General features: G+C 40.5%; 40 protein-coding genes and 1 tRNA gene. 27 read left to right on the top strand and 14 right to left on the bottom strand.

Annotated elements, in window-relative coordinates; all coding sequences use genetic code 11:
• Positions 1–21 precede the first annotated feature (21 nt).
• Together acpP and fabF are read left to right on the top strand one after the other, a co-directional pair.
• On the top strand, positions 22–255 hold the full coding sequence (gene acpP, locus MED121_RS18395; protein WP_009835268.1) for an acyl carrier protein: 234 nt from the start codon (positions 22–24) through the stop codon (positions 253–255).
• A gap of 115 nt (positions 256–370) precedes the next feature.
• Positions 371–1,609, top strand: a complete 1,239-nt coding sequence (gene fabF / locus MED121_RS18390) for a beta-ketoacyl-ACP synthase II (protein WP_009835267.1) — start codon at positions 371–373, stop codon at positions 1,607–1,609.
• Between the two features lie 82 nt (positions 1,610–1,691).
• On the opposite strand, the gene MED121_RS18385 is transcribed toward fabF, so the two are convergent.
• The gene (locus MED121_RS18385; RefSeq protein ID WP_050764613.1) at positions 1,692–2,114 is read right to left on the bottom strand and encodes a PA2817 family protein; all 423 of its coding nucleotides are present in this window, start codon (positions 2,112–2,114) and stop codon (positions 1,692–1,694) included.
• A 59-nt stretch (positions 2,115–2,173) separates the two neighbouring features.
• Here MED121_RS18385 and MED121_RS18380 point away from each other — a divergent pair, with 59 nt between their 5' ends.
• The 3 genes from MED121_RS18380 (at position 2,174) to queF (ending at position 4,751) form a co-directional block, all read left to right on the top strand.
• Complete coding sequence (locus MED121_RS18380) at positions 2,174–3,088, top strand: ABC transporter ATP-binding protein (protein ID WP_009835265.1); 915 nt, start codon at positions 2,174–2,176, stop codon at positions 3,086–3,088.
• Positions 3,089–3,094: 6 nt separating this feature from the next.
• Positions 3,095–3,868 carry an ABC transporter permease gene (locus tag MED121_RS18375; protein ID WP_009835264.1) on the top strand — a complete coding sequence of 258 codons (774 nt, stop codon included), beginning with the start codon at positions 3,095–3,097 and terminating at the stop codon, positions 3,866–3,868.
• Positions 3,869–3,935: 67 nt separating this feature from the next.
• Complete coding sequence (gene queF, locus MED121_RS18370; RefSeq protein ID WP_009835263.1) at positions 3,936–4,751, top strand: NADPH-dependent 7-cyano-7-deazaguanine reductase QueF; 816 nt, start codon at positions 3,936–3,938, stop codon at positions 4,749–4,751.
• Positions 4,752–4,813: 62 nt separating this feature from the next.
• On the opposite strand, the gene MED121_RS18365 is transcribed toward queF, so the two are convergent.
• Positions 4,814–6,382, bottom strand: a complete 1,569-nt coding sequence (locus tag MED121_RS18365; RefSeq protein WP_009835262.1) for a hypothetical protein — start codon at positions 6,380–6,382, stop codon at positions 4,814–4,816.
• A gap of 206 nt (positions 6,383–6,588) precedes the next feature.
• Between MED121_RS18365 and MED121_RS18360 the strand changes: the two genes are divergently transcribed.
• The 3 genes from MED121_RS18360 to MED121_RS18350 all read left to right on the top strand — a co-directional run bounded on the left by MED121_RS18360 (position 6,589) and on the right by MED121_RS18350 (position 8,777).
• Positions 6,589–7,149, top strand: coding sequence for a nitroreductase (locus MED121_RS18360; RefSeq protein WP_116371669.1), 561 nt, complete (start codon positions 6,589–6,591; stop codon positions 7,147–7,149).
• A 117-nt stretch (positions 7,150–7,266) separates the two neighbouring features.
• Positions 7,267–7,354, top strand: a tRNA-Ser gene (locus MED121_RS18355).
• 409 nt (positions 7,355–7,763) lie between these two features.
• A complete protein-coding gene (locus MED121_RS18350; RefSeq protein ID WP_116371660.1) occupies positions 7,764–8,777 on the top strand; it encodes a YHYH protein in 1,014 nt (337 codons plus the stop codon).
• Between the two features lie 51 nt (positions 8,778–8,828).
• On the opposite strand, the gene MED121_RS18345 is transcribed toward MED121_RS18350, so the two are convergent.
• Positions 8,829–10,025: a multidrug effflux MFS transporter gene (locus tag MED121_RS18345; RefSeq protein ID WP_036181037.1), complete on the bottom strand. Its 1,197-nt coding sequence runs from the start codon at positions 10,023–10,025 to the stop codon at positions 8,829–8,831.
• A 130-nt stretch (positions 10,026–10,155) separates the two neighbouring features.
• On the opposite strand from MED121_RS18345, the gene MED121_RS18340 reads away from it, so the two are divergent.
• Positions 10,156–11,187, top strand: coding sequence for a S66 peptidase family protein (locus MED121_RS18340; protein WP_009835258.1), 1,032 nt, complete (start codon positions 10,156–10,158; stop codon positions 11,185–11,187).
• 209 nt (positions 11,188–11,396) lie between these two features.
• Positions 11,397–12,707: a sensor domain-containing diguanylate cyclase gene (locus MED121_RS18335; RefSeq protein ID WP_009835257.1), complete on the top strand. Its 1,311-nt coding sequence runs from the start codon at positions 11,397–11,399 to the stop codon at positions 12,705–12,707.
• 101 nt (positions 12,708–12,808) lie between these two features.
• Here the strand turns inward: MED121_RS18335 and MED121_RS18330 are convergent, their stop codons facing one another.
• Positions 12,809–13,099: a putative quinol monooxygenase gene (locus tag MED121_RS18330; RefSeq protein WP_009835256.1), complete on the bottom strand. Its 291-nt coding sequence runs from the start codon at positions 13,097–13,099 to the stop codon at positions 12,809–12,811.
• 57 nt (positions 13,100–13,156) lie between these two features.
• Positions 13,157–14,182 carry a zinc-binding alcohol dehydrogenase family protein gene (locus tag MED121_RS18325; protein WP_009835255.1) on the bottom strand — a complete coding sequence of 342 codons (1,026 nt, stop codon included), beginning with the start codon at positions 14,180–14,182 and terminating at the stop codon, positions 13,157–13,159.
• A 118-nt stretch (positions 14,183–14,300) separates the two neighbouring features.
• On the opposite strand from MED121_RS18325, the gene MED121_RS18320 reads away from it, so the two are divergent.
• Positions 14,301–15,236: a LysR family transcriptional regulator gene (locus MED121_RS18320; protein WP_009835254.1), complete on the top strand. Its 936-nt coding sequence runs from the start codon at positions 14,301–14,303 to the stop codon at positions 15,234–15,236.
• A gap of 16 nt (positions 15,237–15,252) precedes the next feature.
• Here MED121_RS18320 and MED121_RS18315 read toward each other — a convergent pair whose 3' ends face one another.
• Entirely contained in the window at positions 15,253–16,134 is an 882-nt protein-coding gene (locus MED121_RS18315) for an AraC family transcriptional regulator (protein WP_009835253.1), read from the bottom strand.
• A 353-nt stretch (positions 16,135–16,487) separates the two neighbouring features.
• Between MED121_RS18315 and MED121_RS18310 the strand changes: the two genes are divergently transcribed.
• Genes MED121_RS18310 through MED121_RS18295 form a run of 4 tightly spaced genes read left to right on the top strand, consistent with a single transcriptional unit; the run spans position 16,488 to position 20,773 of the window.
• Positions 16,488–16,949, top strand: a complete 462-nt coding sequence (locus MED121_RS18310) for a (2Fe-2S)-binding protein (RefSeq protein ID WP_009835252.1) — start codon at positions 16,488–16,490, stop codon at positions 16,947–16,949.
• A gap of 1 nt (position 16,950) precedes the next feature.
• Positions 16,951–19,113 (top strand): molybdopterin cofactor-binding domain-containing protein, encoded by a 2,163-nt coding sequence (locus MED121_RS18305; RefSeq protein ID WP_009835251.1) that lies wholly within the window; start codon positions 16,951–16,953, stop codon positions 19,111–19,113.
• 11 nt (positions 19,114–19,124) lie between these two features.
• Positions 19,125–20,171 (top strand): XdhC/CoxI family protein, encoded by a 1,047-nt coding sequence (locus MED121_RS18300; protein WP_009835250.1) that lies wholly within the window; start codon positions 19,125–19,127, stop codon positions 20,169–20,171.
• The gene (locus tag MED121_RS18295; protein WP_009835249.1) at positions 20,171–20,773 is read left to right on the top strand and encodes a nucleotidyltransferase family protein; all 603 of its coding nucleotides are present in this window, start codon (positions 20,171–20,173) and stop codon (positions 20,771–20,773) included. The genes MED121_RS18300 and MED121_RS18295 overlap by 1 nt, the downstream gene beginning before the upstream one ends.
• 84 nt (positions 20,774–20,857) lie before the next feature.
• Here MED121_RS18295 and MED121_RS18290 read toward each other — a convergent pair whose 3' ends face one another.
• Complete coding sequence (locus MED121_RS18290) at positions 20,858–21,670, bottom strand: TauD/TfdA family dioxygenase (RefSeq protein WP_009835248.1); 813 nt, start codon at positions 21,668–21,670, stop codon at positions 20,858–20,860.
• Positions 21,671–21,902: 232 nt separating this feature from the next.
• Between MED121_RS18290 and hxpB the strand changes: the two genes are divergently transcribed.
• Entirely contained in the window at positions 21,903–22,565 is a 663-nt protein-coding gene (gene hxpB, locus MED121_RS18285; RefSeq protein ID WP_009835247.1) for a hexitol phosphatase HxpB, read from the top strand.
• On the opposite strand, the gene MED121_RS18280 is transcribed toward hxpB, so the two are convergent.
• Complete coding sequence (locus MED121_RS18280; RefSeq protein WP_009835246.1) at positions 22,531–22,968, bottom strand: PACE efflux transporter; 438 nt, start codon at positions 22,966–22,968, stop codon at positions 22,531–22,533. The genes hxpB and MED121_RS18280 overlap by 35 nt on opposite strands.
• Before the next feature lie 92 nt (positions 22,969–23,060).
• Between MED121_RS18280 and MED121_RS18275 the strand changes: the two genes are divergently transcribed.
• Positions 23,061–23,939 (top strand): LysR family transcriptional regulator, encoded by an 879-nt coding sequence (locus tag MED121_RS18275; RefSeq protein WP_009835245.1) that lies wholly within the window; start codon positions 23,061–23,063, stop codon positions 23,937–23,939.
• 322 nt (positions 23,940–24,261) lie between these two features.
• On the opposite strand, the gene MED121_RS18270 is transcribed toward MED121_RS18275, so the two are convergent.
• The 3 genes from MED121_RS18270 to MED121_RS18260 form a co-directional block, all read right to left on the bottom strand.
• Positions 24,262–24,846 carry a LysE family transporter gene (locus MED121_RS18270; RefSeq protein ID WP_009835244.1) on the bottom strand — a complete coding sequence of 195 codons (585 nt, stop codon included), beginning with the start codon at positions 24,844–24,846 and terminating at the stop codon, positions 24,262–24,264.
• Positions 24,847–24,920: 74 nt separating this feature from the next.
• Positions 24,921–25,751: an AraC family transcriptional regulator gene (locus tag MED121_RS18265; RefSeq protein ID WP_009835243.1), complete on the bottom strand. Its 831-nt coding sequence runs from the start codon at positions 25,749–25,751 to the stop codon at positions 24,921–24,923.
• 181 nt (positions 25,752–25,932) lie between these two features.
• A complete protein-coding gene (locus MED121_RS18260) occupies positions 25,933–26,820 on the bottom strand; it encodes an aminotransferase class IV (RefSeq protein ID WP_009835242.1) in 888 nt (295 codons plus the stop codon).
• A 147-nt stretch (positions 26,821–26,967) separates the two neighbouring features.
• Here MED121_RS18260 and MED121_RS18255 point away from each other — a divergent pair, with 147 nt between their 5' ends.
• From MED121_RS18255 to MED121_RS18225, 6 genes are all read left to right on the top strand, one after another.
• Positions 26,968–28,002 (top strand): LysR substrate-binding domain-containing protein, encoded by a 1,035-nt coding sequence (locus MED121_RS18255; protein WP_009835241.1) that lies wholly within the window; start codon positions 26,968–26,970, stop codon positions 28,000–28,002.
• Positions 28,003–28,170: 168 nt separating this feature from the next.
• Positions 28,171–28,587 carry a YciI family protein gene (locus MED121_RS24550; protein ID WP_009835240.1) on the top strand — a complete coding sequence of 139 codons (417 nt, stop codon included), beginning with the start codon at positions 28,171–28,173 and terminating at the stop codon, positions 28,585–28,587.
• 17 nt (positions 28,588–28,604) lie between these two features.
• Complete coding sequence (locus MED121_RS18245) at positions 28,605–29,894, top strand: sigma-70 family RNA polymerase sigma factor (RefSeq protein WP_009835239.1); 1,290 nt, start codon at positions 28,605–28,607, stop codon at positions 29,892–29,894.
• Between the two features lie 208 nt (positions 29,895–30,102).
• Positions 30,103–30,930 (top strand): c-type cytochrome, encoded by an 828-nt coding sequence (locus MED121_RS23880; RefSeq protein ID WP_050764612.1) that lies wholly within the window; start codon positions 30,103–30,105, stop codon positions 30,928–30,930.
• 229 nt (positions 30,931–31,159) lie between these two features.
• Positions 31,160–31,342, top strand: a complete 183-nt coding sequence (locus tag MED121_RS18235) for a hypothetical protein (RefSeq protein ID WP_009835237.1) — start codon at positions 31,160–31,162, stop codon at positions 31,340–31,342.
• Between the two features lie 1,200 nt (positions 31,343–32,542).
• On the top strand, positions 32,543–33,403 hold the full coding sequence (locus tag MED121_RS18225) for a LysR family transcriptional regulator (RefSeq protein ID WP_009835234.1): 861 nt from the start codon (positions 32,543–32,545) through the stop codon (positions 33,401–33,403).
• Between the two features lie 53 nt (positions 33,404–33,456).
• Here MED121_RS18225 and MED121_RS18220 read toward each other — a convergent pair whose 3' ends face one another.
• Positions 33,457–35,955: an AMP-binding protein gene (locus MED121_RS18220; protein ID WP_036181033.1), complete on the bottom strand. Its 2,499-nt coding sequence runs from the start codon at positions 35,953–35,955 to the stop codon at positions 33,457–33,459.
• Between the two features lies 1 nt (position 35,956).
• Positions 35,957–37,357, bottom strand: coding sequence for a lysine decarboxylase (locus MED121_RS18215; protein ID WP_036181031.1), 1,401 nt, complete (start codon positions 37,355–37,357; stop codon positions 35,957–35,959).
• A gap of 221 nt (positions 37,358–37,578) precedes the next feature.
• On the opposite strand from MED121_RS18215, the gene MED121_RS18210 reads away from it, so the two are divergent.
• Positions 37,579–38,178 (top strand): cysteine hydrolase family protein, encoded by a 600-nt coding sequence (locus MED121_RS18210; RefSeq protein WP_009835231.1) that lies wholly within the window; start codon positions 37,579–37,581, stop codon positions 38,176–38,178.
• A gap of 94 nt (positions 38,179–38,272) precedes the next feature.
• Here MED121_RS18210 and MED121_RS18205 read toward each other — a convergent pair whose 3' ends face one another.
• Positions 38,273–38,782 carry an Lrp/AsnC family transcriptional regulator gene (locus MED121_RS18205; protein ID WP_009835230.1) on the bottom strand — a complete coding sequence of 170 codons (510 nt, stop codon included), beginning with the start codon at positions 38,780–38,782 and terminating at the stop codon, positions 38,273–38,275.
• An 85-nt stretch (positions 38,783–38,867) separates the two neighbouring features.
• On the opposite strand from MED121_RS18205, the gene MED121_RS18200 reads away from it, so the two are divergent.
• The 3 genes from MED121_RS18200 to MED121_RS24465 form a co-directional block, all read left to right on the top strand.
• A complete protein-coding gene (locus MED121_RS18200; RefSeq protein WP_009835229.1) occupies positions 38,868–39,812 on the top strand; it encodes an aminotransferase class IV in 945 nt (314 codons plus the stop codon).
• Positions 39,813–40,107: 295 nt separating this feature from the next.
• Positions 40,108–40,650, top strand: a complete 543-nt coding sequence (locus MED121_RS18195) for an adenylate kinase (protein WP_009835228.1) — start codon at positions 40,108–40,110, stop codon at positions 40,648–40,650.
• A 445-nt stretch (positions 40,651–41,095) separates the two neighbouring features.
• Positions 41,096–41,488 (top strand): hypothetical protein (locus tag MED121_RS24465; RefSeq protein WP_009835227.1); only part of this gene is annotated, 393 nt, incomplete at its 3' end.

Below are 41,488 nucleotides of genomic sequence, written 5' to 3'. Positions count from 1 at the left end.
TGAGTAGAGTAGGAACTTCTAATGAGTAGCATTGAAGAACGCGTTAAAAAAATTGTTTGTGAACAACTTGGTGTTAAAGAAGAGGAAGTAGTTTCAACTGCTTCTTTTGTTGATGACCTAGGTGCAGACTCTCTTGACACAGTTGAGCTAGTAATGGCTTTGGAAGAGGAATTTGATACTGAAATTCCTGATGAAGAAGCTGAGAAAATTACCACAGTTCAGGCTGCGAATGATTACATCAACGCAAACCTGTAATTTGGTAAACTGAGTTTTTGAGAAGCCGCTTGTCTTTGTACATAGCGGCTTTTCTTTTCTATAGCCCTTTTTGATAAAAACCCTTAGTGGGTCGGGCGTATTTTGGAGGAAGGATATGTCTCGTCGTCGTGTTGTTGTCACTGGTATGGGAATGGTTACCCCTTTGGGCAGCAATGTGAAAGATACGTGGGATAACGTATTAGAAGGAAAGAGTGGTGTATCAGATATTGAAGCATTTGATGCGACACAATTTTCTACCCGTTTTGCCGCTCAGGTAAAAGACTTTGATGTGTCGCAATATATGACACCAAAAGAAGCGCGCAAAATGGATCTCTTTATCCAATATGGTATGGCAGCCTCTATACAAGCATTAGATGATGCCGCGTTATTGAATGAAGGGTTAAATTATAACCGAGTTGGCTGTGCAATAGGTTCTGGCATAGGTGGACTTCCCATGATTGAAAAAAATGTGGAGTTGCTGGATAAGTCAGGCCCAAAAAGAATTTCTCCTTTTTTTGTGCCAGGGGCAATCATTAATATGATCTCTGGGCATGTGGCTATCAAGTTTGGCTTTAAAGGACCAAACATATCAATCGTAACGGCTTGCACAACCGGAACACATAATATTGGTATGGCAGGGCGTATGATCTCCTATGGTGATGCAGACGTTATGATAGCCGGCGGTGCTGAAATGGCGATTACCCCACTAGGCATTGGTGGTTTCGGCGCGGCAAGAGCTTTATCAACCCGTAATGACGACCCTAAAACAGCGAGTCGTCCTTGGGATAAAGATAGAGATGGTTTTGTTATGGGAGACGGTGCGGGTATTTTGGTATTAGAAGAATACGAGCATGCGAAAGCCCGTGGTGCAAAAATTTATGCTGAGCTAGCTGGTTTTGGTATGAGTGATGATGCGCATCATATGACAGCGCCACCAGAGTCTGGTGTTGGTGCATTATCTGCCATGTCTGCTGCGTTAAAAGATGCCAATATTGAAGCGGCAGACGTGGATTATATTAATGCCCATGGTACGTCCACTCCAGCAGGGGATTTGGCTGAAACCAATGCGGTTAAGTCTTTGATGGGGCTGGCAGCCTCAGATGTGGCAATCAGTTCGACCAAGTCTATGGTTGGGCATTTGCTTGGTGCCTCAGGTGCAGTTGAATCTATTTTTTCTGTGTTAGCGATTCGCGATCAATTAGCGCCACCCACTATTAACTTGGAGAACCCAGGTGAAGGTTGTGATTTGAACTATGTGCCGCTTACACCACAAAAACGCAAAATAGACGTTGTATTAAATAACTCGTTTGGTTTTGGTGGAACGAACGGATCATTGGTTTTTAGTAAGATATAGAGCGTGTTCAGTATAAAAATAGGAGCTTGTGCTCCTATTTTTATGTCCTAAGCCTTAGCTGATGGGTTCAGTTAAAGCTGGCTTAATGTGTGGTGTTTGAATTATTTGTATCTAATTCTTGACGCAAAGACTTGATTTGCTCGTTTATGTCCACATTAATGCCTTGGCGTTCTAATTGGTATAAACGATCTTCTAGCTCTTGATAGAAGCTGAGCTCTTCATCCCCAAGAAAGTGTAAGCACTCACCGCCGATAAACCAAAGTAGCTCACGTCGTACCAAGGGTACTAAGTTTGCGTAACAACGAATAAAACGAGACAAGATTTCTTGGGCGTCGAAACTATAATCCGCCGCCTGATGAGTGATGTCGTTGAATAACTGATCCAGCTTATCAACCAGATCGGATTCTTCTTCGTTTAAAGGGGTTTGATCAAAAGGAAAATGCTCAGTCATTCTGCTTTTAAGATCTTTGAATGCGTTCAATATGAAATCGTTACGAGAATCCACGTAATAGCCTTTTACTGTTAAGAGTTCATGCCAGCCCAATGCTGGAAAGATGAGTAATTATGACATATGCAATAGAAATTAGTGACTTAAAAAAACGTTATGATAATGGTTTTGAAGCCTTAAAAGGCGTTGACCTTAAAGTTGAAAAGGGCGATTTTTTTGCGCTACTTGGGCCCAATGGTGCAGGTAAATCCACCACCATAGGAATCCTGTGTTCTTTGGTGAATAAAAGCGAGGGAAAAGTCTCAATTTTTGGGGTTGATATAGACAAAAATTTTGCTGGGGCGAAGCAGTTTTTAGGTGTGGTACCTCAAGAATTTAATTTTAACGTATTTGAAACGCCATTTAATATCATAGTGACCCAAGCTGGTTTCTACGGCATTCCTTATGATATTGCTGCGCCTAGGGCAGAAAAATACCTGAAACAGTTGGGTTTATGGGAAAAGCGTAATAATCCTTCAATGCAGCTTTCAGGCGGCATGAAGCGACGTTTAATGATTGCCAGAGCCTTGATTCATGAGCCTCAAGTTTTGATTCTGGATGAACCAACCGCTGGGGTTGATATTGAACTGCGTCGTTCTATGTGGGAGTTCATCAAGGAGTTAAATGATAATGGCACAACCATTATTTTAACTACCCACTATTTAGAAGAAGCTGAGCAATTGTGTCGCAATATCGCCATTATTAATAAGGGTGAAATTGTCGAAAACACCAGTGTGAAATCCCTGCTAAAAACACTTAATCAAGAAACCTTTATTTTGGATTTGGCGACGAATATTGCGGGTGATATTGTCATTGAAGGTTATAAAGTGGCGCGCTTAGCAGATGGGCACTCGATTGAAGTGGAAATCAGTAAAGGTCAATCCATCAATGATATTTTTGTGGCTCTAAATGAACAGGGTCTGCAAGTACAAAGTATGCGTAATAAATCAAACCGCTTAGAAGAGCTGTTTGTGAAGCTAACTAAGGGGTAGGTAAACATGACAAATATACAAATTATGGTGGCTTTTTTAACCATTGTCAGACGAGAAATACGTCGCTTTATGCGTATTTGGCCACAAACCTTGTTGCCCCCAGCGATTACAATGACCTTGTATTTTGCTATTTTTGGAAACCTGATAGGTTCCAGAATTGGTGAAATGGGTGGTTTTAGCTACATGGAATACATAGTTCCAGGCTTAATCATGATGTCTATCATCACCAACTCCTATGCCAATGTCTCAGCCTCTTTTTACTCGGCCAAGTTTCAACATAATGTGCAAGAGTTGTTAGTTTCACCCACGCCTAACTGGATTATTCTAATGGGTTATGTTGTCGGTGGCGTTACTCGTGGTTTGTTTGTTGGTTTTATTGTGACCTTATTGTCTTTGTTTTTTACTAAGATGAATCTTGAAAATATTTTTATCACAGTCATTGTGGTCTTCCTAACGGCGGTTTTATTTTCCTTAGGTGGTTTTGTTAATGCGGTGTATGCCAAAAGTTTTGATGATATTTCAATTATCCCTACTTTTGTGTTGGTACCATTAACCTATCTCGGTGGTGTTTTTTACTCTATTGATTTGCTACCAAGCTTTTGGCAAAACATGACCTTATTAAATCCTGTTTTATACATGGTTAATGCTTTTAGGTACGGTGTTTTGGGGGTGTCGGATATTAATGTGGGTTATGCTATCGTGATTATCCTTGCCTTTATTTTGGTCTTGTTTGTGTATGCTTTGCGTTTGTTAAATCGTGGTCATGGTATACGTAGTTAGTCTTTATTTATGTCTGTATTCAGCCCTAAAGTAAGTGTGAATTGTTTAAGTGTTAAGTGAGAGCGTTATGGGCGTATTGCCGTTAGGTCAAAAAACTGAATACATTTCTGAGTATTCTGCTGAGCTATTATTTCCAATTGCCAGAGTTGATAAGTGGCAAGAGATGGGGATTGAATCAGAGCGTCTTCCTTTTTATGGGGAAGATATTTGGAATGCTTATGAAGTCTCTTGGCTAAATACAAAAGGTAAGCCAATTGTTGCCATTGTTGAGTTTAGGTTGCCCCATGACTCTCCCAATATTATTGAGTCTAAGTCTTTCAAACTTTACTTAAACTCTCTTAATCAGATGCGTTATGAATCAGAGCATCAGGTGCAAGAAATTTTAGAGCGTGATTTAAGTCAAGCTGCGGGGGCAGAGGTGGGGGTGGTTATTCGTGACCTTGAAGCCATGCAAACCTTGGTGATTCAAACACCTGATTTTTGCATTGATACACTCGATGTGGAAGCGAGTATCTATCATCCTGACGCGAGCTTATTAGCGCTTGATAAAGAGGCTGAGCAGGTTGAAGAAAAAGTGGTTAGCCACTTGTTGAAATCAAACTGCCCAGTGACTAACCAGCCTGATTGGGGGTCTGTGTTTATTGAATATCGTGGCGCTAAAATATGTCATGAGAGTTTGCTGAAATATGTGATTTCATTTAGAGAACATACTGATTTTCATGAGCAATGTGTTGAGCGTATTTTCATTGATATCATGCAGCAATGCCAGCCTGAATACTTAGTGGTGAATGCAAGGTATGTTCGCCGTGGTGGGTTAGATATCAACCCTTACCGAGCTTCTGAGCCTTTGCTTCTGGGCAATGAAAGATTAAGTCGACAGTAAATCTCAGTTATAAAAAAAACCAGCATTTGCTGGTTTTTTTTGCTTTGTCTATCTGCTTATATTTAATCTTTACTGGGAGCAGACATACTTTCAATTTGTTTTTTCTCAAGATCAATAATGGCTAATTGAAGCCGATCAACTTCAAGATTTTTTTGGTTATACTCATCTCTTAACTCGGTTTCAACGTCATTTGCAATACTGGCTAATAGCTTCTGTTTTACTTTACTGTGCTCTGATAATAGCTCTTTGTTTTTAATTTCTAATTGTTGAAATTCATTATTTGTGCTGGTGCTTGAACCTTCGGTAAAGTTTGTATTAACCGTTTCAATGGTATGCTGTAATTCTTCGTTATTCTTTTTCGCTGTGGCGAGTTCTTGTTCTAATAGGGTGACACAGGTCTCAGATTCTTTAAGCAATCTTTCAAGTGTATCAGACTCTTTTTGTTGCTCTTCGATCATGGCTTTCAAGCTTTCATTTTCCGGCACGTTTGACATGTGTGTTTTCATGTCATCTACCTTAGATTGCTGATTTTTGGTGGTTTCCTTGAAAGAGGTGAGTGCCGTTTTTTGAGCCAAAATAAGGGTTTCTTCGGTTTCTAATAGTTTGTTACTTTTTTGTTTAATGTCTGATTTTAAGTTTTCAATTGTTAAATTAGTCGTGCCTAACTCATTCTCTAATTGCAGTATAAGGGTGTCAGATTCTTTAATCATTTGTTCAATTCGGCCAATAGCAATCGCCTGTGAATTATCTGTATCATTGTCACTGTCGGCTTGATTGGTATCGCGTAACTTCTCTCGCAACATGTCAATGACAGCTTGCTGACGATTTGCCACCTGGTTAAGGGATTTAATTTGTTTGTTGGCCTTGTGCTGGCCTAGGTCTTGTCTCATTTCATCTATAGATTCGTTTTCAGCGCCTGTAATCAGATGAGAGATATCATTGTCATCTTCTAAATGAACAAGTGAATCTTTTAGCTGTTTTAAATTGGTCATTGCTTGAGAGAGTTTTTGCTCTAAATTGATTTTCTCTCTTTGTTTACTTTCAATGCGTTTAGCGGCTTCTTGTAAGTTTTCAATTTGATTAGTGAGCTCTTCTTTTATGGCGCTTTGTGCTGTCTCAAGGTCGTTTTTCAGTTTCAGTACTTCATTTGATTTATCCGCACTCTGGGTTAGCTTGCTTAATTTCTCTTCAAGGTCTTTTAAGCTTGAGTTATCTTTCTTAGCGTTAAAAATATTGTTGAGCACAGATGAAAGTTCTTGCTGAATGATTTCATTTGTATCTTTTTTTGTGGGGTGGTCAAGTACCTTGTTCTCGGCCTTTAACAAGGTTCCCCAAAGCTTGATTAAAAAAACCTTATCTTTTTGTTCTTTGACTTTGGTTTTAGTGAGTTGTTGTGCAGCTTGCTTTAGTTGGCCTTGAATAATGGTTTTTAGCAGAAGGCTAGGCTCTTCATACTCTTTATTGTTAGCACTTTTATCAGAGGTATCTTGACTGTCTTCTTGGTCAGAACTTGCTTCATCCTTATCCTCTGCCTCATCTTTTTTGAGCTTGAGTTTTAACCAAATAAAAATCCCCCCTAAAAAAATAAATAGGGTTGTGATTTCGATGAGTGTCCATACTAATAATTTCATCTAACGAAGTGCCTGCCTGTATGACAATATAAGGTAAAGAGTCAGACTAAATGCTGAAAGTGACCTTAAGTTTAAATTAATTAGTCGCAATATTTCAATTAGCAGACTGAGTCTTATGACCGCTTCATGCTAACATTGAAAATAGTATTAAATTTAAAGTAACTCAATGAGTTACTCATTCCAGTATGGCTCAGGTAAACGTTAATATGAAAGAATTTATCCAATTTATGCGCGAAAGAAGCTCGCAAAATGCGCTCTTGTCTCCTGCCCCTTTAAAAGAAGAGTGGCAGTCCGTGTTAGAGGCAGCCAGTCGGGCCGCAGATCATGGTGCTATCAAGCCTTGGCGATATCGCATCTATAGCGGTAAAAGTTTGGATTTGCTGGGGGAATGCTATTGGCAACATGCTCTTGCTTCGACACCTGAAATGCCAATCAGCAAAAAAGATAACTTTATTCAAAAAGCCCATAGGGCACCTGCTGTACTATTAGTTACAGCGGCTTTGGTAGAAGAGGCTAAGGTGCCTAAGATAGAGCAAACCATGGCTGTTGCGGCAGCGACACAGCAAGTTTTATTAGGTCTTGAGGCACTAGGGTATGGCGCGATTTGGCGGACAGGGCCTGTTGCCCATAGTCAATTAACCAAATCAATTTTGGGGATAGAGGACCATCATCAAGTGATTGGATTTGTTTATGTTGGAACGGCTAAAGCACTAGATAAAAGAGTCAAAGAGGTGGATTTAACAGGTCATATAGAATGGTTTGAGTGATCTTTAGTCAAGCCTGACCAGGCGTTTAATTTCTCGTGAAAAAGGGCTTGCGTTTCAATCACTTCGACATTAATATACGCCCACTCTTTGATAGGCGACGCCTGCAAAGTGGCCTGTGGTGAGCTGTCCGAGTGGCCGAAGGAGCACGCCTGGAAAGTGTGTATGTCGAAAGGCATCAAGAGTTCGAATCTCTTGCTCACCGCCATTATTCTAAAAAACCGTATCTTTTCAGATACGGTTTTTTTTCGTCTTTTATAAATGGCTTCAAATACCCTCTATCGCGCTAGCCTGTTTACTCAGTAGCTAATGTCTTTTTCCTTAATAGCAAGTTGCTTATCTTTTCTTAAATTCCATCTCACTCATTCAGAACTTAACGCATAGGTTAAATGGCTTTTATTTATAGATTGCTGTGTTGGATGTTTATATGGCTTTAGCTCTTTAGCTCTTTAGCCTAATAGTTGCATGTTTAACGGTTAGAAGAGAAAGGATATGAGCTTCATAAGATTCTGCCACGATTCTTATCATCGCGATGAAAGGGCTGTGATAGCGTTGGAGCTAGTACAGGATGTGTTCTCATTATTCGTTGAAGCAATTTAAATGGCAGGAGTGTTCTCATGCAGAGAAATAAAATATCAACTAAATTCACAAATTTGACTATAGTCGCGGCATTATTAAGTATGGCGAATATCAATCTTTTAGCGGATGAGGCCAATGCAACGCATACTCACCAAGGATCAAGCCATTCCCATGATGTCATCAGTCAAACTCAAACCTTGCAAATTGATATAACCAATCAAATTTTTAGTAATCGCAATCCGGATTGTGCTGCGTTTGATGAGACTTATTCATCACAAGTACTGGATGTGAATTACGCGAGGAGCTTTGAAGGTATGACGCGTGTGATTGCCGCGACAGATACCTGTGTGATTGAAAGTAATAATATTCCAAATCATGATTTTAATGATGCCGAACGGCCATTTGCTAATCAGGTTGCTGAGGTGGAAAAGAATTTTATCCTTGAGCGAATGCCAGATACTTTTGCCTCTGAGGTGACTTATGTATCCCAGTCTTTGATTAATGGCATCATGCTTAATGGCGTTGTAATTGATATCTTATCAGCAGGCTGCTGGGATGATGTTCGAGGTGACAATGTCGCGATAGGTTGCTCGGATACCGCTGATTGGCTAATTGATCCTGTGGGCAGTGGCTTTTTTGATGAAGACACTCACAATGCCCATTCTCAAGGGGACGGCACTTACCATTATCATGGCAATCCGAATGCAATGTTTGATGATAATCCTGGTCCTAATGGCTCTCCCATTATTGGTTTTGCCGCAGATGGTTATCCGATTTATGGTTCTTATTTTCTTGATGATGATACCGGTGAAGTGCGTAAGGCTGTCTCAGGTTATAGGTTGAAGAGAGGGGTAAGACCAAGCGGCCCAGGTGGACGTTATGATGGCTTTTATATTCAAGACTGGCGTTGGACCAGAGCTGGTGATCTTGATGAATGTAACGGTATGACGACAGACGGACAATATGGCTATTATGTCACCGACTCTTACCCATGGTTAATGAAGTGTTTTAAAGGTGAGCCAAATAACTCTTTTTATAAAAGAGCTCCATAAGCTAAAGACGGGTCTAATGTCATCTTTCAGTATTTTTAGGAAAGATGGCATTTATATTCGTGATTTAATATTGATTTTATTCAAATAAAACACCCCGATACCAAAACAAGCAAAGCCAATCATGGTGCTCGCCATGGCACTGATTGGGTTAATGTTGAGTAGACTCATAATGCCACTCGCAATAATTGCGCCTAAGGTATGATAAATCCCGTATACCGAACTAATGACCCCCACTTCTTTTATCGGACTTGAAAAAGCCCCCGCCAAGGCGTTTGGAAAAACCATTCTGGAACTTAACGTCAGTAGAAACACGTTCAAGGTAATTATGATTAGGTTGGGTCCAAACAAGATAATACTGAGATAGATATTAAGCCCTGTAACCAGAAGGCCAATCAGTGCTGCGAATATGATGTGATCAGGGCTAAGTTTCTTTAATAGGTAATTGTTAAGAAAGCCGCCCAATATATAGGACAAGGTGATTAAGCCTGCTAACCAGCCAAACTCAATCATGCTAAAGCCAAACACATCTAAAAAGACAAAGGGGGCTGACACCATATAGGCCACGGCACAGCCAAAAGCACATAGCGTTGTCATGCTATAGGTAAAGACAGCCCTATCTTTTAACACTCTTATAAATGTCTGTAAAAGGGGCTTAACTTGCAAGATGTTAGGGTCTATTTTGGGGTTGGTTTCTGGCAAAAGGTAATAAGTTAACACCAATACCACCAAGCTTAGAGCAAATACCAGCTGGAAGATTTGTTGCCATTGGTAATAACTAGCAAGGTAGGCGCCAAAAAGGGGAGCGATAAGAGGCATCAGGGCCAGCACCATATTAATACTGGAAGCCGCTTTCGATAACTCTACTCCATTGAATAGGTCTTTTAATACGGCTCTGGCAACGGGGATTCCCGATGCCATACCTATGCCTAAAATGCATCGTCCTATTAAAAACTGCCAAATGGATTGGGATACAAAGCAGATCAACGCCCCCAATATGCCAATCAATAAGCCCAGTAAAATAACTTTTCTTCGACCTTTTGCATCAGATAAAGGGCCAAATACAATTTGTGCCAAGGCAAAGCCGATAAAATAGGCCGTAACACTGAATTTCAACATGCTATCAGAGGTTTCAAAATAATCTGACATGAGAGATAGGGCTGGCAAATAGGCATCAGCCGCTAATGGGGCTAACGCGCCAATTAAGATGAGTAAGGCAAGAATCTGATTTTTTTGATGAAGGACTAACATGCTACTTCCTTTAGCTAAACACATAGAGATTTAATGAATGAATGCTAAAGGGTTGGCAGTGAAATGGATAGATGCATTAAACTAGTGGTCGCATTTTTGATGCTGAAAAATAAAGAATTAAGGACGATTTATGATTTATCCCGCACCTCTTAGACAAGGAAGTGTTATTGCTATTACCGCGTTTTCCTCTGGCATCAGTGAAGGCAAGAAAGCCAGATATCAGCATGTTATCACAGGCCTTAAAAACCAAGGTTATGTCATTATTGAAGGTGATTGCCTTATCGGTAATAGCCAGCATGTCAGTGCGCCAGCAAGACAAAGAGCAACAGAGTTAATGTCATTTCTGTTGGATGATCGCATTGATGCCATTGCTGCTCCTTGGGGTGGTGAACTTGCGATGGAGATATTGCCACTGTTAGATTTTGATTTACTCAAGAAAGCCAAGCCTAAATGGCTCTTTGGTTTTTCAGACGTTAGTACCCTAACCGTGGTGATTAGTTCGAGATTAAACTGGGCCAGTGCCCATAGCCCGAATTTAATGGATTTAGCTGCGAGTGAAACAGAAGCCTTAACAGCCAATTTCTTGAAGAATATGGCAACCGACACAGGGGGGCGTTTTTCTCAATGTGCATCTTTGCAACATACGGATAAATGGCCTGACGGCACTCGCCACCCTGCTGCTGTGTTAGCGCCATATTTGAAGACAAACTGGTGTTGGCTGGTGGCCCCAAGAAACGGATCAAGGATAGAGGGGCGGTTAATAGGGGGATGCTGGGATACCCTAATACACCTTTTTGATACCCCTTACTTAGATTTAAAGCGTTATGCTGAGCAATTTGATGAAGGCATTATTTTATACCTAGAGAATGTGGAAATGGCACCCGCTGACCTCACAAGAAGTATTCTTAGTATGAAGTTTAGAGGTGTTTTTACTCATATTACAGCCTTACTCTTGGGGCGCTCTGCATACCCTGCGTCGAATAACAAAGAAGATTTAACTTATCACGAGGTGCTGCAAAGGCATTTAGCAGATCTTGGTATTCCTGTGTTAATCGATATGGACATAGGTCATGTGCCGCCAAACTTAACCTTAATCAATGGTGCCCTAGCCAAAGTAACGTCTGACAATGTTAAAAGCGACATTACCCAATATTTAATTTAGTGGATGATTTATAAGCACTAAATCATTTTAGTGAATTGGTGTAAAATGCGGATTAAATTGAACGCTGTCTAATCACGTCTTAAGCATTGATGCTGAACTACACTCATTAATAGCCTTTTATTTTCTCATTAATAGAAAAGAAAGCTTAATCATGGATGATTGTGTTAGAACGTCTGTCATTCATATGCTATTCATCTATTGGTAGAGTTATGCTAAACCGGGAAGAGGAAGCACTTCTAAAAAAATTAAAAAGAAGTGAACAGAGATTAATTGCAGCCTATAAATTAGTCGCTTTAGGCACTTGGGATTGGGACCTTATAACCAATGAACAAGCTTGGTCTGATAAAACCTATGAGATTTTGGGGGTGGATTCCAACGTTGTCGTGACCCGAGAGTTATTTGAATCCTTGTTGCACCCAGATGACCTTGACTATGTTAGAGAAAAGCTAGAGCAAGGTATTAGCCAAGAAGATGATATTACTTATGGTTTTCGTATCATCAGACCTAATGGAGAAGAACGCTATATTTACTCTCATCTAACATTCGAGAAAGATGAGCAAGGCAAAAAAGTTAGAGTGCTCGGGACAAACCAAGATATCACTGATCAAAAAAGAGCTGAGCAGGCACTTAGAGAGAGTGAAGAGCGTTTAAAAGCGGCACAATCACTGGTCAATCTGGGCTGCTGGGATTGGGACCTGAAAACAGGCAAGCAAGTTTGGTCAAATGAAACCTACCGTATTTTTGGCATAGATTCAGGCATAGAACCTAGCCGAGCATTGTTTGAAAACTTGATTCACCCAGACGATTTAGCACAAACCCTGGCAGCGACCCAGGCAGGTATTAAATCGGGAGTTGATTTTAATTTTGAGTTTAGAATCATCCTGCCTAATGGCAAAGAACGCTATATTTCTGCACATGTTGGTATTAAAACTGACGAGCTTGGGAATAGCATACGATTGCTGGGGACAAATCAGGATATTACTGAGCAAAAAGAAATTGAATTGCGCATTATCCATCAAGCCTATCATGACCCTCTGACCCAGTTGCCAAATAGGATGAAACTTAATCAGGAGTTGGAATGCCTTTTACAGCCAGGGCAAGCGTCTCATCATCCCTTTGCTATCTTGTGGGTCGACTTGGATTACTTTAAGCAAATTAATGATAACCATGGCCATTTAGCAGGTGATGCGGTTTTACAAGACGTCGCGAAACGTCTGAAGGCTCAAACCCAACAGGGAGACTTGGTTGCCAGAGTGGGAGGTGATGAGTTTATTATCATGCTGAAAAGTGCGGGCGATGTGCAAAAGCTCAATGCCTGTGCTCAGAATATATTGAAAGAATTTCAGCACCCCATATTGTTTGAGAACCTATTGTTGAAAGTAGGAACAAGCATTGGCGGTGCGATATACCCTCTACATGGCGAGAATGTCGAATCCTTATTTAGGGCGGCAGACATCGCCTTATACCAAGTGAAAGAGGGTGGTCGAAATGCTTACCAACTCGCTCAATTAGATGATTGAGTGCATTGCATGAGCCATACTGAAACACACAAAAAGCCTGATTAACAACAATTGGTTAATCAGGCTTTTATCGGGATCTCTATTAAAGAAGCCGATAAGATTTAAGCGATGTGGTTCATCTCATTCAGGGTAAACTCTGCAACAGCACCTTCAGTCGCCGCCATATAATCTTGTAAGTGTTGGTTGCCCATATGTGTTTGCCAAAGTTCACGTGTTTCCCAGTTTTCATAAAACATGAAATGCGCTGGGTTCTCGTTATCTTGGTGAAGGTCATAGTTAATACAGCCTTCTTCAGCACGTGTAATGTCAATCAGCTTTAAAAGCTCCGCTTTTACTAATTCAATTTTGTCTTCATTTGCTTTGATGTTGGCAACAATCGTTAACTTAGTCATTGTTATTTCCTCTTCATTTAATTTTTTAAACGTGTATCTCGTTTTGATCAAATTTGTTTAAAAGCCTTCCAAAACAATCTTGCCAATAGATTGGCCTGATTCAATTGCTTCGTGGGCCGCTCTTAGGTTTGCAGCATTAATTGGGCTTAATTGCTTATTCACTGTGGTTTTAATAAAACCTTGATCAACTAAGTCAGCCACTTTATTAAGCAGTAGGTTTTGCTTGTTCATGTCCTCTGTTTGGAACATAGAGTGGGTGTACATAAACTCCCAATGGAGTGACAAGCTTTTGCGCTTCATCTTAGAAACATCCAAAGTGGCAGGATCATCTATGAGCGCAATCTTGCCAAAAGGCTTTAAGATCTCGGTATAGGTTTCAAAGTAGCTATCCGTGCTATTTAAGCTAGCAACATGGGTAACTGGGCCAATTGCAAGGGCATTGATTTGCTCTGCTAGGTCTTTCGTATGGTCAATCACATAATCCGCGCCTAACTCTTTCACCCAAGCGTTAGAGGATTCACGTGATGCGGTACCGATAATGGTGGCACCAGAAATCGCTTTAGCCAGTTGAATCAAGATAGAACCCACACCGCCTGCAGCTCCAACCACTAGAATCACTTCGTCTGATGTTGAGTTTGTGCCAGGCGCTTGAACCTTGATACCAAGACGCTCAAAGAGTAATTCATAGGCGGTAATAGCGGTTAATGGCAAAGCGGCCGCTTCAGCATTGCTTAAGCTCTTTGGCTTGTGGCCAACAATGCGTTCATCTACTAATTGAAACTCAGCATTGCTGCCTGAGCGAGTGAGATCGCCAGCGTAAAAGACTTTATCACCGGGTTTGAATCGACTAGTCGCCTCGCCTGTTGCAACCACTTCACCGACAGCATCCCAACCAATAATTTTATGCTCATCACCTTCTGGTGCAACATTCTGACGTATCTTGCAATCCACAGGGTTCACTGCAATCGCATCAATCTTAACTAATAAATCACGACCTCTAGCCTTAGGTTGTGCGACTTCAATATCAACCAAAGAGTTTGCATCTGAAATAGGTAAAGACGCTTTATAGCCGATGGCTTTCATGGTGTGCCTCCTTTAAATTTTGAGTTCGTTTACCAAACTGATGGACACATGATAGGGATTGCATCTTGATAGATAAACAGGATAATAATTGAATCTTTTTCTAATAATTTTGGATAATATGCTTTTAGAAGATTTACATGTGGTCCTGAAAGTGGCGGAATTTCGTAGTATTACGGCAGCCGCAACCAGCCTAGATATGCGCACAGGCACTGCAAGTGCGGCATTAAAGCGAGTAGAGGCTGAGCTTGGTGTGTCTTTGTTTGTGCGAACAACGAGGCAGCTTAGAATCTCAAGTGCGGGTGAAAAGTACATTCCCCAATGTCAGCAAGCCTTACAGATTTTGTCCCAAGCCAAGCAGAATATGAAAGACGGGCAAGATATTGTTGAAGGTGAGCTAAGGTTGGCTGTTTCATCAGATTTGGGTCGTAACCTTGTGATTCCTTGGCTTGATGAGTTTATGGATGATTATCCAGACTTAAGTTTACGCACCAATATCAGTGATTCTAATATCGATTTCTATCGAGATTCTGTTGATATTGCCTTACGTTACGGCTTCCCTGATGACTCTAATCTTTACGGCTTTAAAATCTGCAATGTGCCAAGACTCACCTGTGCGACTCACGAGTACCTTGCTCAACATGGCACACCAAAACACCCCCATGAGCTCTCTGAGCATAATAGTTTGAACTATCAGCTACAGGATGTGGTTTATGATGTCTGGAACTTTAGGCATGACAATAACGACATTAAAATAAAGGTCAAAGGCAATCGAATTTCTAATGATGGCGACCTCGTTAGGCGCTGGTGTGTGGCGGGTAAGGGGATCGCAGTGAAGTCGAGCTTGGATATGGCGGCGGATTTATTGGCACAAAGAGTGGTGAATATCATGCCTGAGTATCATCCAACGCCCACTGAGCTTTGGCTCATTTGCCCAAGTAAACAATCCATTTCACCCGCTGTTAGGCTATTAAGGGATAGGTTAAGGGAAAAGAGCCGCGCTTTACTAAGCCAATTAGTAGCAAAAAATATGCTTGATGAGAGCGTGCTTAGCTAGTTTTTTCGCTTGCTCTTTAGCTAAGCACGGCTAATTCTTGTCTTGGGGTATTACCAAACTTACGGGAATACTCTCGACTAAACTGAGTCGGGCTTTCATAGCCCACTTCAAACGCGGCGGCTGAAACTGAGGTATTTTCTTCACGAATCAGTCTCTGCGCTTCTATTAGCCTTAACTCTTTTTGATACTGTAACGGCGTTGATTTTGTGACTTGTTTGAAGTGCTCATAAAAAGAAGAGGTGCTCATGCCAATGTTTTTGGCAATATCCGGCATAGACAGCGCTGTTTTAAAGTTTTGTCGGATAACATCTATCGCTTGCGTGACTTTACTCACGTGGCTGTCTTGTTCTGTCAGGTGACGCAACATATCGCCATTGGATGACTTTAATAATAAAAAGTGAATTTCTTTTAAAATTAAAGGCCCCATCACCTTCATTTCTAAGGGCTTGCCCGCTAAAGCAAAATAACGGCCCATGGCATCAATTAGGGCATCGCTTGATTGGGCTGCACATAATGGCTTGAAGGTTTTATTGAGTATATCCAGCTCACCAATTTCACGTTGTAAACTACGCAGTATGCCTAAATCTAAGCAGATGGCGAGGCCTATATAAGGTGCTTCCTCGCTTGCTTCAACAATGCTCGAAAATGCAGGGACACTATGGCTGGCGATCAATGACATGCCGGCCCGATAAGATATTTTCTCTCCTCCAACAATCGCCTCCTTGCTCCCTTGCAGAATGATGCAGGCAATAGGGTGATAAATACAGGCATTTAATTGGGTTGGCTTTTTTGACTGATGCACAAAAAAATCAGGAATAGGCGATGACAGCTCATCATCATCCATTGTTTGAGATTCGATATAGTGTGTCGCTAATGCTAACAGCTCGGCTAATGTCATTTTGTCCCTGTGTCATCTGGGTTAGGAGCTAAAAAGTATATTGAAAATTTTGTCATAAAGCACATCTGATGGAATCTCTCTGGAGAATTAGGCAGGTGTTTTAGAGTATTTGATAAGTTCTCTTCCGCTAAAGTCTCTAGTATGAACTAAGTTGTAATGGCGCTCTTTATAGGGAGTGAGTATTTTACATAACAGATACGAGTTGAGCGTCACCAACATAGAGAACGGGCAGGTTTGGGTGGCGTTTAGTTAAGGAAGCGATAAGTGAGTTCTACCGCCTCAGGACATTGATAAAAGCTTGAGATTAATGGTGAGCATCATGCCGCTTTCCCTCATTAGGCATAGGAGACAGTATGTTATACAAATTAAAAGTTAATGGAAAAGCGCAAGAAGTGGAAGCAGAGCCAGGGACACCTTTGTTATGGGTGATTCGTGATGAATTAGATCTAACGGGTACAAAATTTGGTTGTGGTGTTGCCGCATGTGGTGCCTGTACTGTGCACTTTCAGGGTGCGCCAATTCGTTCTTGTTCTTTCCCAATTGATGCGGTTGGCGACAATGAAATCACCACAATCGAAGGCCTAGAAGATAAAACCGCCAAGGTTGTGCAAGCCGCTTGGAACGAAAAAGACGTTGTGCAATGTGGTTACTGCCAGTCGGGTCAAATCATGTCTGCGGTGGGTTTACTTAAACAAAACCCATCACCATCAGATGCCGAAATAGAAGCGGCGATGCAAGGGAATGTGTGCCGTTGTGCCACTTATGTGCGTATTAAAGACGCCATTAAAACCGCAGCTAAAAACTTGGAGGCATAAGATGAGTCAGACTATTTCAAGACGAGGTTTTTTAAAGTCAGCGGCAGCTGGGTCTGCTGTCATGATGGTGGGTCTAAATGCTGGTGGTTTATTAGCGGTTGGTTCTGGCGATGTGGTGGTCAATCCATTTGTCAGCATTAACCAAGAGGGTGAAATCACAGTTGTCATCAAACACTTTGAAATGGGCCAAGGGACAACAACAGGTTTAACCACCTTGGTCGCAGAAGAACTAGATGCCGATTGGCAAAAAATGAAGATAGACTTCGCACCAGCCGATGGCATTCGTTATAAAAACCTTTTCTTTGGTGCCCAGTTAACCGGTGGTTCCACTGCCATTGCTAACTCTTACATGCAATACCGTGAAGCCGGCGCTATGGCAAGAGACCTATTAGTAAGATCTGCCAGTGCCGCTTGGGGTGTGAGTCCAAATCAAATCCAAATTCGCAATGGTGTGATCAGTGCAGGCAATAAAACGGCTCACTTTGGCGAGTTTGTGAAAGAAGCTATGGCGCTTAAGCCAATTGATAAACCTATCACTAAAACACCAGATCAGTTTAATCTGATAGGTAAGCTCAAACTGCCACGTAAAGATTCTCAAGCAAAAACCACTGGTCAAGCCATGTTTTCAATGGATGTGAAATTACCAGGCATGCTGTATGTGGCGATTCATCGTTCACCTAAATTTGGTGGCAAGGTAAGTTCACTTAATCTAGATGACGCTAAAAAGATAGGTGGTTTTGTCGATGCGAAACCACTGGCTAACAAAGCAGGTGTAGCTGTTTATGCGAAAAACACCTGGGAGGCTTTCAAAGCAAGAGACGCATTAAAAGTAAGCTGGGACTTCTCTGGTGCAGAAACCCGTGGCACAGAAGAAATGCGCGCTGAGTACACACGACTTGTCGACGAACCTGCCATGTTTAATGGTTTACCAACAACCAAAGAAGCCGCCAATATTGCCATGCAAGATGCCGAGCATTTGGTTGAAGCGGACTTCCAATTTCCTTTCTTATCCCATGCCCCCATGGAGCCTTTAAACTGTGTCATCGAAAAAACACCTAATGGGGTGAGATTCCATGACGGCTGCCAAGGTCCAAGTTTAGTGCAGGGCGTGGTCGCCTATGTGTTAGGGTTAGAACAAGCTCAAGTTGAGGTGAAGACATACTACGCAGGTGGCTCATTTGGCCGTCGTGCCAATGTAAATGCGGATTATCATGTGGAAGCTGCTTTGGCTTTCCAAGCTTATGGCGGTCAAACACCGGTCAAACTTGTTTGGAGCCGTGAAGACGATATCCGTGGTGGTTATTACCGTCCTATGTCACTGCACAGAGCGAAAATCGGTCTGGATGCAAAGGGTCAACTACTAGGCTGGGATCATCACGTTGCCGCTCAACCTATTATGAAAGGCACACCGTTTGAAGCCATGGTGGTACATAACGGCATCGACCATACCAGTGTCGAAGGTCTATCAGACACCTTGTACCAAGTGCCTAACATGTCTATGGGTGTAAGTGACTTTAAGTCTGTGATTCCTGTACTTTGGTGGCGTTCAGTTGGTCATTCTCATACGGCGTTTGTCATGGAAAGCTTGATGGATATGGCAGCAGCAAAAGCTAAGCGTGACCCTGTCGCGCTTAGATTAAGTTTGCTTGATCAAGCGGATGCGAAAGGCCAACGAATGGCGAATACCATTAAAGCAGCGCGTGACATGGCGAATTGGAAAGAGGGCGACAAACGTGGTTTTGCGTCTCACTTCTCCTTTAATACCTATGTGGCAGTCGTGGCTGATGTCAGTGTAAAAGCTAAGCAAGTGCATGTTGATAAGCTTTACATCGCCGTCGATTGTGGTGTTGCCATTAACCCAGATGTCATCAAGGCTCAAATGGAAGGGGGCGCAGGCTATGCGCTAGGTGCCATTGCGCGTAATGAGGTGACACTGGATAAAGGCGAAGTGATTGAAGCTAACTTCCCACAATATCAACCGACTCGTCTTGGCGATATGCCTGAAATAGAGGTTGAGATTGTTCGCTCGAACGAAGCGCCAACCGGTGTAGGAGAACCCGCCGTGCCACCAACAGGGCCAGCGATTGCTAACGCAATTTATGCTGTCACGGGTGTGCGAATTACGGATCTTCCTATGACAAAAGCAGGTTTCACATTTAGCTGAGGTATCTTCCTATGAGCAACCAACCTATGAGCAACCAACTGACTGCTATGCTACAAGCATGGCAAAAAGGCCAAGATGAGGCTGATTGGGTGCTGGGGACGGTTTATAAAACACAAGGTTCCTGCTATCGAAAGGCAGGGGCCTTGACCCTTATAAACAGTCGAGGAGAGCAATACGGTTTGTTAAGTGGTGGTTGCTTAGAAGCTGATATTGTCCGCAATGCCAGAAAAGTACTGCAATGGGGTAAACCCTTATTACTCAGTTATGATGCAACCGATGAGGACGATTGGTCTTATCAGCTAGGCATAGGCTGTGGCGGAAAGGTGTATATCATGTTGCAAGCTATCACTCAGGAAAACGACCTAGGTCTTGGTGCTATGCTGACGGCATTAGAAAATCGTCAGTCAGGCCTGTATCACCAAAAGATTAATGGGAATGAAGGCTATTTTGAGCCGCTAGCTGAAAAGTCTTTTCAAAAGGCGGCCATTCAACATCGCAATAATGAGGATTGGTTAGTGCAACCGATTGTGCCAGAGCCACATTTAATGATTGTGGGTGGCGGTGTGGATGCTAAACCTTTGGTTAATATGGCCAAAGAAATGGGCTGGAAAATCACACTTGCTGATCCAAGAGCCAGTCATGCCAGAGCAAAGAACTTCCCTAATGCCGATGTGATATTGGATGATGTGGGCGAGCCTTTGTCTGAGTATCTGCTCAATCATGGTGTAGATGCCATGGTGATCATGTCTCACAGTATGGAGATTGACGCTAAAGCATTAAAAAGTGCACAGGTAAAAGCCATTGATTACGTGGCCATGTTAGGACCTAAACATAGGTTTCAAGAAGTACTGGGTATCGCGAAACTCAGGCTCTCTCAACTGGTATCAAAAGTCGCTTCGCCAGCAGGGTTTGATATTGGCGGCCAGCTGCCTGAGAGTATTGCTCTGTCTATTCTGGCTCAGTGTCATAGCGTTTTACATAATAGCGTGCTGCATCATAGCAATGTGTCCCAAAGTGAGCAGAGTGAGCAGAATGAAGAGACGAGGATAGCCAGCTAATGAAAATGGCTTACGTGCTATTAGCGGCTGGCAATGGGAGTCGCTTTGGCAGCTGCAAACAGTTGGCAGAAGTGCATGATAAGGCCATGATACGTCATAGCCTTGAGACCTTAACTCGCTTAGCGACTTTAACAGAAATGACTCAAACCAAGCCCTTTGTTGTATTAGGTGCTTATTATGAGCAGATCAATCCCATCATAATGGATAAGGCCGAGGTGATTTATAATCCAGATTGGTCCCTCGGCTTAGGTGCGTCTATCGCTAAAGCAAGTGAGGTTATTCAAAGCATAGGGGGTTATGATGGGGTGCTTTTTACCTTATCCGATCAAGTAAAGGTCAACCTTGAAGACCTTGAAAATCTCATCAAAGGTTACGATGGGCAGACAATTCGAACCGCTTACTATGCTAATAAACCCGGTGTGCCTGCGATTTTTCCAGCCAGTCAATTTACTGAGTTAAAAGGCCTTAAGGGCAAACAAGGGGCAAAGCCTATCTTGATGGCAGCGAAAGATAATCTAAGTCTGCAAGTGATGGACAATGCGCTTTTTGATATCGATTACCCAGAAGATCTCGAACAATACCTGTCTGCTATCAAAGCTTAAGGCGTCACTAAAAAAAAGCCTAAAGTGTCTCTAAAAAAAGCTTAAGGCGTCACTTAAATCAAACTTAAAGTGTCGCTCAAGTTATTAATAAACCGTCACCCTGTGTAGTTTTCTCGGCTCATCACCATAATCAATCACAGCATAATGTTGCGTGCTACGATTATCCCAAATGGCGAGTGTATTTGGCTGCCATTTAAAACGTACCTGATACTCAGCTTGCCTTGCTAAAGCAAATAGCCGATCAAGTAGTGCTCGGCTTTTGGTGTTGTTCAAGCTAATGACAAAGCGGGTAAACTGCTCGTTGATAAAGAGAATTTCTTCACCTGTTTCAGGTAGTTTAGTGACCATAGGGTGCTCAACAGGTGGATTCGCCGCCGCTGTTTTAATCACATCTTTATGCCAGTCGGCATTTATCTCGTCTGTTTTTATATTTTCAAACGCATGCAGTGAGTGCATCGTCTTAAGCTGTCGAATGCTGCTTTTATCCTCTTCAGATAACGCATTAAACACAGCTCTCATAGAGCACCAAATAGTATCACCACCCACCTCTGGCAAATGCTGAGCATGTAACAGTGAGGCTTTAGAAGGGCGCTTTTGCCAGGTTAAATCCGTATGCCAAAAGCTTTCTAGCGGTGCTTTGCCTCTGACTGTTTCGATAACACTCACTTGTGGCGCCTCTTTTACATTCGGGAAGAAAGGATGAACTGGCGCAAGCTCACCAAAACGGCTGGCGATTTTGAGGTGCTCTTCAGGCGTCATCTTCTGATCCGGCAAGAAAATAACCCCGTTTTGATACCAAGCTTGATAAACTGCCTCGAACTCAGCGTCACTGCATATTGCGAGGTTAACCCCATGCACCATGGCGCCAATATTCGGTGTTAATCGTTCGATTTGCATTCGGTGTTTTCCTTTTATCGATAATGCTTTATTCAAAATCTTATATTAACGCGAAGAGGTGCTTTTTAAGAGGCACTTTCTAAGAGACTGTTTTTAAGAGGCTGTTTTTAAAAGATTGTTTTTAAGAGGCTCTTTTTCAGAGACAGTTTTAAAGATAAAGTTCACTCTCTAAAATGAGGTTCTTTAACCCCTCAAGTTTACCTATTACCGCTTTAGCAAAAGAGAAGAGACTATGATCACTGCCGCAATTTTTGATATGGATGGTTTATTGTTTGATTCAGAACCCTTGTGGCAAGAAGCAGAGTATCAGGTGTTTAGTCGTCTTGGGGTTAAAGTAACCCCTGAGTTAAGCGCCATCACAGCGGCGATGACAACAAAAGAAGTTACTGAATTTTGGTATCAGCAACACCCTTGGCAAGGTGATTCTTTAGTGTCTGTCGAGCAAGCGGTAATTGATCAAGTCGAATTGCTTATCAAGCAAAAAGGCGAAGCCAAACCTGGTGTAAAAAAGATTCTCAATTTCTGTAAGGAACAAGGCTTAAAAATAGCGTTGGCAACTAATTCGCCCTATCAATTAATCCCAGTGATTTTAGATGCCCTAGAGGTGAGGCATTATTTTGATGTGATTACGTCATCAGAACAGGTCGAGAAGGGGAAACCCGCGCCAGATGTTTATCTTAAAACCGCACAAAGACTCAATGTAGAGCCTAAGCAATGCATGGTATTTGAAGATTCCCCATCTGGGCTAGCGGCTGGCGTTGCTGCCGATATGAAGGTAATCGTTGTGCCCCAAAAGGAAAATTATGACAATCCCAAATTTGAATTGTCACGCTTTAAACTGGCTAGTTTATTCGACTTTTCTAAGCATCACTTTGAGGTGCTAACGGCTGCTTAGGCCAGTATTTATGCTTGATGACATCGTAAGCCCAGTTATAAATAATGGCGTAAATGATGAAGAAAACGACCGCGCCAATATCAAGTATGAACACAGTCCAAAAGCTCATTTTGGTGACCCACATAATCACTGGGAAAGAGGCCAAAATCATACCTGCTTCAAACCCTAAGCCATGACCAAGACGTAATTTAAAGCTTCGTTTAATGCGATCACCTTTAAAAAACCGATCAAAAATCAGGTTGTATACATAGTTCCATGACATGGCAATCAAGGATAGTGCAATGGCCAGCCCTGTCATCGCAGCAGTATCTTGACCAGGTAATAGGGAAGCAAGGCTTATTAATAAAATAAGGGCGATGGCTTCAAAAAGTGCTGCATGGAAAATGCGTTCTTTGGTTTTCATGGTTAATTCCTAATCCTTACCTTTGGCTTGTTAATGGCTATTCTATTATTTATAGTGATTGAATAAAGTTAATAACTATCAGTTTTAGTGATATGAATAATGTTGAACAGTTAAGGATGTTTATCGAAACGATCGAGTTAGGATCGTTTTCTGCCAGCGCGAAAAAGCTAGGTAAGGTGCAGTCTGCCGTGAGCCAAGGTATTGCTAATCTAGAAATAGACCTAGATGTGCAGCTCTTTGATCGAAGCACAAGAAAGCCCAGCCTCACACCAGAAGGAGAAAGGTTAAAGCCCTATGCTGAGGCTATCTTGCATCAGGTCAATGAGTTTCAAGCTGTGGTGGATTCCATCAACAAAGAGGAGGAGGCGCTGGTGCGCATCACCTTTGATAATGCCTTATTAATGCCTGCTCTTACTAAAATTTTGGCCGAGTTTGATCAGAAGTTTCCCAATACCTCCTTAGAAGTAAATACCATTTCTAGTCTACAAGTGGCGAGTGAAGTGCGCTTGGGTCGTGCTGATATTGGCATTATGTTGGCCAACCCAAGTTTTAATAAACTGGTGGATTTGTGCTTTATCGGCCACTTACCTTTTTATGCGGTGTGTCACGCTCAGTACCCACTTGCTAGCATGTCTAAAATTAACGTGGGGGATTTGACGCCCCATAAACAAATCGCGTTAAAAGAAGATAGGGTCGAAACCAATCAAAGTACGCCGCTATTATCGGCAAACATATGGTGGGCGAATGACTTCCTTAATATTAAAGCCATGGTCATAGAGGGTTTAGGTTGGTCATATTTACCTGCTCACCTTGTGGAGCAAGAGATAGTGGCAGGTCAACTTTGCAAATTAGATTTAACTTTCGATTATAAAATCTGGAGTCCACCGATTGATTTGGTAACAGAAAAAAACCACTCCAGAGGCCCAGCTCAGGAGTGGTTGTTTGAAGCGCTAAAAGGGCTTTTTGATTAGTTTCTTAGTTATGTTATCAGCTATGTTTTTAGCCATATGTATTTAGTTAAACTAGGGAACCTGCGATTAAGTCACCTCTTCTCAGTCTTATCTGAAAAAGTATCACACAAGGCGTCACTTTGAAGTAATGTAGGTACCTTTCGAGAAGTGACAACACAGGGTGTTACTTTTTCTGAAAGACCCGAAGGGCGTGGTCTAAAAGCCCTATCTTTATGTTGAGGCCCTTATCAATAGAATAACTATTAAGTTGCGCTCCTCGCCATAAATCTAGAGGCTTTTATCCACACGCTGAGGCGGGAGGACTTATTCGTAGGTTCCCTAGCTATAAAACAGCAACAAACTGATAAGCCACAAACCAAAGTAGCAGCGCCATCACACGGTTTATCCAAGCCATAACCTTAGGGTTTAACGCAAAGGTTTTAAGTTTGTGTCCTGCTAGCAAATACAGGCTAGGCGCGCCGCAGGCCATCATGCCAAGTATAAAGGACCACAGGGCAATCTGGTTGCCTTCGATCGCAGCTCTTGGAAACTGAATCGATACGATGGGAATAATGGCGACCAAGGCTTTCGGGTTACAGATTTGCAGCACAAAGCCTGTTTTAAAGAAAAGCTGAGTATTATCTGTTTGCAAAGATTGGCTAGCAAAGCTCGACTTCATAATCTTAAAGCCCAAGTAACTAATATAGAGGGCGCCTAAGATGGCGATACCTGCTTGATAACTAGGCGGTATGATATTGCTGCCCAAATAGCCGACCAGCAAAAATAGAATAAGCATGGCAAAACCCACCCCAACACAAAACAACAAGGCTTGTTTACCTTGATTATTGACCCCAGCAAAGAGGGCAAGCATGTTCATCGGCCCTGGGCTGTACATGATGCCAAAGGCAAAGATAAGAATTTCGAGCATAGTGATCCCTCAAATTGAATTTGATAAAAATTAGGTGTGTGTAATTGGTATGGGTTTTAAGCTTTTATCAGTGCTTAGCGTGCTTGTAAGAAGTCCCGCTGGAACTGATAAGGGGTCTTGCCATAGGCAGGTTTAAAGCGTCGGTTAAAATGGCTTAAATCATTAAAACCATAATCGAAAACAATATCCGCCAAAGGCGTGCCTGCTTCTAAGGCCTCTTTCGCACGGTTGATACGATAGTTAAGCCAGTATTGGTGTGGCGTCATGCCAAAATAGTCTTTAAAGCGTCGTAAAAAGTGAAATTTAGACATATGCACCTCAGCACTTAACGCATCAAGGGACACTTCTTGGTTAAGGTGGGCGTGCAAGTACTCTCTCGCTCTTTCTAAGGCCGAGTCTTTGAGACGATATACTTGCCCTTGGTGTATGCCTTCTTGTCTTGCCAGTAAAACAGCAAATTCATAAAGAGCAGAAGAATAGGCAATAGTCGGCGTATTTGGATTTTCGACGAGAGCAAACAAGCGCAAGATATGCTGCTGCATCGCTGGATTGTCTTGCACTGTTTCTTTAATGCGAAAGCTTTCTGGTTTTTGAATGCCTGCTTGCTTTAGCATAGGGTTAAGCTGATCAGGGTGAACATAAAGCATCTTATAACGCAGAGTATCACTGGTACCCACATGACCATCGTGAGCATCATCTGGATTAATCGCAATCACATTGCCCGCATGGCTTTTGTGATGCTTGCCGAGAGAGAAAAAATCCTGCCTACCAGCCAAAGTAATACCGAAAGAGAATTCTTCATGGGCATGTTTGCAAAAGGCAAAGTCTCGCATGGAGGCTTCCAATAAAATGATATCCTGATGGCTATCGTTTTTAGCAAATTGAAAATGATTCTCTACCGACATGGGTCTCACCTAAGAAGTAACGCAACTCAATTTAATAAGAGTGATTAGAGTATACAAGCTTCTTAGGTAAGACTTGGATAAAATTGCTTTATCTTCTTTTCTTTCGTTTTCGATATCTGTTCTTACTGTTCGGCTCTTTATTGCCTAAATTTTTAATATTGGCTCTTCATTACCTAGCGCTTCAATTCTGGCTCTTTAACTCTTGGCTTTTTAATTTCTGACTCTTTAACTCTTGATAGGCACTAAAAAGCTGCTGCCAAATCGGGCCGGGTGCTCCTGTGCCTATGTTTTTACCTTCAATGGTGATAATCGGCTTTAGCTCCTCATAGGAGTTAGTTAGCCAAACCTCATCAGCATCCAATAGCATCGCTTTAGTGGGTGCATTTTCGATAAACTCAAAGCCAGCTTCATGAATCAGCTTGATCACCAAATCACGGGTAACGCCGGCTAAAATGTTATTAAGTGGTGGTGTATAAATAACCTGATCTTTCGCCATGAAGAGGTTGCTGCTTGGCGCTTCGACAACTAACCCATTTCTCACTAACAAGGCTTCATCATTCTCATGACCTTGCTGATAAAGTTGCTGATAAGCCAAAATGTTGCCCATCAAGCTGGTGGATTTAATATCACACTTCTGCCATCTCATGTCCTCATGGAAGTGGCCGTGACAACCTTGATAGTCAAGACCAAAAGCGGCTTCAACAACTTGAGAGTAGATCAAGATAGTGGGTTCAGCGATCACAGGGAAACGATGCTTTCGTGTTGCTTCTACACCGCGAGTGATTTGCACATAAATAAAAGCAAAGGCAGGTTTTTGAGCTAACAAAGCCTGGCTAATACTGATCAAATCATCAATCGAGTAGGGCAGGCTAAGGCCAATGCTCGCCAAGCTATTCATTAATCTTTGGTAGTGTTCTACCTCGCCTAAAAGCCTGCCATGAAACGCTGGAATCACCTCATAAACACTGTCGCCAAATAAGAAACCTCTATCCATGGGGGAAATGTTAACCTGACTCAGAGTCATGAAGTCGCCATTGTAAAATGCAGGTAATGACTTATTATCTGACATAAACTTCTCCAAAATTGTCCTCAATATAAGGAATATGTTGAATAGTGAGCGAATATAGAGCGAATATAGAGCCACTAATAGGGGATAACTGATCAATAGCTTAGAGACTTAACATGTCATCAACAAACGAGTTCTGGTTCTTATGGTATGACTGAAATTCATGGTAATAAGCGTTACCCAAGGCTGCCTGCACAGCAATCTATTCGCGTATTTGAAGCCGCAGCTAGGCATTTAAACTTTACCAAAGCAGGTGACGAACTTGCTCTCACTCAAAGTGGCGTGAGTAAACAAATTAAAGGGTTAGAAGCTTTTTTAGGCTCAGCACTTTTTGTAAGAGAAGGGCATCAACTCGCGCTCACAGAATCAGGCAAGATACTGCAACAAAGGGCCAGCCAAGCCCTCGATTTACTGCAACTTGCAGTGGATGAAATACAAGGCAGCCAACCTTTATTAAGGCTACAAGTACCGCCTACTTTTGCGGCGAGGTGGCTTATCCCTAAAATGGGTGAGCTTAAGCAGTCCAAGCCTGAGTTAGATTTGCATATTGAAACCACCTGGATGAGGAAGATCACAGATAGCGTCAACCTAAAAGGAGACGAACTCGCCTTACATGCTTGTCTAAATTACACAGATGAAGACGCCTCAATAGTAAAACTAAGGCAAGAGTGGCTATGCATATTAGCCTCTCCCGCTTACCTTGAGAAAAGTGGCCCAATAAACTCAGCTAAGGATCTGATCGGACAAACCCTGATACACACCCGCTTAGATGGACACATACATTGGCAAGCTTGGAATGAATTACTAGGAGGGCAATCCCTCGAGGAAAAAGAGCTAGAAGGTAGAGAGTTAGAAAAAGAAGCGCTTGATGTAAGCCAAGGCTATGAGTTTGAAACCCTAGATATGGCCCTGTCAGCCGCAGAAAATGGTATAGGGCTAGTGGTGTGCGATGTGTTTTATGCCATCAAAGCCTTAGCCGAAAAACGCCTCGTCATTCCTTTTAATATGCCGATTTTATTAGGGTTGGACTATCTTTTAATCTCTAAACAACCCAGCAAAGGGGCCATGGCAAAATACCAAGATTGGTTAGTGCAGCAAGTAGAAGAAGACGAAACACAATTAGTGCAAGTGTTAAGCGAGTTAGGTATTGATGCTAACCAGAAAATCGAGGCCTTTTCTAAATAGATGCTTTTCTAAAGAGAAGCCTTACTAAAGAGAAGACTTTATTAAAGAGAAAATCTTTCTAAAGAGACAAGAAATTTAAAAAAAGTGTCCAAATCTCACGAGCTCATACGTTTATAGGGTATCAGAGGCAATTAAGTCCTGATCTTAGATCAAATTTTTGGAGCAACTATGTCAGATAAAACAATGTCAGATAAAACAATGTCAGATAAAACAATGTCAGATAAAAAAACGTCTAACAAAACCTATATGTGCATTTTACGCAGTGAATCAGAGCAAGGCTGTGATAACGCATCCTCACCTTCTCCCACAGAGATGGAAGCCATGTATGCCAAGTACCAAGCATGGCAAGATAAGTTTACCGATAATATTAAAGACATGGGCGGTAAATTGAGCGGCAGTGCCAGCGTTGTACGCCAATCTAGTGTTGAGGATGGTCCTTTTATCGAGCTAAAAGAAATCGTTGGCGGTTATATGATGATAAGTGCAGCAGATATGGAAGAGGCCGTCGCTGTGATTAATCAAAGCCCTATGATAGAAAGCCCCAATGTGAGTATCGAAATCAGAGAAATCTGGACACCAGAATAGCCCCATGAAATAGCCTCATGAATTCAAATGGTACTAGTTATCAAGAAGAGAAACCGCACCAAGTTGATCATGTGTTTCGACATCATTATGGTCAACTTGTCGCGAGCTTAAGTAAGCGAGTAGGCATAGCGCACCTGGGTCTAGTGGAAGATGCCGTGCAAGACGCCATGCTAACCGCCTTAGATGCTTGGCCTGTGAGTGGTGAACCAAAGCAACCGAGTGCATGGCTTTACCAAGTGGCTTATCGCACGCTGATGTCTGAGTTTCGTTCTGATAAACGCAAACAAACCTTGCTCATTCAGCAGGCATTAATCCAAACGGATGAACAAGAAAGTAAACAAGATACAGGCTTGCAAATCCCCTTATCTAAAGAGATGAGTGATGACATGCTGTCCCTTATGTTTATCTGTTGCGATTCCTCCTTGCCGGCGCAATCACAACTCGTTTTTACCCTAAAAAGCGTGTGCGGCTTTAGTACTAAGGAGATAGCGAAACGTCTTTTCATCACACAAGCCAATGTTTATAAACGCTTTAATCGAGCTAGGTCGTCTCTGCAAACGAGTGAGCTAGATATTGCTAACCTCAGTTTATTTGAACTTAATCGTCGTTTTTCAAATGTATTGAATGTGATTTATCTTATTTTTACCGAAGGGTATTTATCATCCCATCCAGACAAGGCTATTCGGCTCGATCTGTGCCAAGAAGCAATCCATCTTGCCAGTGTTTTGTCGGAACATCCTATTGGTAATAAGCCAGAAACCTTCGCGCTATTGGCCTTAATCTTCTTTCATCTCGCGAGAATAAATAGCCGACAAGAGGGCAGTGGTGAACTGATATTATTCTCGGATCAAGACAGGTCGCTCTGGCATGACAAGCATATTGAAACCGGCATGAGTTATCTGCTTGCCTCAGCAAAAGGTGAGCATTTATCTCGCTATCATCTTGAAGCCAGTATTGCCGCAGAGCATTGTCTAGCCCCTAGCTTTGAACAGACCAATTGGCAAAATATCCTATCGGCATACGATAAACTACAACAAATTAGCCCTTCGGCTTTATTAGGGTTAAACCGCGCCATAGTCGTTTCTCATCTTGATGGCCCAGAAGCGGCACTTGCTTATTTAGCCAGCCTCACACCGCCCAACTGGCTTGCATGCTCTTACCACTGGAATGCCGTCAAAGCGGATCTACTTTTTCAGATTGGGAAGTCTCAAGCTGCAAAGCTTGAAATGCAAAAAGCAATCGATGCCGCCCCAACAGAGCAGATTAAAGCGCTACTTAGGAAACGTTTTGATCGCTATTTAGTCTAGATTTTTTGCTTAAATCGAGTGCTTAAATGGATTGTTTGAGTATTAATTAATTCCTCTATTATCTTATTGTTTTAATTGCACTAATCTAGTCCTAAATCACTCATTTGTTAGACTTTTTAATAATTGATACAAACCTTTTGATCTCATCTTCTGTTTCATGCAGTATCCCGCTCGATTTTATGGAACTTGAATATAAGGATGATTATTGATGAAACGGATTTTGTTGAGTTGCCTCTTAACAGCGGGTGTTTCTATGTCGGCAATGGCCTATGACGAGTCTCAGACGTTCAGAATTCAATCTGAACAATATGAGTCAGTGATGACTCTGTCTGACATGATAGACACATTCAAAGTGCAATCCTTTACCGTCTACGACGTGTCTTATCATGAAGATAAAACCTATGAAGGCATTTCGCTAAAAGCCATGCTAGAGCACAATCATTATTCATTAGACGACATTGCAGAAGTGACGGTTGTGTGTGCTGATGGCTATAAAGCGGTACTTGATGGCGATATTCTGCGCAAATACCCAGATGCCCTGATCAGCTATCGTCAATTGGATCAAAACGGTGAAGGGGTTGCTGGTGATTTTGAGCCAATGCGAGAAGGAAAGAAAACCGCCGATCCGGCACCTTTTTATATGGTGTGGCCTCAAAAAGAAACATTCGGTGTTTTCCCATGGCCCCATCAGGTGGTTGCTTTAGAAATATCTGCCAAAGACAGCTATCAGATGATTAAACCTGAGCAATCAGCTTCCGCTTCTGTCCACGAAGGGTACAAGTTATTTAAAGGGGCTTGTTTGGCCTGTCACTCAGTCAATTTAGTCGGTGGCGTGATTGGCCCTGAACTGAATATTCCGCAAAATATTACCGAATACCGCACAAAAGAGTATATGAAGCAGTTTATCCGTAACCCAAATAGCTTTAGAGCCAGAAGTAGAATGGCAGGGTTGCCAAATTTATCAGATCAAGATATCGACAATGCTATTGATTACCTTGTGTATATGAAGGAACACAAGAATACGAACAAGCTCTAAACAGCAGGAAAGTAATCGTCACATCATAGGCTTAATCATCTAGCCTCAACAGCAGGTATTAAAATCTTACTTACTAAGCGTTTTAATACCTGCTAAATAAGTAAACTTCCTTCATTCTTTTTTTAGCTTTATCTCGCTCCCATTCTTGCTCTAAAAAACCAGCTCTGATTTACATTTGGATGTTTGTCGTTATTAGCTTAATAAAAAGCGCCTTGTATGGCCTTGGGTAATGAGTGCAGCGCTTGACTTTATCTTATCCCTTGTAGCAAGAACCTATGACCTCGCTTTGTGCTCCAGCTTTGCTTTAGGTAGCCATTTTCTTTGGCATTTACTGAATGGCCTAATGATTGGATTCTTATTGCAGGCTTTGATTCGCATTGAGCAAACTCCAAATTTTAATCCTCAAAAATAAGAGGCAGGTAAAAGCCTCTAAAGCAGTACAGCAAGCAGATGATAATGTTTGTTGTAATTCTATGTAATATCCTCCAAATCATACCTAAAGTATAAATGTGGGCCATAAAACTGAGCTTAACTTAAGAATTATACGAGAGATAAGTTGTTGTTATAGTTTGTGTTTCAATGAAGTGAACTATTAATTTCACTATACAGGTTAGGGCCAGTAAGTGGGATCACAGCTAAATTGAATAACTAAAGAAGCTTTAGATTGAGGTAATAACAGACATGCCTTTTATTGATAATAGAGGCGGCTGGCTATAGGCTTCGAGTGCTCACACAATCCAACAAGCTCTTCTAATAATGAGCAATCATTATAAGCAACTGGTACAAAAAGAACGATATCAGTTTCAAGGGTTAAATGAGCTTGATTTTTCAGCATGAGCTATCGCAATCAAAATGAAAATCATAATAAAAAGATTATGCGGGAACTTCAGTGATGCCCCATAACAAATATTGTGCAGAGAAGGCTCACACTCATACCTCTATGATCTGAATTTATAAACTAGGTAAGGACATGGTGTAAGGCGCTGGCTTAATCGCCAGATTGATATAAGCAACTTAATGACAAATAAGAAATAGGTCATAGGGAAATTGATACGGTTCATAGTCAAGATAGTTACTTAGTGATATTAAGCAAGGAAGTAACAAAGCTTTGATTGATCTAGTTATTAGAAAGACTAAAAGATTACTCTCTAAAGCCATTAAAAGTCTGTTAAACCCATTTAAGGAATTTTTTTAAAACCATCACGTTTGATAACGGCGGTGAATTCGCAGTTCATCAAAGTATTGCCAAAGCGCTGACATGTAAAATTGACTTTGCTAAGTCCCATCACTTATGGGAAAACGGTCTAAACAGAAATACAAAAGGTCTACTGAGGCGCTTTATCCAAAAGGGTTCGTTATGGAACAGCCCACAGAGCAGGATATTGTAGTCACACAAATGCTAATAAATTTGAGGCCCAGAAAGTCGCTAAGTTACCTCACTCCTATTGAAATATTGTTAAATAAATGTGCGTCACTAATTGCTGATATCTAGGCTCTATTTATAAAAATCACACTCATATATAAGGTTTTATTAATATATTCGCTTTTTGGCTTGGGAAGTAATATCCCTCTTTGCCATGGATTTATAATTAGAAATTGACTAAGGGACTACATGAAGAACTTAAATTGGGATGATATAAAGTTTTTTTTAGCTTTATTTGAAACAAATACTGTAAGTAAGGCCGCAGAAAGGCTTAATGTTAATTATGCTACGGTATCTAGGCGGATAATGAGACTAGAAGACTCACTTAAATTAAAGCTATTTGATAGGACTCAGGATGGTTTTGTATCTACTATCGAAGGTCGTTTTTTATATGACAAAGCGTTAGAAATGCGAGAGAAAATAGAGGCTCTAGGAGAGGACTTATCACCTGGAACAGTTTTTAATCAAAATACTAAGATTTCTTTGGTCCCTTTTTTAGCTGAACATTTTGTAATTGAAAATCTTGCTCCCTTGCATTACAGGTTTCCAGAATTGAGATTTGAAATTGATACATCAAGTAGAAATGTCAATATTTCTAAGTTAGAAGCTGATATCGCCCTTAGAATGGAGTTACCTGAAAGGGGTGAGTCAATTTGTAAAAAGCTTGGTGAGATAACGTATGTTTTATATGGAACTGACTACTGGATAAACCGTCTTAAAAATAATGAAAAGGTGAACGTTATCACTTATTCAACAGCTTTTAACGACTTACCTGAGTGTAAATATCTTGTTGAAAGGTTTGGTACAAAGTCGATTAAGCTTCAAACTGATACGGTTTCTGCCCAAAAAAAAGCTTCTGAGTCGGGTTTTGGTATCTCATTTATCCCTAAGATTGCGATACAGCCTGATCAATGTTCTTTCTATGAGCCGGATGACGCCGTTACCCGAGAAATTTGGATGCTAACCTCAAAAAAAACAGCGCACTCTACGCCTAAAAAACTTGTTATGGATGAGCTAATTAAAATCTTTCATAATAAATTAACTCAATAAAAAATGGCAAACTGAGTTAGTTTGCCATTCTAATTATTTGATTTTCAATTCTGCTACCGTGACATTTGGAGCTTGAATGCTTGAGGTGCCATGGCTGGTTTACTGGTTGTGGACCATCTTGTGTAAATATTATTCATAATTAACACAGAAATAGTGATGGTAGCTCCGAGTATTTCAGGCTGAGTAATCAGGTCTCCTTTTAATGAACCAATTGTAAAAGCGGTAATTGGAACCAAGTTTATAAATAAAATGCCGTTAATTGGTCCTAGAGTATTGATACCATAATTCCAGGAGAAAACGGCAATTACACCAGCAAACGTTATGAGGTAGAGAAGCTCCCATTTTACAGCAAATATTTGTTGTAAATCTGGTGCTTGAGTAATACCTGTGGCATTTGTAACGAAAGCGATAAATAAAATTGTAAGCGCGCCTAAGAAACATGAAAGTGCAGTATATCTCAGCACTGAGAAGTCACTTACATAGCTTGCTCCAATGGTATAGGTTACCCAGCAAAATGCACCAGAAAGAATGACGAGAGTTGGTAAAATACTGCCACCAGAAAACGCATTGATATCTCCTTTAGTAATTACAAGTACCACACCTAATAAGGCGAGTGCAATTGACATCAAGGTAAATTTAGCGGGTTTAATATTTTTTAGAACCCACATCATAATGGCGGAAATTAAAGGCATCAGCGCCATAATGATTGCGCCATGCTGTGGCTTGGTATAAGCAAGACCGGCAAAAGCGAGTATGCTAAACCCTGCAAAACCAAAAGAGCCAAACATCCATAGTTTAAAAATATGCTTTCCTGGTAATAAAGAAAGTATGCCTTCTTTTGTGGCTAGCATTGCCATAAAGATTAAAGAAGCAAAACCATAACGAATCAAACTTATATGAACGGCATCCATCGATTGCAGTGCATTTTTTGCGACTGGAAACATGCCTCCCCAGGCCATGGCTGTACCTAATAGGCAGCAAATTCCAATAATATATTGGGTAAAACTAATGCCTTTTTTATCAGAGCTGTCTTTTTCAGTAGCTTGATTAGGCTGGCCTTTGTGTAAGATCATATCTTTAAGTTGATCGTTTCTAATTTTGCCAGACGGCGAATAAGGGATAGTGTCTACATGCCCTATACCTGCAACTTTTACTTTCAACTTTTTGCAAATGTATTTTATGTTTCGGATTAACTCATTATCTGCAACGATAAAGTCGTCACTGGTGACAAATCCACAATACACAGAGTTTTTTGATGCTGGAATCATAGCCACATCTTTGATACCCGGTAAGTGTCTTACTTCGTTTTCTAACTCATAAACATTTAAAACACTTTCACCTTGGGCGCGGTTTCTCAGATAAATATTCCCGTTAGCATCCATTTCGCCAGTTTCAGCTGTAACTAGGTATTGCTCTCCTTCTATTAAAACTGATTCAGAGTCTTGATTGCCATAGCTATCCATATTCATATAACTTGCGATTGCAATACGACCGACTTGGTTAGGGGGTAAGGTTTTTCCTTCTTTATCTAAGACTAGAATGTTGTTTCCATCGTAGGCTCTACCAACACTAGTAGGGTTAGATATTAAGTCTTTTGGTTCTGCTAAGGCATTAACACCTGTTTCTGTTGTTCCATAGTATTCATGAATGACAGGGCCTAATGTATTGATTGCTTGTAGTTTAGCTTGGGGGTGAAAATGCTTACCACCGACAATAATAAACTTGAGGTTATTATCTTTTGGTGAATAGCCTTCATCTTGATAATGTTTTACAACATCATTAAGAAGTGGTGGCGTCATTGCACTAGTGGTAATCCATTCGCTTTTTATTAAATTTGCCATATCTTTGGTGTCATGGGGTTTAGCAATGATAAGGGTTGCTCCTAATTGCATGAACAACCTAGACCATCCACTTCCCGCAGCATGATATAGAGGCATAGCTAATAGATGTTGATCATCTGAAGAAAAACCATATCTTGCTGTAAAAAAGGCAAAGCGTCGAGCATCAAAGGATTTGTTTCGAACAACAGATTTGGGAATGCCCGATGTTCCTGAGGTGAAAGAGATACTTTTAAATGCTCGGTGCTGAATCGTTAAGCTTTCAAAGTTTTTTTCTGTTGGTGTTGTTAGATCCTTAAATAAAATGCCATTTTTTGCAATATTATCAATATCTATAATGATTAAATTTGAGGATAGTTCCTGTAAATTGACATTGTTTTGAATGCAATATGAAGATGAAATGATTAACACTTTACAGCCTGCAGACTTTAACATTGGCTCAAGTTTGCTAGGGTTTTGTGTATAATCAATACCTGTACAAGGTATTTTTAGCGATGATGCAGCAGACATCAAGTAAATGAGTTCTAGGCAGTTTGGTGAAATATAGCACATAGAAATTTCTGAGCTATAGTCAATTTTACTTGCTAAATTTATGGTGACATTTTTTACCACTTTATAATATTCATTCCAAGAAATTTTCATTCCATCGAATATAAGGGCGTTTTTATCACCTCTTGCAGAAGCAATTTCTTTAATTTTTCCTAAAGGTATCATGTTAGTTTCCATCTACAACTAATAAAGACGTATTATCAAATAAAGACTGATTGATTTTACTTAACGCATTCTCACACACTCTTTGTCCTGGTTTTAAAACGGGTATTCCTGGTGGGTATAAAATAAAAAATGATTCTGAGACATCACCTATTGAAAGGTCGAGCTTTTCATTTTTTGTATGTATTCTCCTATCCATTAAAAGTAGACTATTTATTAAATGTTCTACGATTTCATCATTTACACCATAGTGAAAATTTAATAGGAAAGAGTTTTTAAAATATCGACTAATGTAAATTCCATAGTTATTAAATAAGTGTTCCCGTATTTTTTCACCATTAAAAAGATGGGACTTACATGTAATCCATAGTTTTGTAGGGTCTGTTGTTAGATATTTACTATTGGTTTTGTTTTCTTCGATTTCAAAACCAGATAAATTTTCATTAATAAAATTTCTTACCTTATCAACTAGTTTTCGGCTCCTTTCTGAATATTCTTTTCCGAACTCATTAGCATGAAAAATAGCTAGTTCTGAGCTACAAAGAATGGGGTAGCTTGGAGATGTTGTGTGATTTCTAAAGTGTGAGCCGATTAGACGATCTGCATATTCTGAATTTCCATAAAAGTTAATTAAACTTGCTTGTCTAAAAGTGAAGAGCGTTTTATGAAGAGAATGTATGACAACAATGTTTTTGTTATAGGCATCAGAAAAGATACGAGCATTATGAATTGCGCTAGTTTCTTTCATTAATGGGTCAAAAGCAGACCATGCCCCCCAAGCTTCATCAAGGATGATTTTTTCTAGGTTTGGTGCTATCTGGCAAACAGCTTCTAGAAATAATTTAAAGTCAAAGCATATTCCATCATAGGTTTGACTGTTAACAATTAATACGCTGTATGGCGTACCGCTTTCTTCAGCTTGTTTTAAGTTTTCAATAATACTATTAGCATCTGCGCCCGTGACACCAATATCACTTTTGCAGGCAATATCATCAATATAATTTACATTAATATTGGATGACTTTAGTGAAAAGTAAATTGATTGGTGAACGCCGTTTTGACATATAACTTTATCATGAGTATTGCATAATGCTTCAATAGCAATTTTATTTGCGATACTCGACCCACAAGAGACTAATAAAGATGAATCTGATGAGTAAATGTTTTTTAAAAGGCTGCATGACTCATCAATAAAACTTGATGGGTCGGTTAAGCTGTCAAAAAATGGACCAGTAATTGAAAGTTCTAAATTTTTAGTTTGCTCTAATGCTTTTACAAATCCAGGACTTAAAATAACATCTCTAGAATTTTTTATATTTTGTATGGGTAAGGCATGAAAACTTCCTTTTAATTTTTTACTAATACTTCTTAATGACTCGTATATAGGTAACCTTAACTTTTCCACTATATAATCTCCCTTTGATTTTGCTCGAGACTTTAAGAGAATATTTGTTTTTTTACTATAAGAAATTTTGCACATGATTTGTGCGTCATATAAATAAGTAAATTTTATGTTGGAAATATCAAGGACAAGAAATTTTGCACATGAAGTATGCACAAAAACAAATTAACTTTTTTTGAGGGTAAATTAGAATGGGCTCGAATTTAAAAAAGGAGTAATAATATATGACTAAAATTAATACACTACGATCAATTGCTGGATTACAAGATGCTAATGTAGATTGGGATGATGCTGTTCTTGTTTATATTGATTTTCAAAACGAATATTGTGAAGGAGTGTTGAAATTAGGGCCTAATGGCACAGCTGCTTTAGATAAAGCAAAAAAATTACTAGATGTTGCTAGGAATCAAAAAATTCCTGTTTTTCATGTGCTGCATAAATCTAGTGCTACGTCACCTGTATTTAACTGTGAATCACATTTATCTGATGTTGTTAGCCATCTTGAACCAACAGAAGATGAGCAGGTAGTTCATAAAACAATGCCAAACTCTTTCTTCAATACAAATCTTGAAGAGTTATTGCAATTAACAGGCCGTAAACAGCTTATTATCGCAGGCTTTATGAGCCATATGTGTGTAAATGCAACTAGTATCAGAGCAGTAGAGTTAGGATATAACGTTATTATTTGCGAAGATGCATGTGCATCAAGAAGCTTGTCTGAAAACGAAGGAGAAGTGATTGATGGTGTCATGATTCACAAAGCTGCAATGGCTTCATTAGCTGATCGCTACGCCACTGTTTTAAAATTGACTGATTTTACTTAACCTCTATTAAGCTAAAATAATGTGGAGCGAGTAGAAAGCAATTACTCGCTCTATTTGGCTTTTATCCACACGCTAAGGTGGGTGTTGCTTTACCCTAAGTGTGTATCGGAATTTGCAATCCAACCTTGTATCGGTCAGCTACAATTTTTGAGGAATAACTTTCAACATTGTGATGATCCGCAAACAGGTTTCTTGAGAATTGTTCGTAAGATTTCAAATCATCTGCTGAAATGATAACGATAAAATCTGTATCACCATTTATATAGTAGCATTGCTGAACTTGGTCATGAGAATTGATGAGTTGTTTAAACGCTATTAATAAATCACTTCGCACATTTTTTAATTTAACTTCTACGATTGATAGGATTTTATGTTCGTAGAGTTCAGAAGAGATGACTGCAACCTCTGCTTCAATTAAGCCTGAATCCCGTAACCGCTTTAACCTTCTTTGTACAGAAGAGCGTGAAGTTGATACTTCATGGGCAAGAAAGTCAGCAGAGAGTCGCGTGTCTTTTTGCATGATATTTAAAAGTTTACGATCGATTCTATCCAGTTCAATAGGGTGCTTGCCCATAAAAAAGCCCGTTTCAATTTTTTTACCCATATTACAGGAAATTTTGGGCACTTTGCCAAGGCATTTCCTGCAAGAATATCAGGGTTGAAAAATAATATGATAATAGGATCTTGATATGGCTTTACTGCAATTGTCCAATGAATATAAGGACCCACATAATTATCCAAAAGGCGTCGCCTACATGGATGGTCAATATTTAGATATGTCAAAAGCAAAACTATCCATTCTTGATTATGGCTTTTTGCATTCTGACGCAACCTATGATGTTGTCCATGTCTGGCAAGGTGCATTTTTCAGGTTGGATTTGTACCTTGAACGTTTTTTCTCAGGGTTAGAGAAAATTCATATGACAATGCCTTACTCCAAAGAAGAGGTCGCTGAAATTTTGCATAATTGCGTGGCCTTATCGGGTCATAAAAACGCCTATGTCGAAATGATATGCACAAGAGGGAATTCGCCGGATTTCAGCCGGGACCCAAGAGACTCAATCAATCGTTTTATGGCTTTCGCCGTTCCCTTTGGCTCGGTCGCAAATCAAGATCAAATGAAAAATGGACTGCATGCCATTATTAGCTCTATTGTCCGTATTCCGCCAAACTCGGTTGATTCAAAGGTCAAAAATTACCATTGGCTTGATTTGGTAACCGGGTTATACGATGCCTATGAAAAAGGTGGTGAGACCGCCATCCTGTTGGATTCAGAGGGTAATATCGCCGAAGGCCCTGGCTTTAATGTTTTTTGTGTTAAGGGAAAGATAATTACAACACCAGAAAAAGGGGTTTTGCCAGGCATAACTCGCCGAACCGTCTTTGATCTTTGTGACGAATTACACATAAGCTGCTGTGCAACTGAGGTAACGCCTACCGATTTAAGGAATGCTGACGAAGTATTCATTACGTCAACGGCGGGTGGCATTATGCCCATTACCAAAATCGACCATAATGTGATTGGAAGTGGCACAACCGGACCTATCTTCCAATTGTTAAAATCTGCATATTGGGAAAAGCACAAAAACTCTGATTGGTGCCTACCCATTCATTATCCCCCGGCAAAAATATAGCCGTTAAAATATGGCTGTTAAAATAGATAGAAGATTAAATAAAGCCCTTACCTCCATAAAGCTCTCACTTCTTATGGAGGTAAGCGCTTAGATATTGCTTTAAATGATGATGTGTTAATCACGATAACGTCTTTATCTCATTAACTTTATCTCATTAATAATTAACTTTATCTTGTTGTTTTTATTAGACTAGTTTACCTATAATCTTCGACCCAAAAAAACGAGTATCAAACTCTTATATAAGTACTTTAACTATGTGTTGAAGTTTTGAAATAGGACGAAGAGAGATAAGAAGATGGATCGTATTATCGTGATTGGCTCAAGTTGCAGTGGTAAATCGAGTTTTGCAAGCGCTCTGGCTACAAAAAAGAAAATCAAACATATCGAACTTGATGAACTGCACTGGCTACCCAACTGGGTAGAGCGCCCAGATGCCCAGTTTCGTGAATTGGTACAGCAAGCCATAGACCCTGCTGCTTTAGAAGAAAATGCTTGGATTATCGATGGTAACTATTCTGTTACCCGAGATATCACATGGCCACAAGCGACTCACATCATCTGGCTCAACCATAGTTTCTCGCTGGTTCTTTATCGCTCCATAACCCGCTCTATACACAGGATATTGACTAAAAAGGCCTTATTCGCAGGCAATGTGGAAAGCTTCAGACAAACCTTTTTTAGCCGTGACTCTATTATCTGGTGGGTGATTAAAACCTTCCATAAAAAGCGAAATTCTTATGAGAAAGTTTTGAATGAGCAGGCTAAATCCGGAGTGAAGGTGGTTGAGTTAAAGGGGCAAGCACAAGTGGATGCTTATTTGTTGGAGGTAGGGAAGTGAGTAAATGCTGTATCCAAAAAAGCTGAGCGAGAAAGTGTCAATTTCATTCTGGAAAGTGAGGTAACAGCGAGGAAGCGCATAAAGGGAAGTGAAATAGATTGTAATACAGCTGGGTTTTGAGCAGGTGTATAAAGGCTGGTTGCTATAAAAGTGAGTCTCTTTCTAATTGAGTTTTTCTAATATAAGTTAATGTTATGTTTAGTGTTTTTTTTATTAGAGGTCTTTTTATATGGTTACGAAATAAATTGAATTGTGAAGAGAAGTGAGTGAAAATCTAGGCGATGTTCAGGCAATGGTTGGTTAATTCTTAAAGAAGGTTGCCATAGAGATAAGCACATTGTAAGTGCAAACAAGATCAAAGTTTTTATTGGTTATATCGATGAAGCGCCTAATTGGTATTTAAAATTGATGGTATTTTAAATACATTTATTTATTAAGGTTTTATATGTCGCATGATGCATCTGCAACTTGGAGCGGGTTTAACTATCAAGGTAAAGTTGCTCTTTACCACACGTTAACATTAATAACAAAACAGCTGCAGGAAAATGGAAATTTCGATTTCTTAGGTTTTGAGCTGATATTAGAGAATCATGAAGACTTCGATATTAAAGGGCCTGATGGTTTTCAATCTTTTCACCAAGTAAAAGCAATTAACCAGACTGCTTTTAGCACATATGAAAATGCACTTTTTGCTATGCTTTTACAGCTTGATTCTCCAAATCATTCATCAGTTATTGGCTACTTACATACTTGGAAGCCTTTAAACTGGAATGGTGATGATAGTTTTGATGAGAAGCTTAGAGGGATATTAAGTAAAGTTATCAATAATCATATTGAA

It is taken from the genome of Marinomonas sp. MED121, assembly GCF_000153025.1.
In the GTDB taxonomy this organism is placed as follows: Bacteria; Pseudomonadota; Gammaproteobacteria; order Pseudomonadales; family Marinomonadaceae; genus Marinomonas.
The sequence above is the reverse complement of the archived record's forward strand: the minus strand, read 5'-3'. Positions and strand labels throughout refer to the sequence as shown.

Coding starts and splice junctions, on each gene's coding strand:
- MED121_RS18205 (WP_009835230.1), bottom strand. CDS start 38,782: ATGGGTAAAAAAATTGAAACGGGCTTTTTTATGGGCAAGCACCCTATT.
- MED121_RS18265 (WP_009835243.1), bottom strand. CDS start 25,751: ATGTCGGTAGAGAATCATTTTCAATTTGCTAAAAACGATAGCCATCAG.
- MED121_RS18295 (WP_009835249.1), top strand. CDS start 20,171: ATGAAAATGGCTTACGTGCTATTAGCGGCTGGCAATGGGAGTCGCTTT.
- hxpB (WP_009835247.1), top strand. CDS start 21,903: ATGATCACTGCCGCAATTTTTGATATGGATGGTTTATTGTTTGATTCA.
- MED121_RS18330 (WP_009835256.1), bottom strand. CDS start 13,099: ATGACTAAGTTAACGATTGTTGCCAACATCAAAGCAAATGAAGACAAA.
- MED121_RS18360 (WP_116371669.1), top strand. CDS start 6,589: ATGAAAGAATTTATCCAATTTATGCGCGAAAGAAGCTCGCAAAATGCG.
- MED121_RS18335 (WP_009835257.1), top strand. CDS start 11,397: ATGCTAAACCGGGAAGAGGAAGCACTTCTAAAAAAATTAAAAAGAAGT.
- MED121_RS18200 (WP_009835229.1), top strand. CDS start 38,868: ATGGCTTTACTGCAATTGTCCAATGAATATAAGGACCCACATAATTAT.
- MED121_RS18340 (WP_009835258.1), top strand. CDS start 10,156: ATGATTTATCCCGCACCTCTTAGACAAGGAAGTGTTATTGCTATTACC.
- MED121_RS18380 (WP_009835265.1), top strand. CDS start 2,174: ATGACATATGCAATAGAAATTAGTGACTTAAAAAAACGTTATGATAAT.
- MED121_RS18260 (WP_009835242.1), bottom strand. CDS start 26,820: ATGTCAGATAATAAGTCATTACCTGCATTTTACAATGGCGACTTCATG.
- MED121_RS18300 (WP_009835250.1), top strand. CDS start 19,125: ATGAGCAACCAACCTATGAGCAACCAACTGACTGCTATGCTACAAGCA.
- MED121_RS18345 (WP_036181037.1), bottom strand. CDS start 10,025: ATGTTAGTCCTTCATCAAAAAAATCAGATTCTTGCCTTACTCATCTTA.
- MED121_RS18220 (WP_036181033.1), bottom strand. CDS start 35,955: ATGATACCTTTAGGAAAAATTAAAGAAATTGCTTCTGCAAGAGGTGAT.
- MED121_RS18365 (WP_009835262.1), bottom strand. CDS start 6,382: ATGAAATTATTAGTATGGACACTCATCGAAATCACAACCCTATTTATT.
- MED121_RS18310 (WP_009835252.1), top strand. CDS start 16,488: ATGTTATACAAATTAAAAGTTAATGGAAAAGCGCAAGAAGTGGAAGCA.
- fabF (WP_009835267.1), top strand. CDS start 371: ATGTCTCGTCGTCGTGTTGTTGTCACTGGTATGGGAATGGTTACCCCT.
- MED121_RS18225 (WP_009835234.1), top strand. CDS start 32,543: ATGAAGAACTTAAATTGGGATGATATAAAGTTTTTTTTAGCTTTATTT.
- MED121_RS18275 (WP_009835245.1), top strand. CDS start 23,061: ATGAATAATGTTGAACAGTTAAGGATGTTTATCGAAACGATCGAGTTA.
- MED121_RS18255 (WP_009835241.1), top strand. CDS start 26,968: ATGACTGAAATTCATGGTAATAAGCGTTACCCAAGGCTGCCTGCACAG.
- MED121_RS24550 (WP_009835240.1), top strand. CDS start 28,171: ATGTCAGATAAAACAATGTCAGATAAAACAATGTCAGATAAAACAATG.
- MED121_RS18350 (WP_116371660.1), top strand. CDS start 7,764: ATGCAGAGAAATAAAATATCAACTAAATTCACAAATTTGACTATAGTC.
- MED121_RS18290 (WP_009835248.1), bottom strand. CDS start 21,670: ATGCAAATCGAACGATTAACACCGAATATTGGCGCCATGGTGCATGGG.
- MED121_RS18280 (WP_009835246.1), bottom strand. CDS start 22,968: ATGAAAACCAAAGAACGCATTTTCCATGCAGCACTTTTTGAAGCCATC.
- MED121_RS23880 (WP_050764612.1), top strand. CDS start 30,103: ATGAAACGGATTTTGTTGAGTTGCCTCTTAACAGCGGGTGTTTCTATG.
- MED121_RS18245 (WP_009835239.1), top strand. CDS start 28,605: ATGAATTCAAATGGTACTAGTTATCAAGAAGAGAAACCGCACCAAGTT.
- MED121_RS18375 (WP_009835264.1), top strand. CDS start 3,095: ATGACAAATATACAAATTATGGTGGCTTTTTTAACCATTGTCAGACGA.
- MED121_RS18320 (WP_009835254.1), top strand. CDS start 14,301: ATGCTTTTAGAAGATTTACATGTGGTCCTGAAAGTGGCGGAATTTCGT.
- acpP (WP_009835268.1), top strand. CDS start 22: ATGAGTAGCATTGAAGAACGCGTTAAAAAAATTGTTTGTGAACAACTT.
- MED121_RS18195 (WP_009835228.1), top strand. CDS start 40,108: ATGGATCGTATTATCGTGATTGGCTCAAGTTGCAGTGGTAAATCGAGT.
- MED121_RS18305 (WP_009835251.1), top strand. CDS start 16,951: ATGAGTCAGACTATTTCAAGACGAGGTTTTTTAAAGTCAGCGGCAGCT.
- queF (WP_009835263.1), top strand. CDS start 3,936: ATGGGCGTATTGCCGTTAGGTCAAAAAACTGAATACATTTCTGAGTAT.
- MED121_RS18210 (WP_009835231.1), top strand. CDS start 37,579: ATGACTAAAATTAATACACTACGATCAATTGCTGGATTACAAGATGCT.
- MED121_RS18315 (WP_009835253.1), bottom strand. CDS start 16,134: ATGACATTAGCCGAGCTGTTAGCATTAGCGACACACTATATCGAATCT.
- MED121_RS18235 (WP_009835237.1), top strand. CDS start 31,160: ATGAGTGCAGCGCTTGACTTTATCTTATCCCTTGTAGCAAGAACCTAT.
- MED121_RS18270 (WP_009835244.1), bottom strand. CDS start 24,846: ATGCTCGAAATTCTTATCTTTGCCTTTGGCATCATGTACAGCCCAGGG.
- MED121_RS18325 (WP_009835255.1), bottom strand. CDS start 14,182: ATGAAAGCCATCGGCTATAAAGCGTCTTTACCTATTTCAGATGCAAAC.